This is a genomic window from Methylobacterium sp. Leaf123 (genome assembly GCF_001423405.1).
Taxonomy (GTDB): Bacteria; Pseudomonadota; Alphaproteobacteria; order Rhizobiales; family Beijerinckiaceae; genus Methylobacterium.
Window position 1 is genome coordinate 1 of record NZ_LMNS01000013.1, and the last position, 44,702, is coordinate 44,702.

Annotated in this window: 43 protein-coding genes; 21 read left to right on the forward strand and 22 right to left on the reverse strand. The window is 68.6% G+C overall.

The window, feature by feature from the left end; translation table 11 throughout:
* Positions 1-227: 227 nt before the first annotated feature.
* The 3 genes from ASF53_RS12510 (at position 228) to ASF53_RS12515 (ending at position 4,735) form a co-directional block, all read left to right on the forward strand.
* Positions 228-2,453 carry an ATP-binding protein gene (locus ASF53_RS12510; protein ID WP_286134379.1) on the forward strand — a complete coding sequence of 742 codons (2,226 nt, stop codon included), beginning with the start codon at positions 228-230 and terminating at the stop codon, positions 2,451-2,453.
* 394 nt (positions 2,454-2,847) lie between these two features.
* A complete protein-coding gene (locus ASF53_RS24960) occupies positions 2,848-3,078 on the forward strand; it encodes a hypothetical protein (RefSeq protein ID WP_082482675.1) in 231 nt (76 codons plus the stop codon).
* Positions 3,079-3,286: 208 nt separating this feature from the next.
* Positions 3,287-4,735 carry a DUF1254 domain-containing protein gene (locus ASF53_RS12515; RefSeq protein WP_056198524.1) on the forward strand — a complete coding sequence of 483 codons (1,449 nt, stop codon included), beginning with the start codon at positions 3,287-3,289 and terminating at the stop codon, positions 4,733-4,735.
* A gap of 134 nt (positions 4,736-4,869) precedes the next feature.
* Here the strand turns inward: ASF53_RS12515 and ASF53_RS12520 are convergent, their stop codons facing one another.
* Positions 4,870-5,553, reverse strand: coding sequence for a type 1 glutamine amidotransferase domain-containing protein (locus tag ASF53_RS12520; protein ID WP_056198527.1), 684 nt, complete (start codon positions 5,551-5,553; stop codon positions 4,870-4,872).
* Between the two features lie 295 nt (positions 5,554-5,848).
* On the opposite strand from ASF53_RS12520, the gene ASF53_RS12525 reads away from it, so the two are divergent.
* The gene (locus ASF53_RS12525) at positions 5,849-7,249 is read left to right on the forward strand and encodes a nucleobase:cation symporter-2 family protein (protein ID WP_056198530.1); all 1,401 of its coding nucleotides are present in this window, start codon (positions 5,849-5,851) and stop codon (positions 7,247-7,249) included.
* Between the two features lie 72 nt (positions 7,250-7,321).
* On the opposite strand, the gene hpxZ is transcribed toward ASF53_RS12525, so the two are convergent.
* From hpxZ to ASF53_RS12545, 4 genes are all read right to left on the reverse strand, one after another.
* On the reverse strand, positions 7,322-7,720 hold the full coding sequence (gene hpxZ / locus ASF53_RS12530) for an oxalurate catabolism protein HpxZ (RefSeq protein ID WP_056198532.1): 399 nt from the start codon (positions 7,718-7,720) through the stop codon (positions 7,322-7,324).
* Positions 7,720-9,147, reverse strand: coding sequence for an AtzE family amidohydrolase (locus ASF53_RS12535; protein WP_056198535.1), 1,428 nt, complete (start codon positions 9,145-9,147; stop codon positions 7,720-7,722). The genes hpxZ and ASF53_RS12535 overlap by 1 nt, the downstream gene beginning before the upstream one ends.
* A complete protein-coding gene (locus ASF53_RS12540) occupies positions 9,144-9,347 on the reverse strand; it encodes a DUF4089 domain-containing protein (RefSeq protein WP_056198537.1) in 204 nt (67 codons plus the stop codon). Before ASF53_RS12540 ends, ASF53_RS12535 begins: the two co-directional genes overlap by 4 nt.
* 79 nt (positions 9,348-9,426) lie before the next feature.
* Positions 9,427-10,107, reverse strand: coding sequence for a cysteine hydrolase family protein (locus tag ASF53_RS12545; RefSeq protein ID WP_056198540.1), 681 nt, complete (start codon positions 10,105-10,107; stop codon positions 9,427-9,429).
* 477 nt (positions 10,108-10,584) lie between these two features.
* On the opposite strand from ASF53_RS12545, the gene ASF53_RS12550 reads away from it, so the two are divergent.
* The 9 genes from ASF53_RS12550 to ASF53_RS12590 all read left to right on the forward strand — a co-directional run bounded on the left by ASF53_RS12550 (position 10,585) and on the right by ASF53_RS12590 (position 21,163).
* Positions 10,585-11,580 (forward strand): hypothetical protein, encoded by a 996-nt coding sequence (locus ASF53_RS12550; RefSeq protein WP_056198545.1) that lies wholly within the window; start codon positions 10,585-10,587, stop codon positions 11,578-11,580.
* A gap of 26 nt (positions 11,581-11,606) precedes the next feature.
* Positions 11,607-12,968: an 8-oxoguanine deaminase gene (locus ASF53_RS12555; protein WP_200943233.1), complete on the forward strand. Its 1,362-nt coding sequence runs from the start codon at positions 11,607-11,609 to the stop codon at positions 12,966-12,968.
* A complete protein-coding gene (locus tag ASF53_RS12560; RefSeq protein WP_056198551.1) occupies positions 12,968-14,572 on the forward strand; it encodes an ABC transporter ATP-binding protein in 1,605 nt (534 codons plus the stop codon). Before ASF53_RS12555 ends, ASF53_RS12560 begins: the two co-directional genes overlap by 1 nt.
* 65 nt (positions 14,573-14,637) lie before the next feature.
* On the forward strand, positions 14,638-15,729 hold the full coding sequence (locus ASF53_RS12565; RefSeq protein ID WP_056198554.1) for an ABC transporter permease: 1,092 nt from the start codon (positions 14,638-14,640) through the stop codon (positions 15,727-15,729).
* Positions 15,726-16,652 (forward strand): ABC transporter permease, encoded by a 927-nt coding sequence (locus tag ASF53_RS12570; protein ID WP_056198556.1) that lies wholly within the window; start codon positions 15,726-15,728, stop codon positions 16,650-16,652. Before ASF53_RS12565 ends, ASF53_RS12570 begins: the two co-directional genes overlap by 4 nt.
* 199 nt (positions 16,653-16,851) lie before the next feature.
* A complete protein-coding gene (locus ASF53_RS12575; protein ID WP_056198627.1) occupies positions 16,852-17,958 on the forward strand; it encodes a BMP family ABC transporter substrate-binding protein in 1,107 nt (368 codons plus the stop codon).
* A gap of 75 nt (positions 17,959-18,033) precedes the next feature.
* Positions 18,034-19,182, forward strand: a complete 1,149-nt coding sequence (locus ASF53_RS12580) for an ABC transporter permease (RefSeq protein WP_056198558.1) — start codon at positions 18,034-18,036, stop codon at positions 19,180-19,182.
* A 22-nt stretch (positions 19,183-19,204) separates the two neighbouring features.
* A complete protein-coding gene (locus tag ASF53_RS12585; protein WP_056198560.1) occupies positions 19,205-20,125 on the forward strand; it encodes an ABC transporter permease in 921 nt (306 codons plus the stop codon).
* Between the two features lie 9 nt (positions 20,126-20,134).
* Positions 20,135-21,163, forward strand: a complete 1,029-nt coding sequence (locus tag ASF53_RS12590; RefSeq protein WP_056198563.1) for a formamidase — start codon at positions 20,135-20,137, stop codon at positions 21,161-21,163.
* Positions 21,164-21,171: 8 nt separating this feature from the next.
* On the opposite strand, the gene ASF53_RS12595 is transcribed toward ASF53_RS12590, so the two are convergent.
* Positions 21,172-21,507 carry a BrnA antitoxin family protein gene (locus ASF53_RS12595; RefSeq protein ID WP_056198566.1) on the reverse strand — a complete coding sequence of 112 codons (336 nt, stop codon included), beginning with the start codon at positions 21,505-21,507 and terminating at the stop codon, positions 21,172-21,174.
* Positions 21,464-21,775 (reverse strand): BrnT family toxin, encoded by a 312-nt coding sequence (locus ASF53_RS12600; RefSeq protein WP_056198568.1) that lies wholly within the window; start codon positions 21,773-21,775, stop codon positions 21,464-21,466. Before ASF53_RS12600 ends, ASF53_RS12595 begins: the two co-directional genes overlap by 44 nt.
* Before the next feature lie 51 nt (positions 21,776-21,826).
* On the opposite strand from ASF53_RS12600, the gene biuH reads away from it, so the two are divergent.
* The 4 genes from biuH to ASF53_RS12620 all read left to right on the forward strand — a co-directional run bounded on the left by biuH (position 21,827) and on the right by ASF53_RS12620 (position 27,353).
* Positions 21,827-22,546: a biuret amidohydrolase gene (gene biuH, locus ASF53_RS12605; RefSeq protein ID WP_056198571.1), complete on the forward strand. Its 720-nt coding sequence runs from the start codon at positions 21,827-21,829 to the stop codon at positions 22,544-22,546.
* Positions 22,547-22,553: 7 nt separating this feature from the next.
* Positions 22,554-24,098: an ABC transporter ATP-binding protein gene (locus tag ASF53_RS12610; protein WP_056198574.1), complete on the forward strand. Its 1,545-nt coding sequence runs from the start codon at positions 22,554-22,556 to the stop codon at positions 24,096-24,098.
* Between the two features lie 509 nt (positions 24,099-24,607).
* Positions 24,608-25,867 carry a GGDEF domain-containing protein gene (locus ASF53_RS12615; protein WP_082482679.1) on the forward strand — a complete coding sequence of 420 codons (1,260 nt, stop codon included), beginning with the start codon at positions 24,608-24,610 and terminating at the stop codon, positions 25,865-25,867.
* Positions 25,868-26,279: 412 nt separating this feature from the next.
* Positions 26,280-27,353, forward strand: a complete 1,074-nt coding sequence (locus tag ASF53_RS12620) for a BMP family ABC transporter substrate-binding protein (protein ID WP_056198579.1) — start codon at positions 26,280-26,282, stop codon at positions 27,351-27,353.
* 86 nt (positions 27,354-27,439) lie between these two features.
* Here ASF53_RS12620 and ASF53_RS12625 read toward each other — a convergent pair whose 3' ends face one another.
* The gene (locus ASF53_RS12625; protein ID WP_056198582.1) at positions 27,440-27,709 is read right to left on the reverse strand and encodes a hypothetical protein; all 270 of its coding nucleotides are present in this window, start codon (positions 27,707-27,709) and stop codon (positions 27,440-27,442) included.
* Between the two features lie 828 nt (positions 27,710-28,537).
* On the opposite strand from ASF53_RS12625, the gene ASF53_RS12630 reads away from it, so the two are divergent.
* From ASF53_RS12630 to ASF53_RS12640, 3 genes are all read left to right on the forward strand, one after another.
* Entirely contained in the window at positions 28,538-28,786 is a 249-nt protein-coding gene (locus ASF53_RS12630; protein ID WP_056198629.1) for a hypothetical protein, read from the forward strand.
* Positions 28,787-29,011: 225 nt separating this feature from the next.
* Positions 29,012-29,251 carry a hypothetical protein gene (locus ASF53_RS12635; RefSeq protein WP_056198585.1) on the forward strand — a complete coding sequence of 80 codons (240 nt, stop codon included), beginning with the start codon at positions 29,012-29,014 and terminating at the stop codon, positions 29,249-29,251.
* Positions 29,252-29,429: 178 nt separating this feature from the next.
* The gene (locus ASF53_RS12640; protein ID WP_056198588.1) at positions 29,430-30,401 is read left to right on the forward strand and encodes a LysR family transcriptional regulator; all 972 of its coding nucleotides are present in this window, start codon (positions 29,430-29,432) and stop codon (positions 30,399-30,401) included.
* A 153-nt stretch (positions 30,402-30,554) separates the two neighbouring features.
* On the opposite strand, the gene ASF53_RS12645 is transcribed toward ASF53_RS12640, so the two are convergent.
* From ASF53_RS12645 to ASF53_RS12705, 13 genes are all read right to left on the reverse strand, one after another.
* Positions 30,555-31,559, reverse strand: coding sequence for an ABC transporter substrate-binding protein (locus ASF53_RS12645; protein WP_056198631.1), 1,005 nt, complete (start codon positions 31,557-31,559; stop codon positions 30,555-30,557).
* A gap of 100 nt (positions 31,560-31,659) precedes the next feature.
* The gene (locus tag ASF53_RS12650) at positions 31,660-32,622 is read right to left on the reverse strand and encodes an ABC transporter permease (protein ID WP_056198591.1); all 963 of its coding nucleotides are present in this window, start codon (positions 32,620-32,622) and stop codon (positions 31,660-31,662) included.
* Positions 32,619-33,524 (reverse strand): ABC transporter permease, encoded by a 906-nt coding sequence (locus tag ASF53_RS12655; protein ID WP_056198593.1) that lies wholly within the window; start codon positions 33,522-33,524, stop codon positions 32,619-32,621. Before ASF53_RS12655 ends, ASF53_RS12650 begins: the two co-directional genes overlap by 4 nt.
* Complete coding sequence (locus ASF53_RS12660; protein ID WP_082482687.1) at positions 33,514-34,389, reverse strand: ABC transporter ATP-binding protein; 876 nt, start codon at positions 34,387-34,389, stop codon at positions 33,514-33,516. The genes ASF53_RS12655 and ASF53_RS12660 overlap by 11 nt, the downstream gene beginning before the upstream one ends.
* 144 nt (positions 34,390-34,533) lie before the next feature.
* The gene (locus ASF53_RS12665; protein WP_056198597.1) at positions 34,534-35,133 is read right to left on the reverse strand and encodes a flavin reductase; all 600 of its coding nucleotides are present in this window, start codon (positions 35,131-35,133) and stop codon (positions 34,534-34,536) included.
* Between the two features lie 32 nt (positions 35,134-35,165).
* A complete protein-coding gene (gene rutD / locus ASF53_RS12670; protein ID WP_056198600.1) occupies positions 35,166-35,948 on the reverse strand; it encodes a pyrimidine utilization protein D in 783 nt (260 codons plus the stop codon).
* A gap of 4 nt (positions 35,949-35,952) precedes the next feature.
* A complete protein-coding gene (gene rutC, locus ASF53_RS12675) occupies positions 35,953-36,345 on the reverse strand; it encodes a pyrimidine utilization protein C (protein WP_056198603.1) in 393 nt (130 codons plus the stop codon).
* A 14-nt stretch (positions 36,346-36,359) separates the two neighbouring features.
* Positions 36,360-37,118: a pyrimidine utilization protein B gene (rutB, locus tag ASF53_RS12680; RefSeq protein WP_056198605.1), complete on the reverse strand. Its 759-nt coding sequence runs from the start codon at positions 37,116-37,118 to the stop codon at positions 36,360-36,362.
* On the reverse strand, positions 37,118-38,218 hold the full coding sequence (gene rutA / locus ASF53_RS12685) for a pyrimidine utilization protein A (RefSeq protein ID WP_056198636.1): 1,101 nt from the start codon (positions 38,216-38,218) through the stop codon (positions 37,118-37,120). The genes rutB and rutA overlap by 1 nt, the downstream gene beginning before the upstream one ends.
* A gap of 227 nt (positions 38,219-38,445) precedes the next feature.
* Positions 38,446-39,087, reverse strand: a complete 642-nt coding sequence (rutR, locus tag ASF53_RS12690; RefSeq protein ID WP_056198609.1) for an HTH-type transcriptional regulator RutR — start codon at positions 39,085-39,087, stop codon at positions 38,446-38,448.
* A gap of 116 nt (positions 39,088-39,203) precedes the next feature.
* The gene (locus ASF53_RS12695; RefSeq protein WP_056198613.1) at positions 39,204-39,695 is read right to left on the reverse strand and encodes an ureidoglycolate lyase; all 492 of its coding nucleotides are present in this window, start codon (positions 39,693-39,695) and stop codon (positions 39,204-39,206) included.
* On the reverse strand, positions 39,692-40,531 hold the full coding sequence (locus ASF53_RS12700; protein ID WP_056198616.1) for a bifunctional allantoicase/(S)-ureidoglycine aminohydrolase: 840 nt from the start codon (positions 40,529-40,531) through the stop codon (positions 39,692-39,694). Before ASF53_RS12700 ends, ASF53_RS12695 begins: the two co-directional genes overlap by 4 nt.
* A gap of 36 nt (positions 40,532-40,567) precedes the next feature.
* On the reverse strand, positions 40,568-41,803 hold the full coding sequence (locus tag ASF53_RS12705; RefSeq protein ID WP_056198619.1) for a urate hydroxylase PuuD: 1,236 nt from the start codon (positions 41,801-41,803) through the stop codon (positions 40,568-40,570).
* A gap of 137 nt (positions 41,804-41,940) precedes the next feature.
* On the opposite strand from ASF53_RS12705, the gene ASF53_RS12710 reads away from it, so the two are divergent.
* Positions 41,941-42,864 (forward strand): LysR family transcriptional regulator, encoded by a 924-nt coding sequence (locus ASF53_RS12710; RefSeq protein ID WP_056198623.1) that lies wholly within the window; start codon positions 41,941-41,943, stop codon positions 42,862-42,864.
* A 797-nt stretch (positions 42,865-43,661) separates the two neighbouring features.
* Here ASF53_RS12710 and ASF53_RS25730 read toward each other — a convergent pair.
* The gene (locus ASF53_RS25730; protein WP_156635535.1) at positions 43,662-44,423 is read right to left on the reverse strand and encodes a hypothetical protein; all 762 of its coding nucleotides are present in this window, start codon (positions 44,421-44,423) and stop codon (positions 43,662-43,664) included.
* Between the last annotated feature and the right edge of the window lie 279 nt (positions 44,424-44,702).

Genomic DNA, 44,702 nt, shown 5'->3' on the forward strand with positions numbered 1-44,702 from the left:
TCCACATGGCACGTCCAGATCAGGCTTCAGCACCCTTCTGGAATCACCGCCATCCCGGCCACTCAACCCCGGCCAGACATTATCGGACGGGCTCTTAGACCGAGCGCTCGCTTGCCAACCCCCGAATTCTGCCGTCAGGTACCCTGCATCGGTGAAGACTGGGAAAGGGACCGGATCGTCGGCATCCGAGTCGGGACCAGCACGTCAGCAAGTCGAGCCTGCCCCAGATGACCGAGAGCGCCACTCCCGAGTTTCCGCTCTTCCTCGCCGGCGGAGGGCGGATGGGCGCGATGATGCGCTCGCACGATTGGTCCGGCTCGCCGCTCGGGCATCCCGCCTCCTGGCCGCCCTGCCTGCGCTCGACGGTGAGCCTGATGCTCGGGTCGCGCTTCCCGATGTTCGTGGCGTTCGGACGGGAGCTTGGCTTCCTCTACAACGACGCGTACGTCGAAATCCTTGGTGGCAAGCATCCGGCGGCCCTCGGTCGGCGCTTCCACGACATCTGGGCGGAGATCTGGCCCGACATCTCTCCGCTCATCGAGAAGGCGCTCGCCGGCGAGTCGACATGGTCCGAGGACTTGCCTCTGACCATGAATCGGCGGGGCCATGACGAGCCGACTTGGTTCACCTTCTCCTACTCGCCGGTGCGCGATGAGCAGGACAGGGTCGCCGGCATGTTCTGCGCCTGCACCGAGACGACCGGTCGGGTGCAGGCCGAGGCCGCCCTGCGGGCCAACGAGGCCCGTCTCCAGTTCCTCGATCAGCTCGGGAAGGAGACGGCCAAGAGCACCGATGCGGACGAGATCCTCGCGACGACCACCCGCATGGTCGCCGCGTATCTCAGCCTCTCCAACTGCGCCTACGCCGACATGGACGCCGACGAGAACGGGTTCACCATCCGAGGCGACTGGGCCGCCGAAGGGTCACCGAGCATCGTCGGCCACTATAGCCTGAAGGACTTCGGCAGGCGGGCCGTCGACGAACTCAGCGCCGGCCAACCCCTGATCATCAACGACAACCGCGCGGAACTGGCGCCCGAGGAGGCTGCGACCTTCCAGGCCATCGGCATCACGGCCACGATCTGCCTCCCGCTCGTCAAGGACGGTCGCTTGACCGCGCTGATGGCCATCCACGACCGGGTGCCGCGAACTTGGTCGGATCACGACCTCGCGCTGATCACCGAGGTGACGGAGCGTTCCTGGGCGCATATCGAACGGGTCCGGGCCATCGCGAAGCTCGAAGCGCTCAACACGACCCTCGAGGAGCGTGTCGAGGAGCGAACCTCCCAGCTCCTCGAGACGGAGGCGGTGCTGCGGCAGTCGCAGAAGCTGGAGGCGGTGGGCCAGCTCACGGGCGGCGTGGCGCACGACTTCAACAACATGCTCACCATCATCCGCTCGTCGGTGGACTTCCTGCGCCGTCCGGAGCTGCCCGAGGAGCGCAAGTCCCGCTACCTCAACGCCGTGTCGGAGACGGTGGACCGCGCCGCCAAGCTCACCGGCCAACTCCTGGCCTTCGCGCGGCGGCAGACGCTCAAACCCGAGACGCTCGACGTCGGGGCGCGGCTGCATGCCGTGGCCGAGTTGCTCGATACGGTCACGGGCGCCCGCATCAAGGTGATGACCGATCTTCCGGACCAGCCCTGCTTCATCGAGGTGGATCTCAGCCAGTTCGAGACGGCGCTGGTCAATATGGCGGTGAATGCACGCGACGCCATGAACGGTGAAGGCACCCTCACGCTGCGCCTCGAGTGCTGCGTGCCGTTGCCGTCGATACGAGGCCATTCCGGCGCGCCCGGTCCTTTCGCGGCCGTCTCGCTCAGCGATACGGGCGGCGGCATCCCACCCAGCCTGACCAACTGCATCTTCGAGCCGTTCTTTACGACCAAGGACGTCGGCAAAGGCACAGGCCTGGGCCTTTCTCAGGTCTTCGGCTTCACCAAGCAGTCGGGTGGCGACGTGACGGTCGAGAGCGTATTGGGCCAGGGCACCACCTTCACGCTCTACCTGCCGGAGGTGCAGCCGAAAGCGCCCCTAACCGAGTGCGCGTGCGAAACCGCCGAGACCGATTCGAGCGGCGCGGGCCAGCGGGTGCTGGTGGTCGAGGACAACATCGAGGTCGGCCGCTTCGCCACCCAGATCCTGCAGGATCTCGGTTATGTCACGACCTGGGCGGGCAACGCCGAGGAGGCGCTGGACAAGCTCGGCCCGCATGGCAGCGATTTCGACGTCGTGTTCTCGGATGTGGTCATGCCCGGCATGGGCGGCATCGAACTGGCCAAGCTGCTGCGCCGCCGGCTCCCCCGCCTGCCAGTGGTGCTGGCCTCGGGCTACAGCCACGTGCTGGCGCAGGAGGGCAGCCACGGCTTCGAACTGCTGCAGAAACCCTACTCGGCCGACCAAGTCTCGCGCGTGCTTCGCAAGGTCGTCCGACGAAGCCCGGAGCTTTGCTGACGCCGACAGGGCGTGGCTCGGCAAGGCGCAGGCGCGCGCCATTTTCGTCGCATTGTCCGGCGCCCGGCTCTTCGACAGGAGCGGCCCGGACATTCGCAGTTCGACAGCCTGATCGCGAGCGACCATGCCTCGGGCCTCGGTGCATGGATCCGGAGGTCGCGTATTCGAGAACGCTGAGCCGACCTTTTGGAGGAGGTTGAGTCGCTGCTTTTAAGGCTCTGAAGGGGTAGGGCTTATTGAAACATTGCCCCTGCGACGTTTCTATATTTAACTTGGAACGATTCTGTTGCTGCAAATGATAGTGCGATCTTGCGGCAGCGAGCTGTCGTAGCGACTGCTGTGATTTGGTTTCTGATCCTGGTCGTATGAGCCGGCACCGCGTGGAGGGCTCGTCATGAAGTACGTTCTGGTCGCCTTCGGCATGTTCGCAGGCCTGCTCGCCTACCTCCCGATCGAGGCGAATGCGGCCGTCTGCGCTCGCGGCGTCTACCGGGCCGGCTGCATTGGTCCGCGTGGCGCAGTTGGCGTCCGGCGCGGGTACTACGGACCGCGTGCGGTTGGGGTGGTCCGGCGTGGATACTATGGGCCGCGGGTGATGGGTGTTCGGCCCTCCCGCCGCTGGTGAGTCGGCCGGGGGCATCCTGCATTCCCGTGCACTTAGTGCGCACGAGGCGACTTCAGTGGGTCGAGCGGGCCGACAAACGGCCGTGCCTTTGCCAAGTCTCCCTTAAGCTCGCGCCGCGCGAGCGGATGATGACTGGCTCTTTAGCCACCGGCTCATGCGGGTCGTCCTGAAGCGACCCGCATGAGCCGGCCACTCACAGGAGGCAGTCATGGGTGTCACCAGAAGGACCTTCGCCGCGGGCGCCGCCATAATCCCGTGCATCGGCCCAGGCCTGCCCATCGCTCGGGCGCAGAGTACGGCTCAGGACGCGCCGCTCATCGGCCACAACGCGGCGGTGGATCCACTGGAATGGGCGATCGATGCCTACATTTACGGCTACCCGCTCGTCACCATGGAGATGACCCGGCGCGTCCTCACCAATGTGGCCGCGCCCGAAGGCAAGAACGCCCCGATGGGCCAGTTCGCCAACCTGCGAGAATACCCGGACGCGAAGTTCCGAGCGGTGACCGCCCCGAACGCCGACACGCTCTACTCCAGCGCCTTTCTCGACGTTGGGAAGGAGCCCTATCTCCTCAGCATCCCGGACGAGGACGGCCGCTACTTCCTCATGCCGATGTTGAGTGCCTGGACGAACGTATTCGCTGTACCGGGCAAGCGCACGACCGGGACCGGGCCGCAGACCTACTTCATCGTTGGACCCGACTGGAGCGGCGTCGTCCCGTCCGGCGCCAAGCTGATCCAAGCGCCTACCAGCTTTATTTGGATCCTCGGTCGGACCTACTGCACGGGAACGCCCGAGGACTACAAGGCTGTGCATGCGCTGCAGGATCAGTACCGCCTCATTCCCGCCAGCGCTGTAGGCAAGTCGTACACACCACCCTCGGGTCAGGTCGATCCGCGTGTCGACGCGAAGACGGCCGTGCGCGAGCAGGTCAACCGCATGGACGCGGCGAGCTACTTCAACCTTCTGGCCGCTCTGATGAGGGACAACCCGCCAGCGCTCGCGGACGGCGTTCCGGTCGCCAAGATGGCCTCGCTCGGGATCGTATCCGGTCGACCCTTTGATCCGGCAAGCCAGCCTCTCGCCATCCAAGAGGCAATCGAGCGCGCACCGAAGGAGGCCATTCCGCGCATCATGGGGCACCTGAAAGCGACGGGCCAGCATGTGAAGGGCTGGACCTTCACGACGGATGGCGGCGACTATGGCAAGGATTACCTGCAGCGCGCCCTGGTGACGGCCGTTGGGCTCGGCTGCAACCTGCCGCAGGATGCGGTCTACCCGCTGACCACAGTCGATGCGACGGGCCGGCGGCTGAACGGGACCTCGAAATATGTGATGCGCTTCGCCGCCGGCGAGCTGCCGCCCGTGGATGGTTTCTGGTCGTTGACGATGTACGACGCGGACTATTTCTTCGTCGACAACCCAATCAACCGGTACTCGGTCAGCCCACGCGACGACCTCAAGGCCAATCCGGACGGCTCGGTCGATCTCTTCATCCAAACTGAGAGCCCCGGCACGCAGCAGGCGTCGAACTGGCTGCCGGCGCCACAGGGGCCATTCGTGCTGATGCTGCGGACCTATTGGCCGAAGGACGCCATTTTGAATGGATCGTGGTCGCCGCCGCCGGTCACACGGAGCGCAAGCGCCACGCTCTAGAGCGCTTTCCGACGAAATGGACGCCGACCTGATGCAATCAGGTCGGATACGGCTCTAGGGCTGGGGCGAGATCCGCAGCGTGTTCGGCTGGGATGCCGAACACGCCCCTCGATCGGGCACGCAACGCGTCGGCGTCAGCCGGCGGCGAGCTGCTGCAGAAGGCGCTCGGCCGCAGGTCCGGACGAGGCCGGGTTCTGACCGGTGATCAGCAGGCCGTCCGCGACCACGTAAGGCTGCCAGTCGCCGGCCTTGGTGAACGTGCCACCGTTCCGCTTGAGCTCATCCTCGACGAGGAACGGGACGACGGCGGTGAGGCCGACCGCCTCCTCTTCGGTGTTGGTGAAGCCGGTCACGTCCCGGCCCTCGACGAGCGGCCTGCCGTCGGGGGCCTTGGCATGGCGCAGCACGCCGGGGGCGTGGCAGACGAGGGTGACAGGCTTGCCGGCCGCGAGCGTGGTTTCGATGAGACCGACCGAGGCGGGATCCTCCGCAAGGTCCCAGAGCGGCCCATGGCCGCCCGGATAGAAGACGGCATCGAAGCCGTCATGGGTCACGGCATCGAGGCGGATCGTGTCCGCCAGAACCGCGTTGGCCGCGCTGTCGGCCTCGAAGCGGCGGGTCAGGTCGGTCTGGAAGTCCGGTTCGTTGCTCTTTGGGTCGAGCGGCGGCCGGCCGCCCTTGGGCGATGCCAGCACCACCTCCGCACCCGCATCCTTGAACACGTAGTAGGGGGCCGCCAGCTCCTCCAGCCAGAAGCCGGTCTTCCGGCCGGTGTCGCCGAGCTGGTCATGCGAGGTCAGCACCATCAGGATCTTCATCGTCGTTCTCCGTGGGGCAGGGGGAAGGGGTGCCGTGCGATGGCTGACCCGACACGGCGCGTTCGGCCGGAGGACGCGACGGCTGCCATCGAGCCCGGACTTGAAGGGCGGCGTCGTCCTCTCCGGGTAAAGCCCTGCTTCCTCCCTTCAGTTCGCTCGAAAAAGCGGAACGCGTCCGTCGTGACGTCGCGTCCGCGCCCGTGATCGGTCTGAGATTGGCATGTGACCTGCTCCCAAGGCTCCGGGCTCCTCCCCAGGCGGGCGAGGATGACCGGACGTTCGGAGCAGGTCCCTGATGGTGTCGATGGCGTCTTCCCTGCCGAGCTCTGCGGCCAAGAGCGAGCCTCAGGCGGCCCCTGCGCCCGAAGGGCGGATTCCCCGCGTGGCCCTCGGTCTGCTCGGCCTGCAGCACGTGCTCGTGATGTATGCCGGCGCCGTGGCGATCCCGCTCATCATCGGCCGTGCGCTCAAGCTGCCGCCGGAGCAGGTGGCCATGCTGGTGAGCGCCGATCTGTTCGCCTGCGGAATCGTCACGCTGATCCAGAGCTGGGGCCTGCCCGATATCGGCATCCGCATGCCGGTGATGATGGGCGTGACCTTCGCCGCCGTCGGCCCAATGCTCTCCATGGGGATGAACCCGGCGATCGGCCTCACCGGCATCTACGGCGCCGTCATCGCCTCCGGCCTGTTCGGCCTCGTCGCCGCCCCCGTGATCGGGCGCCTTCTGCCGCTGTTCCCCCCGGTCGTAACCGGCACCATCATCCTGGTCATCGGCATCTCGCTGATGCGGGTCGGCGTGAACTGGGCCGCCGGCGGCGTCGGCAACCCGAATTACGGCGCGCCCCTCTATCTCGGCATCGCGGCCTTCGTGCTCTGTGCGATCCTCGCCATCACCCGCTATGGCACGGGCTTCGTCGCCTCGGGCTCGGTGCTGATCGGGATCGCGCTCGGCATGATCCTGGCCGGCTTTGCCGGTCTGGTGGAACTCGACCGTGTGGCCGCGGCGCCCTGGTTCGACATGGTGCGCCCCTTCGCCTTCGGCTGGCCGAGCTTCGATCTGGTCTCGATCGTCACCCTGTGCCTCGTGATGATCGTCGTGATGATCGAGTCGACCGGCATGTTCCTGGCGCTGTCGCAGATCACCGCCGATCCGGTCGACGAGCGGCGGCTGACCCGCGGCCTGCGCGCGGACGGGCTCGGCACCGTCATCGGCGGCGTGTTCAACACCTTCCCCTACACCTCGTTCTCGCAGAATATCGGGCTCGTGGGCGTCACCGGCGTGCGCTCGCGCTGGGTGACGGTGGCGGCGGGCTTCATCATGCTCGGCCTCGGACTGGTCCCGAAGCTTGCGGCCCTGGTCGAGGCCGTGCCGCAATGCGTGCTCGGCGGGGCCGGCCTCGTGATGTTCGGCATGGTCGGCGCCACCGGAACGCGCATCCTCGGCGGCGTCGATTTCGCGCGCAACCGCAACAACCTGTTCGTCGTCGCGGTCTCGGTCGGCTTCGGCATGATCCCGCTCGTCGCACCGAACTTCTTCAAGCAGATGCCGCATGCGCTGCACCCGCTGCTGGAATCGGGCATCCTGCTCGCCGCGCTCTCGGCGGTGGGGCTGAACCTGTTCTTCAACGGCTTCGGCGACCGGGCGGAATCCCGTGAAGCGGCGATCCGTCAGGCCGCGACCGCCGAAATCCACTGACTGTCACGGCGGGCGCTTCCCCCGGTTCCGGGCCGCGGACGGATTCGGATCAGGCGGCGTATCGCGCGGCGTTCACGTCCGATCGGGAGCGTCGTCGTCGATGACGCTGACATGGGCCGCCACCACCTTCCAACCGTCGGGAAAGCGCAGCCAGGTCTGGCTCTGGCGTCCGACCCGACCGGGGGCCGCCTCACGACGGAACAGCGTCATCGCCACGGCGCAGTCGCGGCCGAAGGTGGTGATGACGGTGTGCGCAAGGTCGCGGGCGAGGCCCTGCGAGGGCCGTGCCCGGCGGAAGGCGCGGATCGCATCCATGCCGTAGAGGTTCTCGGCGGCGCCGTAGCGGATCGTGCGGGGGTCGTCGTAGAACAGCCGTTCGAGCGTGGCGACGTCGTTGCTCACGAGCGCCGCCTCGTAGGTCGCGAAGACCCGCTCGACCTCGGTCTTCACCGCGGGATCGTCGATGATCATCACGCGCCCTCCAACGGAGCATCGATCAGGGCGGCGACCGGGGCGCGGACCACGCCCTCGCGCTCCAAGTGATGAGCCACGCGCAGGCAGAGCGCCTCGTTCCAGGGCGCGGCGATCACCTGCACGCCCAGCGGCAGACCACCATCGAGCCAGACCGGCACCGCGACCACGGGCAGGCCGATGAAGGAGATCGGCTGGGTGAACACGCCGATATTGGGCCGCACCGGCAGTTCGATACCGTCCAGAACGAAGGTCGTCTGGCCGGAGCGCGGCGCCCGGCACGGCGTACTCGGCGCGAGGATCACATCGACGTCGCGGAACAGCTCCAGCACGGCGTCGCGGTACCAGCGGCGGAACCGCTGCGCCCGCTCGACGAAGGGGGCGGGCAGCATCGCTCCGGCGATGAGCCGGTCGCGCACCGCCGGATCGAACGCGTCGGCGCGGCTGCGCAGCCGGTCGAGATGCAGTGCCGCCCCCTCGGCCGCGGTGATCAGGTAGGCCGCTGCCCGCGCGCGGGCCGCCTCGGGGATCGCGACGCTGCGGCTTGCGCCCAGGTCGCGGGCGACGTGCGCGACGGCGGCGAAGACCTCCGGGTCGCCCCCGCGCGCGAAATAGTCGCCGGTCACCGCGATGCGGAGATCCGCGATGCCGCGGTCGAGATCTGGCAGCGCCGGCTCGGGCGGGCGGGCGGTGGCGGCGGGATCCTCGGGATCGGGCCCCTGCATCGCGTCGTAAGCCAGGGCGAGATCGCGGCTTGATCGCGCCATCGGGCCGAGATGGTCGAGGCTGCCGACGAAGGGGAAGCTCCCGGCCCGGCTGAGCCGCCCATAGGTGGGTTTGAGCCCGAAGCAGCCGCAGAAGGCGCAAGGCACGCGGATCGAGCCGTTGGTATCCGAGGCCAGCGCGACCGGCACCAGACCGGCGGCCACCGCCGCGCCCGATCCGCCGGACGAGCCGCCCGACATATGGCCGAGGGCGTGCGGGTTGCGGGTGTTGCCGTCGTGAATGTTCTCGCCGGTGAAGTCGTAGGCGTATTCGCCCATGCCGAGCGTCCCGACCAGGACGGCGCCCGCCGCCTCCAGTCGCCGGACCAGGGCGGCGTCGCGGGTGGCCGGCGCCCGCTCGCGGTTGATCCGCGAGCCCGCCCGCGTCGGAAGCCCGGCGACGTCGAACAGATTCTTGACCGCGAAGGGCACCCCGACCAGGGGGCCGAGCCGGTCGCCGCGGGCCCGCGCGGCGTCGAGGGAGGCGGCGCGGGCGAGGGCGCGCTCGCCGAGGCGGTCGGTGAAGCTGTTCACCGCCGGATCGATGCGGGCGATGCGATCGAGCGCGGCGGCGACCACCTCGCGGGCACCGACCGTCCCCTCCGAGACGGCCCCGGCGATGTCGGAGGCCGGCGCGAGGCTCCAATCCGTCGTCGCGCTCACGCGGTGTAGACCGGGGCTGCCTCGGCCGTGTCGGGCAGCGGGAACAGGCCGACGAGCGCCGCCGCCGCGTGCAGCACCCGCAGATTGGCCGCGACCGCTCCGGTCCAGGCCGGATCGATGGTCAGGCCGAGCAGGGGCGCTGCCGCCGCGGCGTAGGCGTCGAGATCGGGCATCGGCGTGTCCGCGGCGTGATCGGGCATCGGTTCCCCCCAAGGATCGGGCGTTGGATCGGGCGTTCGCTGCTGGTGCAATGGCTGCGCCACGGCCGTCCGACGGCCCTCACGCCTGACCGAGGGCGGTGATGACCGCGGCGGATTGCGCGACCCAGCCGAAGATGCCGCCCTGGGCCTTGATCATGGCAAGGCCGGCCTCGTGGAAGGCCGGGATATACGAGCCGCAGGCATCGGCGACGACGACGCAGCGATAGCCGCGGTCGTTGGCCTCGCGCACGGTGGTGTGGACGCAGACCTCCGTCGTCACGCCGCAGACGATCAAGGTCTCGATGCCGCGCGCTTCCAGCAACGCCGCGAGCCCGGTGGCGTAGAAGGCGCCTTTGCCCGGCTTGTCGATCACCGGCTCGCCAGCGAGGGGGGCCAGTTCGGGGACGATGTCGTGGCCGGGCTCGCCGCGGATCAGAATGCGACCCATCGGGCCCGGCTCGCCGATGCGCGCCGTCGGCGCGCCGCGCTCCAGCTTGGCCGGCGGGGCATCCGAGAGGTCGGGCGCGTGTCCCTCGCGGGTGTGGACGACAAGGAGGCCGGCTCCGCGCGCGGCGGCCAGCAGCGCGCGGGCGGGCGGCACCGCGGCGGCGAGCGATGAGACGTCGTTGCCCAGGCTCTCGCCGAAGCCGCCGGGTTCGAGGAAGTCGCGCTGCATGTCGATGACGAGGAGGGCCGTGCTGCCCGGATCGAAGGGCAGGGGTGCGGGTTCGGCGTCGAGAAGGGGCCGCGGGACGGACATGGGCTACCTCCGGGCGATCTCGCGGGGGCCAGGGGCCCTGAGATCGTCCGGGCCGACGCGATGATGGCGGCGCGGCGTCGAAAAATCGTGCCCGATCATGGTCTTCGATGCACGAAGTGTCGCCAGGCTGGCGCCGGCCTATGCAGCCGGCGGCGGCACGCGTCCGTGCTCGCAAACCTCCTTCGCTTCGGTGCCTTGCCGGCAGCATGGCCATGAAAGGCGCAGCGTGACCAAGCACCGGGCGATCGGGCAAAGTTTCCGCGGGTCACGCCGTCGCGATGAAGGTCGTTCTCCAAATTCAACTGACCTTGAAGGAGGGCCGATCCGGTCAGACACTGGCGGTCGAGCCCGGCCGCTTCGGAAAAGTGTTGCGGATATGTGACTTGTGCTGCTGCGTGGGCACCGAGGGCTCGGGCCTGTCCTGTTTGGCACCCCCGTTGCTGCCGTCCGACCACAAAGAAGGTCGGAGAACGAAGAATGTCGGTTCGGGGGCTCGCGGCGGTTGCGCTGTCGCTATTCACGCTTGGTACAGCGGCCGCGGCGGATCTCGGGGAGAAGCGGGCCCCCGAGGCGGTCCCGGCGAAGGAAGTGCCGTTCTTCCTCTTCGCGGACACGCAGGTCAGCTACCGCTGGCAATTCCCGACCGTCACCCCCGGCATCCAGATCCAGCGGGCGGATGGCAGCTTCCGCTCGCGCGAGGCTCCCAAGCACATCCTCAACATCTCGCACGCCGATGCCTGGGCCTACGGCACCAACTTCTTCACCCTCGACATCCTGAAGTCCGGGTCGCAATTCCCGGCCGGCACGACCAACACCCCCGGCGGCATCCCGACTTTCGCCGATTACGGCAACACCGAAGCCTACGGCCTGTACCGCGGCACGCTCAGCCTGAACGCCCTGACCGGCACCAAGGCCTTCATGGTCCCAGGCATCGTCAAGGAGGTCTCGCTCTCCTTCGGCTTCGACGCCAACTCGCAGAACGACGCCTTCGGCTCGAAGAAGCGCGATGTCGTCGGCGGCCTGAACTTCGCCTTCGACGTGCCGGCCGGCTTTCTGAACCTGTCGGTCCACGCCTACAAGGAATGGAACCGCAACGGCTTCAACACGCAGCCCGACCGCGACCAGAGCTTCAACACGGTCCCCGAATTCGAGATCGTCTATAACCTGCCTCTGACCTTTACCGGTCTGCCGCTGACCCTGGCCGGCTTCAACAACATCGTTTTGCCCAAGGGCCGCGGCATCAGCAACAACCCCGCCGCCTTCGCGTTCAACCCGCCGCGCGGGCTGGAATTTCTGTCGCGCACCAACCTCGTGCTCGATCTCGGCAAGCTCGTTTACGATCAGCCCAACAAGGTCGATGTCTTTATTGGCTTCCAGTACTGGCTGAACAAGTTCGGCAACCAAGAGACCGCGACTTTCAAAGGCACCGAGGAGAAGAGCTTCCTCGCCGGCGTGGCCTTCCACATCTTCTGATCCCCGACAGGAAGCGAAGCCGGATAATGGAATCGAGTGCCCGCCCCCGCCGTCTCTGGCTTCGCGACCCGTTGGCGATCCTCGCGGAGGGGGCCGGCGGCGGGCTCGTGGTGGAGGGCACCCGCATCGCCGAAGTGGTGGCCGCGGGCGCCCAGCCCGCGAGCCCGGTCGACGCGATCGTCGACGCCTCCCGCCACGTCGTCATCCCCGGCCTCGTCAACACGCATCACCACTTCTTCCAGACGCTCACCCGCGCCCATCCGGTCGCGATCAACAAGCCGCTCTTCCCATGGCTGAAGGCGCTCTCGACGATCTGGCCGAGGCTGACGCCGGACGCCTTCCGGCTGGCGACGCGGCTCGCCTATACCGAGCTGCTGCTCACGGGCTGCACCACGGCGGGCGACCACCACTATCTGTTCCCGAGAGGGCTTGAGGCGGCCGTCGATATCCAGGTCGAGGAGGCGCGCCGCCTCGGCATCCGTGCCTTCGTCACCCGCGGCTCGATGAGCCTGTCGGAGAAGGATGGCGGCCTGCCGCCCGAGTCGCTGGTGCAGGACGACGACACGATCCTCGCCGACAGCGAGCGGGTGCTCGGCCTGTTCCACGATCCCGCGCCCGGCGCGATGGTGCAGATCGGGCTCGCGCCGTGCTCGCCGTTCAACGTCACCAAGCGGCTGATGCGCGAGAGCGCCGCGCTGGCCGAGCGCCACGATTGCCGCCTGCACACCCATCTCGGCGAGACGCTCGACGAGACCGCTTTTTGCCTGGAGGCGTTCGGGCAGCGCCCGGTCGATTACCTCGAAGAGGTCGGCTGGATGACCTCACGGGCCTGGCTCGCCCACGGCATCCACTTCAACGACGACGAGGTCCGGCGCCTCGGCGCGGCCGGCGTCGGCGTCTGCCACTGCCCGACCTCGAACATGGTGCTGGCCTCGGGTCAGTGCCGGACCTGCGAGTTGGAGGCGGCGGGCTCGCCCGTCGGCCTCGGCGTCGATGGCTCGGCCTCCAACGACAGCTCGAACCTAATCGAGGGCGTGCGCCACGCTCTGATGATCAACCGCCTGACCTACGGCGCGGAAGCCGTGACCCATCTCGATGCCCTGCGCTGGGCCACGGAAGGCTCTGCCGCCTGCCTCGGGCGCACCGACATCGGCCGGATCGAGCCCGGCCGCGAGGCGGATCTGGCGCTATTCACCCTCGACGAACTGCGCTTCTCCGGTGCCCACGATCCGCTCGCCGCGCTCGTCCTGTGCGGCGCCCACCGCGCCGACCGGGTGATGGTGGCCGGGCGCTGGCGGGTGGTCGACGGGCAGCCGCTCGGCATCGAGACCGGGCGCCTGCGCGAGGCGCACACCCGGCTGGCCCACACCCTGTTCGGGACGGCGTGATGGCGGCCGCATCCGCTGTGCCGGGGCTGCGGGAGGGCCGGACCCCGCTCTTCGGAGCCTACGGCATCGTCAAGCGCTTCGGCGCCTTCACCGCGAATGACGGCATCGATCTAGAGATCCGCGCCGGGGAGATCCACGCCCTGCTCGGCGAGAACGGCGCCGGCAAATCGACCCTGATGAAGATCCTCTACGGCCTCTTGGAGCCGACGGAGGGCGTCGTCACGCATCAGGGCGACATCGTGCTGCTGTCCAACCCGGAAGCCGCGCGGGCGCTCGGCATCGGCATGGTCTTCCAGCATTTCTCGCTGTGCGAGAACCTGACGGTCGCCGACAACATCGCCCTCGTCATGCCCGCCGCGCTGACGGGCCGGGCGCTGGCGGAGCGGATCGCCCGGCTGGGCAAGGATTACGGCCTGCATCTCGATCCCGCGCGGCCGGTCTGGTCGCTCTCGGCCGGCGAGCGCCAGCGGATCGAGATCGTGCGCTGCCTGCTCCAGAACCCGAAGCTCGTGATCCTCGACGAGCCGACCTCGGTGCTGACGCCGGGCGAGGCGGAGGCGCTGTTTTCGGTGCTGGAGCGCCTGCGCGACGAGGGCCGCGCCCTGCTCTACATCTCCCACCGGCTCGACGAGGTGCGCCGCCTCTGCACCCGCGCCACGATCCTGCGGGGCGGGCGGGTCGTCGGCGCCTGCAATCCGGCAACGGAGACCGCGCGCTCGCTCGCTGCGATGATGGTCGGCACCCAGGTGAGCGAGGTGCGCCCCAAGGCGGCCCGGACCGGTCGCGCGGAGCGCCTCGTGCTCGACCGCCTGTCATTGCCCGCGCCCGGCCTGCACGGGACGCCGCTGCGGGACATCGCGTTCTCCGTCGCGGGCGGCGAGATCCTCGGGATCGCCGGGATCGCCGGCAACGGACAGGCGGAGCTGTTCGACGCCCTCTCGGGCGAGAGCCGCGCCCCGACGGCCGAAGCCGTGCGCCTCGACGGCCGGGCTGTGGGCCATCTCGGCATCAATGCCCGGCGCCGGCTCGGGGCGGCCTTCGTGCCCGAGGAGCGCAATGGCCACGCCGCTGTCCCGTCGATGAGCCTGTCGGAGAACGCGCTGCTCTCCCGCCACGCCACCGCGCCGCTCACTGGGCTCGGCCTGCTGCGGCTCTCCGCGGCGCGGGCGCTCGCCCGGCGGGTGATCGACGCCTTCGACGTGCGCGGGGCGGGCCCGGATCCGGCGGCCGGCACGCTCTCAGGCGGCAACTTGCAGAAATTCGTGGTCGGCCGCGAGATTCTCGCCGAGCCGGGCATCCTCGTCATCAACCAGCCGACCTGGGGCGTCGATGCGGCCGCCGCCGCCCATATTCGGCAGGCCGTGCTCGACCTTGCCGGCCGCGGCGCCGCTCTGGTCGTCATCAGCCAGGATCTCGACGAACTGTTCGAGATCGCGGATTCCATCACCGTCTTGCATGCCGGCGCGCTCTCGCCGCCGGTCCCGGCCGGTGCGACCAGCCGCGCGGCTCTGGGGCTGCTGATGGGCGGAGCCGGCGAGCCGGAGGCGCAGCTCGGCGAACCTCCGGCGGCGCCTGCGATCAGAACCGTCGCGCCGGCGCATTGAGCCTCGGCCGAACCCGATCCTCTCCCTGCATGTGGGACGCGAGCCAGGAATGAACGGGATGCGCGATGCGCCTTGATCTCCTCCCCCGCGCGCGCCGGTCGCCCTGGCTCGACCTGCTCGCGCCCGCTCTCGCTTTGCTCGCCGCGATCCTGATCGGTGGGATCGCGGTGGCGATCCTCGGCGTCGCGCCGGAACAGGCCTTCCTCACCTACTTCGTCGCCCCCTTGAGCGAGGTCTGGTCGCTTCAGGAGGTCGCGCTGAAGGCGGCACCGCTCGCCCTGATCGCGACCGGTCTCGCCTTCTGCTACCGCGCCAACCTGTGGAACATCGGGGCGGAGGGCCAGTACGTGGCTGGGGGGCTCGCGGGCGGCTGGGTCGCCGTCGCCGCGCACGGCTCGCAGGGGCTCACGGTCTGGATCCTGCCCGCGATGCTGCTCGCCGGCACACTCGCTGGCATCGCCTACGCGATGATCCCGGCCCTGCTGCGGGTCCGGCTCGGCGTGTCGGAGATTCTCACCAGCCTGATGCTCGTCTACGTCGCGCAATTGCTGCTCGATTACATGGTGCGCGGGCCCTTGCGCGATCCGCAGGGCTACAACTTCCCGCAGAGCGTCAGCTTCGACGATGCCGCCCGGCTGCCCCTGCTGATGGAGGGCGAGTCGCTCCATGCGGGCGTGCTGATCAGCCTTCTGGGCGTCGGGCTCGCGGCCCTCGTCCTGGCGCGGACCCTGTTCGGCTTCGAGGTGCGCACCGTCGGCGCGAGCCCGCGGGCGGCGCGCTTCGCCGGCTTCTCGGATGCGCGCCTGACGCTCTCGGTCTTCGCGATCTCTGGCGGCGCGGCGGGCCTCGCCGGCATCTGCGAGGTGGCCGGGCGGATCGGCCAGCTCCAGCCCGAAATCTCGCCGGGCTACGGCTTCACCGCAATCATCGTCGCCTTTCTCGGACGCCTCAGCCCGCCGGGCATTCTGGTTGCGGCGCTCGTCATCGCACTGACGACGATCGGGGGGGAGGGGGCTCAGATCGACCTGAAGCTGCCGCTCGACCTGACCCGCGCCTTCCAAGGGCTGCTGCTCGGCCTCGTGCTCGGGGCCGACGTGCTCACGCGCTACCACGTTCGGATCGTGCCCGGCGGAGCGCGCATACGGGTGACACCATGAGCCTCGACATCGTCCAGATGGTGCTCGTCACGGTGCTGACGGCGGCGACCCCCTTGATCCTGGCGGCCATCGGCGAACTCGTCGTCGAACGCTCCGGCGTGCTCAATCTCGGCGTCGAGGGCATGATGGTGCTGGGTGCGGCCGCCGGCTTCGCCGTCGCCAGCCAGACCGGATCGACCCTACTCGGTGCCCTCGGCGGGGCCGGTGCCGGGCTCCTGCTCGCGGCCCTGTTCGGCGTGCTCACCGTGGGGCTGGCGGCGAACCAAGTCGCCTCGGGACTGGCGCTGACCATCCTCGGATTGGGGCTCTCCGGCCTCGTCGGCGCCGGCTATGTCGGGATGAAGCGCGATCCCGCGCCCCCTCTCCACCTGCCCGGCCTCAGCGACCTTCCCGGCATCGGCCAGCTCTTCTTCGGACACGACGCCTTCGTCTACGCGACCCTCCTCCTCGTCGCGGGGGTGTGGTGGTTCCTGTGGCGCACCCGCGCCGGGTTGACCCTGCGTGCCATCGGCGACGACCACACCGCGACCCACGCCCTCGGGCTCAAGGTGCGCAAGGTCCGCTTCCTCGCCGTGCTGTTCGGCGGCGCCTGCGCCGGGCTTGCGGGCGCCTACCTGTCGCTGGCCTACACGCCGTTCTGGGCGCCCGCGATGACGGCCGGGCGGGGCTGGATCGCACTGGCGCTCGTGGTCTTCGCCTCCTGGCAGCCGCTGCGGGTGGCCGCGGGGGCGCTGCTCTTCGGCGGGGCTACGGTGCTTCAGCTTCACGCCCAGGCCGCGGGCCTCGGCCTGCCCGGCCAGTTGCTCTCGGCGGCCCCCTACCTCGCCACCATCCTGGCCCTGGTCCTGCTGTCGCTCGGCCGGCGCCGGGGCGGCTCGCTGGCGCCGGCGGCGCTCGGCCGCGTCTTCGCCCCGAGTCGATGAGGGGCATCGTCCCGCGGGATGGATGGCGCGAAAGCAAGCATCCGCGGATGTCTTTTTGGGCGAATCCTTCGAACCGACGCAATTTTCCCTACCGGCGGATCAGTGTTGTTTTGCTGAAACTTTGATCTTTTCTTGATCCGAAACAAGTTCAATGCTCGCCAAGCTTGTGCAGACGGCCTGGAAAGACGGATCGCGCCTCGTGTCAGCCCATCCTTTCTCCCGCAGACATCTGCTCGGCGGTGCGGCCGCTCTCTCGCTCGGCACGCTGCCCTTCGGCCGCGCCCGGGCCGCCGGCCCGCTCACCGTCGGCTTCATCTATGTCGGGCCGAAGGACGATTACGGCTACAACCAAGCCCACGCCCAGGGCGCCGCCGCCCTCAAGGCGATCCCCGGCATCGAGGTCGTGGAGGAGGAGAACGTCCGCGAGACCACCGACGTCCAGAAGACCATGGAGAGCATGATCAACCTGGACGGCGCGAGCCTCGTCTTCCCGACCTCCTTCGGTTACTTCGACCCGCACGTCCTGATCGAGGCGAAGAAAAACCCGAAGGTGCAGTTCCGCCATTGCGGCGGGCTCTGGACCGAGGCGAACCCGAAGAATGCCGGCTCCTATTTCGGCTACATCGCGCAGGGGCAGTACCTGAACGGCATCGTCGCCGCCCACGCCTCGAAGTCGAAACGGCTCGGCTTCGTCGCCGCCAAGCCGGTCCCACAGGTGCTCAACAACGTCAACGGCTTCCTGCTCGGCGCCCGCAGCGTCGATCCGTCCATCACCCTCCAAGTGATCTTCACGGGTGAGTGGTCGCTGGCGGTCAAGGAGGCGGAGGCGACCAACGCGCTGATCGATGCCGGGGCCGACGTGATCACCTGCCACGTCGATGGTCCCAAGGTCGTGGTCGAGACCGCCGCGCGGCGCGGGGCCTTCGTCTGCGGCTACCACGCCGACCAGTCGGCGCTCGCCAAGGACAAGTACCTCACCGGGGCCGAGTGGAACTGGGCCTCGATCTACAAGGGCTTCGTCGCCGACCTGCAGGCGGGCAAGGCGCCCCCGAACTTCGTGCGCGGCGGCTTGCCGGACGGGTTCGTGAAGATGAGCCCCTACGGTCCTGCCGTGTCCGAGGCGGCGCGCCAGAACGCCGACGCGGTCAAGGCCGAGATGATGAAGGGCGGCTTTGCCATCATCAAGGGCCCGCTCAAGGACAACAAGGGCAACGAGGTCGCCGGGGCCGGCACGGCCTTGGCCGAGAACGCGATCGAGCTGGAGAAGACCAGCTACCTCGTCGAGGGCGTGAAGGGCTCGGCCTGACCCGGCCTGTCCGGTCAAAGCTCGGCACGGTCACGGTGGCTTCGCGCAAGAGGACACGACCCATGGACCAGGCCCGTGGCCGCTGACACCACCGCCCCCGGCCTGCCGCTGAGCGAGAGCGGCGCGGACCGGCCCCCGGCCTTGCTCCAGATCCGGGCGTGGCTCGCGCGCCGCGCCGAGGGTGTCGCGATCCCCGTTGGGGCCGTAATCGCCGGCTTCCTGATCTTCTCCCTCTTCCTGCTCGCCCTAGGAAAGAGCCCGCTCGCCTTCCTCGATCTCGTCTGGCGCGGCGGCTTCGGCTCGCCCTTCGCCCTTCAGAACAGCCTTCAGCGCGCCGCCCCCCTGCTGCTCGCTGCGCTCTGCGTGGCGCTGCCGGCCCGCCTCGGCCTCGTGGTGATCGGCGGCGAGGGTGCGATCGTGCTGGGGGGCGTCGCCGCGGCGGCGGCAGCCCAGCCGCTCCAGGGCCTGCCCCCGATGCTCGCGGTCCCGCTGATGGCGCTCGCCGCCGCAGGGGCCGGCGCGGCCTGGATCGGCGCAGTCGGCGCCCTGCGCGCCTATCGCGGCGTCAACGAGACCATCGCCAGCCTGCTGATGTCCTACATCGCCATCGCGCTCTCGAACCACCTGATCGAGGGCCTGCTGCGCGATCCCAACAGCCTCAACAAACCCTCCACCTGGCCGATCGGCGAAGCCTTCGCCGTGGGCGCGCTGCCGGGGCTCGACGTCCATTGGGGGCTCGGCATCGGCGTGCTCGCCTGCCTCGCCGCCTACGCCCTGACCGAGCGCACCACGATCGGCTTTGCCGCGCGCATCGCCGGGGGCAACGTGCGGGCGGCGCAGATCCAGGGGCTGCCGGTCGGGCGCCTGGTCGTCGGCTTCACCGCGCTGGGCGGGGCCTGCGCGGCGCTCGCCGGCTTCTTCGAGGTCGCGGCGGTGCACGGCAACGCCAACGCCTCGCTCAATGCGGGCTTCGGCTATACCGGCATCCTCGTCGCCTTCCTCGCCCGCCACAATCCCCTGGCGATCCTGCCCGTGGCCTTCCTGCTCGGCGGCATCGAGGCGTCGAACGGCCTGATCCAGCGCCGGATGCAACTGCCCGACGCCACGGCCCTCGTTCTCGAAGGGCTGCTCTTCCTCGTCGTGCTCGTCGGCGAGACGCTCTACGGCCGCTTCAAGCTCTTCAACCCGCATCTCTGGGCCGTGAAGCGCGAGGCGGTCGCGTGAGGGCCGCTAGGGGGAGCGCGGGATGAGCGGCGATCTCGGCCTGGGGACCGTGCTGCTCGCCGTGCTCGGCGGCGCGATCCGCGTCTCGACGCCGTTCCTGTTCGTGAGCCTCGGCGAGACCATCACCGAGCGCTCGGGGCGGATCAATCTCGGCTTGGAGGGCACCCTCGTCTTCGGCGCGATGTCGGCCTACGCCACCGCCGTGCTGACGGGCAGCCCCTGGGCCGGCGTGGCGGTGGCCGGGCTCGCCGGCGCCGCCTTCGGCCTGCTGCACGGCTTCATCTGTCGCTTTCCCCGCGTCAACGACGTGGCGATCGGCATCGCGCTGATGCTGTTCGGCTCCGGGCTGGCCTTCTTCCTCGGCAAGCCCTTCATCCAGCCCTCGGCCCCGCCGCTGCCGGCGATCCCGTTCGGCTTCTGGTCCGACCAGCCGCAGGTCCAGGCGGCGCTGCGCGTCAACGTGCTGTTCCTGGCCGGCGCCGCGCTCGCGCTGTTCCTGTGGTGGGCCTTCCGCAATACGAAGGCCGGCCTGATCCTGCGCGTGGTCGGCGACAGCGCGGAGGCGGCCCGCGCCATGGGCTACGACGTCGATCGGGTGCGGCTCCTCGCGACCGCCCTCGGCGGCGTGCTCGCGGGCATCGGCGGCGCCTATCTCTCGCTCTACTATCCGGGCTCGTGGAACGAGGGCATCTCGTCGGGCCAGGGCCTGATGGCGGTGGCGCTCGTCATCTTCGCCCGCTGGAACCCGCTGGCCTGCTTCGGCGCGGCCCTGCTGTTCGGCGGCGCCGGCGCGCTCGGGCCCGCCCTGCAATCGGTCGGCATCTCCCAGGGCTACTACCTGTTCTACGCCGCCCCCTACATCCTCACCCTGGCGCTCTTGATCGCCACCTCCTCGCCCGACCGGGCGTTGTCCGGGGCGCCGGGCGAGCTGTCCCTCAAGTAAGGAAACCTCATGAATGGTCTCGGCGGACTGAACAAATCCCCGAACGGCGTCGTCATCGGCCTCGTCCAGCTTCAACTGCCGACCATCGCCACGCGGGCCGACGTCACGGCGCAGGCCGACCGCATCGTCGCGTTGGTAGCCAAGGCCCGCGCCAACCTCGCGACGATGGATCTGGTCGTCTTCCCCGAATACGCCCTGCACGGCCTATCGATGGACACCCGTCCCGAGATCCTGTGCACGCTCGACGGCCCCGAGGTCGCCGCGTTCAAACAGGCCTGCCGCGACAACCGGATCTGGGGCTGCTTCTCGATCATGGAGGCCAACCCGAACGGCAACCCGTTCAATTCCGGCCTCATCATCGACGATACCGGCGCGCTCAAGCTTTACTATCGCAAGATGCACCCCTGGGTGCCGGTCGAACCCTGGGAGCCGGGCGATCTCGGCATCCCGGTGATCGAGGGGCCGAAGGGCGCTAAGATCGGCCTCATCATCTGCCACGACGGCATGTTCCCGGAGATGGCGCGCGAATGTGCCTACAAGGGCGCCGAGATCATGATCCGCACGGCCGGCTATACTGCGCCGATCCGCGAATCCTGGCGCTTCACCAACCAATCGAACGCCTTCTGCAACCTGATGGTGACCGCCAACGTCTGCATGTGCGGTTCCGACGGCACCTTCGACTCGATGGGCGAGGGCATGATCGTCAATTTCGACGGCGCGATCCTCGCCCACGGTACCACCGGCCGCGTCGACGAGATCATCACCGCCGAGGTGCGGCCGGATCTCGTGCGCGAGGCGCGGGCGCATTGGGGCGTCGAGAACAACATCTACCAGCTCGGCCACCGCGGCTACACGGCGGTGAAGGGCGGCGCGGGCGACTGCCCCTACACCTACATGCACGACCTCGCCGCGGGCCGTTACCGCGTGCCGTGGGAGGACGCGGTGCAGGTGACGGACGGGACGAGCTGCGGCTTTCCCGCCCCGACCCGTGCCTATGGCGAGGGCCAGACATCGGCGGCTCGGGAGGCGGCGGAGTGAGGCGGGGTTCAGCCCTGCTTCTTCAGCGCCGCGAGCATCTCGCGGCGCAGGATGGCGTTGATGCGCGTCTGGTAGCCGCGCCCGTGACCGCGCAGCCACGCCAGCACGTCGGAATCGATCCGCAGCGTCGTCGAGGTCTTGGTCGGGCGATAATATTGTCCGCGCACGGCGTTGGCCCAGAACGCATCGGTGAGCGGCGGGATATCGCTGTAATCGATCGCTTCGTCGGGCAAGGCCGCGAGCGCTTCGAGTTCGGTCTTCTGCGCCTCGGTCAGGGGCGGAAGATTCGCCAGATCGACGTCAAAACGAACGCGGTTCCCGCTCGTAGCGTCGTCTCTCGGCACGGTCGGCTCTTCGGGCCGAGATGATGCGGATGATCTCGATCTCCTCGCCATCCTCGTCACTCTCACGGATCGTGTGGGCGATCAGCAGCACCTCGAACCCGCCGATGGAGCCGAGGGCCTGCCAACGAATCTCTCCGTCCTCGACCCGCTCGGGGCTCACGATGAGGAACGGGTCGGCGAACACGCGGACGGCGGATTCGAAGCGAATGCCGTGCTTGCGCAGGTTCGCGGCGGCTTTGGCCGCATCCCATTCGAAGCGCGTCGTCACAACGAGATTGTTACAACAATTCTGTGATGCAAGCTACCAGGAGAAGGCCGCATGAGCGTCATCCCCTTCCCCTCTGCCGGGTCGGCCGGGGGCGGGCGCTTCGTCGCCGCCGAGCCCTATCCCTGGCCCTATGACGGCTCGCTCGACCCGAAGACCACGGCGCTCGTCATCATCGACATGCAGACCGACTTCTGCGGCAAGGGCGGCTACGTCGATGCCATGGGCTACGACCTCGCCCTGACCCGCGCGCCGATCGAACCGATCGCGCAGCTCCTCGCCGCCGCGCGGAGGGGGGGCTACCCCGTGATCCATACCCGCGAGGGCCATCGGCCGGATCTCGCGGATCTTCCCGCCAACAAGCGCTGGCGTTCGCGCCGGATCGGGGCGGGGATCGGCGATCCCGGCCCCTGCGGGCGGGTGCTGGTGCGCGGCGAACCGGGCTGGGAGATCATCCCGGAGCTGACGCCGCTGCCGGACGAGCCGGTGATCGACAAGCCGGGCAAGGGCTCGTTCTACGCCACCGATCTCGAACTGATCCTGACGACGCGGGGCATCCGCAACCTGATCCTGACCGGCATCACCACCGATGTCTGCGTCCACACCACCCTGCGCGAGGCCAACGACCGCGGCTTCGAATGCGTGATCGTCTCCGACGGCACCGCCGCCACCGACCGCGGCAACCACGAGGCGGCCCTGAAGATGGTGACGATGCAGGGCGGCGTGTTCGGTGCGGTCGCCGCCTCCGCGGCGATCCTCGCGGCGATGGGCTGAGGGTGCGATGACGGCTCTCCCGCTCTCCTCCGGCGCGCTGGCCGTCGAGACGGTCGGCATGACGAAGCGCTTCGGCGGCTTCACCGCCCTCGACGACGTCTCGATGAAGATCGAGGCCGGCGGCTTCCACGCCCTGCTCGGCGAGAACGGGGCGGGCAAATCGACCTTCGTCAAATGCGTGATGGGCTTCTACTCGCCCAGTGCCGGCGCTGTCCTCGTCGACGGCCGCGAAGCCGAGATCACCGGGCCGAAAGGCGCGCAGGGGCGCGGCCTCGGCATGGTCTACCAGCATTTCACCCTGGTGCCCTCGCTGACCGGCGCCGAGAACCTCGTCATCGCGAGGGCCGACGCGCCCGCGATCCTCGATTGGAAGGCCGAGCGCGCGGCCCTGGCCGACTTCATGGCCCGGATGCCGTTCCGGCTGAATCTCGACCGGCCGGTGGCGGAGCTGGCGGCTGGCGAGAAGCAGAAGCTCGAAATCGTCAAGCAGCTCTACCTCAAGGCTCGCTTCCTCATCCTCGACGAGCCGACTTCGGTGCTCACACCCGCCGAGGCGGAGGAGGTGCTCGGCCTGTTGCGAGGCATGGCGGATGCGGGCGCGCTGACCGTGCTGATGATCAGCCACAAGTTCCGCGAAGTCGAAGCCTTCGCCCGCAGCCTCAGCGTCCTGCGCCGCGGGCGGCTCGTCGGCGGCGGCGCGGTCGGCGCGCTGTCGCGGGACGACATGGCGGCGATGATGGTGGGCGAGCGCGCCGTGCGGACGATCGCCGCGCGGATCGGCGAGCCCGACCCCGCGCGCGAGATCCTGCAGGTGGAGGGCCTCACCGCCACGGACGTCTCCGGCCTGCGGCGGATCGATGTGGCGGATCTGCGCGTGCGCGCCCACGAGATTGTCGGCATCGCCGGCGTCTCCGGCAACGGGCAGAAGGAACTCGCCGACGTGCTCGGCGGCCAGATCCGCGCCACGGGCGGTCGCGTCGCGGTCCAGGGCGAGCCCTATGGCGGCACCCGGTCCGAGAGCCGCCGGCACCGGGTGCGCTTCATCCCCGAGGAGCCCCTGCGCAACGCCTGCGCGCCGCGGATGTCGGTCGCCGAGAATCTCGCCTTCCGCGCCTTCGATCGGCGCAGCGACGATCCCGCCGGTCCGCCGAGCCTCTGGCTCGACCGGCGCGCCATGAGCCGGCGGGCGAAGGATCTGATCGCCCGCTTCAAGGTGAAGACCGCCTCCTCGGAAGCGCCGATCGCCACGCTCTCGGGCGGCAACGTGCAACGCGCCGTGCTCGCGCGCGAACTCACCGATCCGGTCGATCTCCTGATCGTGGTCAATCCCTGCTTCGGCCTTGATTTCGCAGCGGTCGCCGAGATCCGCGCCCGGATCGTCGCGGCGCGCAACGCCGGCGCCGCCGTCCTGCTGATCAGCGAGGATCTCGACGAGATCCTGGAATTGTCGGACCGCATCGTCGTGATGTCGGACGGGCGCCTCGTCCACGAAACCCCGGCCGCCGCGGCGGAGGCCGAGGTGATCGGCCGCTATATGGCCGGGCATCACTAGAGCGCATTCCGACGAAGTGGAAACCGGTTCGTCGAAAGAACGCGCGTCAAAACAACGATCAAGAGGCGTCGGCCTGATGAAATCGGGTCGGATACGGCTCTAGGTCAGGGGCGCAGTCAGGTTCATAGGGCCAAGACTCAATCCGCTTGGCTATGCGAGAGGCGGCGTCCGACCCATTCCAGGCCTTAGGAACGTCCGCTCTTAGGCTGTCGGTGAAACAGCATCAGATGAACGGAACGGCTGGGAATCGGTTGGGCCGCACTGTTGTAGCAGGCGATCGGAGCGGACACGGGCACAGATACGCCTCCTATGACGACGGACGCTTATGGCCCTCGCGCTGACGCAACACGCAGGATACAAATCCGGCAAAGGTTGGGAAGCGAAATCATACTTTTTAAAGCATTTCGAATACTCCCGCTGATCATTTTCGGAATTGTTAGCGATCTGTCCTTACAGGGGCAACGCCTCCACGTGTGAGAGTCGCCGCAGAACAGTTAGAGAGGGAAAGGATGCCCGAAAGCGCCTGTGGCGAAGACCGGTCATTCGATACTCGGCTGATCGAAAACCATCTTGCTCGGCCGTGGTACCGGATAGGCTTCGATAGCGATCTGGAACGAGCCCTGCGCCACGACAGCATGAAGATCCGTCGGCGTCATGTGCTGATCGAGATCGCCGTCCTCGCGGGGATGTGCCTTGCCGTGGCCCCGATCGACTATGCTGAGCATCCGCTCTGGGCGCTTGCGCTCACGCTGCGCCTGGGCTTTCTCCTGCCCGTCCAGATCTTGGCATTCCGATCCGCGTTCCGAACGGCCGATAGCCGCGTGCTCGACGCCTCTGCTGCGCTTTCGCTGTGCTCCGCGATGGGCATTATCACCATCCTCGCGTGCCTTGCTGAGGGCGAAACGACAACCCGCTATGTGACAGTTCAGGGAGGGCTGATCCTCGTCTACAGTGCGTTGACCGGGCAGCGTTTCCGGATCGCGCTGATCTCTGTTGGACTGGTCCTAGCAGCCTACGATGCGGCCATCTTGCTCGTTATTGCGCCGAAGACGCAAGGTATGCTGGCCTATGTTAACTTCGTCACCGTTTTCAGCCTGGGCTTACTCGGCGTTCGCCTGTTCGTGTTCGAACGGTCCGAGCGGCTGCATTTTCTGAACCGGCAATTGCAGATCTGCCTGAATCGTGACCTCACGCGGCTTACCAGGGAACTCGCGATCCTCGCGAGCACCGATGCCCTGACAGGGGTCTCCAACCGCCGCGCGCACGAGGAATATCTTGAGCACGCCTGGGCGGACGCCGGTCAGCGGGGGCAGTGGATCGGCCTTGCGCTGATCGATATCGATCACTTCAAGCAGTTCAATGACGCTGCCGGGCACGAAGCCGGGGATCATGGGCTCGTCGCGGTGGCACGTGCGCTCCAAGAGAGCCTGCCGCCCGAAGGTCGGGTCGCGCGCTACGGGGGCGAGGAATTTGTGGTGGTCGTGCGTGGGGCCGATCCCGAGGCCGTGCTCGACCTCGGCGAGCGCCTACGGATGGCCGTCGAAGCCTGCGGCCTCATGAATCCAGGCGCAGACGGTCGCGCCGTCACCGTCAGCATCGGCGTCACCAGCGTGATCCCGAGCTCTTTGGCTCGGAAGCAGGATGCGCTCCGGGCGGCCGATCACGCCCTGTACGAGTCGAAGCGAACGGGACGTAACCGCGTTACCGCCCAGGCTCTGCTCCCGAACGCTGCGCGCCATCACGATACGGAAGGGCGAAGGGTCGCTTGATCATGCCGGCCAAAGGTTCCTGAACAAGGACCCGCGGGGTGTGCAGCACCGGCGTCTTTGATCAGTGAGTCAAGATGCCATCCCGGAACCCTGGACGGCAGCGGAGGGAGCGGTGCTGGAAAATTCGTCGTGCAACGAGCATCCGTGTCAGAGGACGACGCGGATGGAATGCCACGGCAAACTTGGGTCAGGGCAGGAAGGCCCGCTTTATGGCAAAGGGCCATTGTCTGCCCCCCACCCTCAGCAGCCATTCACATGGTCAAGCGAGTGAGGTTCTGACCCTAAAACCGGTCCGACGCTCCCGGCTCCCGCGCGCCGTCCTGGCCCTGGTCTTGCTCTGACCCGCCTCAGGTGCCCTGCGCGGCGCCGGCAAGCCGCGGCGGGCAACGCCGTCGAAAAGGGGCAGACATTCATGATGGGCAGCATCGTCACGCGCGTGGCCGGGGCACTTCTGTGCGCGGCCGTCGCGGCGGCTCCGGTGCGGGCGGCGGACAAGCTCAAGGTGGGCTTTGTCTATGTCGGCCCGGTCGCCGATTACGGCTACTCCTACCAACACGACCTCAGCCGCAAGGCGCTGGTCGAAGCGCTGTCCGACAAGGTCGAGACGACCTTCCTCGAGAACGTGCCCGAGGCCGACAGCGAGCGCTCGATCGAGAAGCTCGCCCGCTCGGGCGCCGGCCTGATCTTCACGACCTCCTTCGGCTTCATGGAGCCGACGCTGAAGGTCGCCAAGAAATTCCCCAAGGTGAAGTTCGCCCACGCCACCGGCTACAAGCGGGCGGACAACGTCTCCACCTACTCGGCCCGCTTCTACGAGGGCCGCTACATCTGCGGGAAGATCGCGGGCAAGCTGTCGAAATCGGGCACCGTCGGCTACATCGCCTCCTTCCCGATTCCGGAAGTCGTGAGCGGCATCAACGCCTTCATGCTCGGCGCGCAGTCGGTCAACCCGGACATCAAGATCAAGATCGTCTGGGTGAACACGTGGTTCGACCCCGGCAAGGAGGCGGAGGCCGCCAAGGCGCTCCTGGCGCAAGGCGCCGACATCCTGACCCAGCACACCGATTCCGCCGCGCCGCTTCAGGAGGCGGAAAAGGCCGGCAAGCTCGCCTTCGGCCAATCCTCCGACCAGTACCGCTTCGCCCCGAAGGCGCAGCTCACCTCGATCGTCGATGATTGGAACGGCTACGTCATCGCGCAGACCAAGGCCGTTCTCGACGGCACGTGGAAGAGCGGCGACACCTGGGCCGGCATCAAGGACGGCATGGTCGTGCTGGCGCCCTTCACCAACATGCCCGACGACGTGAAGGCGCTGGCCGAGGAGACCAAGAAGGAGATCGTCGAGGGCAAGATCCACCCGTTCCAGGGGCCGGTGATCAAGCAGGACGGCTCGGTCGCGGTGAAGGCGGGGGAGCAGGCCCCGGACCCGATGATCCTCGGGATGAACTGGTACGTGAAGGGCATCGACGACCGGCTGACGCAGTAGCGTTCGCCGTCGCCGCGGGCGCGGCCCATCGGAAATGGAGGCGCCGCCGGATCGCTCCGGCGGCGCCTCTTTCGTTTCGAGGCCGGTCAGGGCCGCGGCGGGTGCGGCGGCCGGTGCTGGCTGGCCGGGGGCGGGGCCGTCTCCACCGGTAGGCCGGTGCCGGGCGTTGCCGGGATGGCTTCGCCCGAGCGGATCGCCTCCTGCTCGTTCGGGATGGCCGCCGCCCCTTCCGTGCCCCCCGGCGCGGTCACGCCCGGGCTGCCGGCCGGGGCGCCGGTCGATCCTTGGGCGAAGGCGGCACCGCCCGAGCCCGCGAGGGCACAGAGTACGAGCGTGGCGGTCGTGATGAGACGCATGTGACGGACTTTCCGGTTGCGGATGGGCGCGCGAGGTCGAGGGCCGGTTTCACCGGTGACGCTTCCGGTGGGAACGAGCGGCCTTTCCGCGCCGCCCGCCCGGAGCGGTGATGCGCGATTGGCCAGCCGGTGATGTCACCGTGCCCTGCGCGCGGGCACCCGGAGCCGTGGCGACGCCGCTGCCGAGACAGAAGGCGGCCACGAACCATGCGAGGAGGGGGAGACTGAGGCCGAGACCGGCCCGTTTCACACGCATTCTGGAGGCTCCCGCGGGGCCATGATGGCCACCGTTTGCGCCGTGATCGGCAGCAAAGGCCGTGCCGAGGCCGGTGCCGGGGCTTTCCCATGCCGACACGATGCGCGAGGGCGGCCCTGCCGGCTTGATCCTTCTGCCCGCGCCGGCCTCGACGCGATCGTCGCGCGGCCCCTTGCCCGAGCGAATCGTCGTGAGTGCGGGCCGGGCCATCGTGGTGCGGGGGCCGCCCCATGAAGCTCTGACCAGAGAGGCTGCCCCCTGGTCGGGCGGTTCGGGAGCGGTTTCGGCGTGCGGAAATGCACCCGCCGCGAAAGCTTTGTGCCAATGCCTCCGCCATGTCGAAAGATTCTGCACCAGGGCGCTAAGATCAGACAAAACCTAAAGTTTTCAGGTGGTAGCGGCGAATGATCCTGGCCGCGCGTCTCGGTGATGCCGTATCAATGTGCAAAGATTCCAAGCACTTCGTGTTGTTTTGCGCGGCACCGGTGCTCAGTTTTCAAGACATGAGGCGTCGAGCGGTTCGACCGCGACGCCAACGCTCGTTTTGACGACTAGTCTTGGAGATTGACGACATGATCGCACGTATCGCCGCAGGCGCGCTCCTCGGCCTCGCCCTGACCACCGCCGCCTCGGCCCAGAGCTACAACGCGCCGGCCGGAATTCCGGCCGTCACCGCGCCGGGCGGCCTCGTCGGCATCGCCGGTCCGGGAAACGTGCAGCGCTACTTCGGGCATGACGGCCGTCACGGCACCGTCGCCGTCGAGGGCGTCTACGCGACCGGCTCGACCGTCCGGGGAGCCCACGCCGTTCACGGCCGCTGAGCCAACGGTCCCCACACCTCGGCTTCGATGATCCAAAGGGCCGGTCGCGTATCGACGCGGTCGGCCTTTCTCATGGCGCTGCCCGGTGTCGCCTCGGCTTTTCAACTTTATCGAACGTTTCGTTCGAACTTATTCCAGTTTCTGGGACGCTTAGGCGGGTCCATCTTCTCTCCATCAGATGACGGACGAACCGGCCGTCACCGCAACCCACCGATGGAGTGTCCCATGTCCCGCATCCTCACCGCGTCCGTCCTCGCCCTTGCCCTCACCGCCGGCGTGACCGGTTCGGCCGCCGCCCAGAGCTACAATGCCCCCGCCGGCATCCCCGCCGTCACCGCACCGGGCGGGCAGAGCGACGAAGCCGGCCTCATGCAGCGCCACACCACGCGCGACAGCCGCCTCGGCACCGTGTCGGCGGACAGCCTGACCACGGGCTCCGTGCACCGGTCGCGCACCGCGCGCTGATCCCGCCCGCTCGGGTGCGACGCCCGATCGCCGGGCTCGTCCCGGCGAAGACCGATCCGAGATCTGAACTCGGCGAAGCCGGTCCTCTCACGCGGGCCGGCTTCGCTGTGTTCGGCCGCGGCGTCGCCCTTGCTTGCAGCCTCTCTCCGCGGCGCTGAAGCGCCAGGGGGGAGAGCGCATGCAGGGACCGGGGACGCCGACACTCGACCAGCTTCGGGTGTTCCTCACCGTGGTCGAGAGCGGGAGCTTCGCCGCGGCCGGGCGCCGGCTGAACCGCGCGACCTCGGTGATCAGCTACGCGATCGCCAATCTGGAGCTTCAACTCGGCCTGCCGCTGTTCGACCGCGAGGCGACGCGCCGGCCTCAGCTCACGCAAGCCGGCCGCGCGGTGCTGGCGGAAGCCCGCACGGTCGCCCACAGCATCGACACCCTACGGGCCAAGGTCAGCGGCTTGCTCGGCGGCCTGGAGGCCGAACTCGGCTTCGTGTCGAGCGTGCTGATGCCCGGCGCCCGGCTCGTCGATGCGCTCACCGCGTTTCAGGCCGAGTTTCCGACCGTGTCCCTGCGCCTCAATGTCGAGGCCCTCGGGGCTGCGCAGCTTTCCGTCGCCGAGGGCCGGGCCGATCTTGGCATCAGCGTCGAACTCTGGACGCAGGACAGCGAACCGCTCGAACTGATCGCCGTCGGCGAGGTCGAGATGCTTCCCGTGGCCGCGCCGAACCATCCGCTGGCCGGGGCGGACGGCCTCGTTCCGGGGGCGGCGCGCGCGCATGTCCAGCTCGTCATCACCGACCGCACGCCTTTGTCCCAGGGGCAGGAGTTCGGCGTCATCGCCGACCGCACGTGGCGGCTGTCGGATCTCAGCACCAAGCACACGCTGCTGCTCGCCGGGATCGGCTGGGGCAGCATGCCCGCGCATATGGTCGAGGCGGATATCGCCGCCGGCCGCCTCGTCGAGCTGAACCTTCCCGAGGCCCGCCGCCGCCGGCTGCCGCTGACCGCGATCTACCGCACCGATCATCCCCCGGGACCGGCCGGGCGCTGGCTGATCCGCCGCTTCGTCGAGCAGGCCGAGCGCGAGGCCGCGGCACGGGAAGGCGCCCCCGTTCAGGGTGCCCCGCCGACGATGCCTTCCGCCGCCGCGGGATAGACCCGCGGATCGCCCGCCCGGCTTGTGATTGTAGACCGGCTCGCCCGCGTCGCGGATCGTATCGGGTCGAGATCCCTCGGGGGCCGGCTTGGCAAGATGTCGTCCCGCAGCAGGAGCCGGACCGACGGGCCCCCCGTTCTACGCCGTCAGGCGCTACTGCCCCTCGGCCGCCGTCACCGCATGGGTCCAGGCGCCTTCGGGCTTGCGGGTGATGACGGGCTGGTCGGTGCCGCCGGCGAGCAGGATGGCGACCGTGCGCTCGTAATCGGCGGGGTCGAGCCGGCCGCCGGACATGTCGAGCAGCTTGGCGATCTCGCTCAGCATCCGCTTCTGGTGTTTCTCGGTCTGGGCGCCGCTGGCGTCGTTCTCCAGCACGATCTCGGTCGCCTCGTCGGGATGCTGCGCGGCATAGGCCCAGCCCTTCGCGGACGCAGCCACGAACTTCGCGAGGCGCGCGACATAGGCCTTGTCCTTGAGCTTCGGTTCGAGGGCGTAGAGCCCGTCCTCAAGTGCCGCCACGCCCTGATCCTCGTAGCGGAAGACGACGAGCTGCTCCGGCTTGAAGCCGGCATCGATCACCTGCCAATACTCGTTGTAGCTCATGGTCGAGACGCAGTCGGCCTGCTTCTGAATCAGGGGATCGACGTTGAAGCCCTGTTTCAGCACCGTCACGCCGCCGGGCGAGCCGTCGGTCTTGAGCCCGAGCTTGGCCATCCAGGCCAGGAACGGGTACTCGTTGCCCGCGTACCAGACGCCGAGCGTCCGCCCCTTGAGGTCGGCGGGCGACTTGATGCCCGTGTCGGCGCGGCAGGTCAGCATCAGGCCCGATTTCTTGAAGGGCTGGGCGATGTTGACCAGCGGCACGCCCTTCTCGCGCGAGGCGAGCGCCGAGGGCATCCAGTCGACGATGACATCGGCGCCGCCGCCCGCGATGACCTGGGGCGGGGCCACGTCCGGCCCGCCCGGCTTGATCGTCACGTCGAGCCCGGCCTGGCTGTAATAGCCCTTGGCCTGCGCAACATAGTAGCCGGCAAACTGCGCCTGGGTCACCCATTTGAGCTGGAGCGTGACTTTCTCCGCCGCCCGCGCGCCGCCCGCGGCGAGCCCGAGCAGGGCCGCCCCGGCGCAGAGGAGGGCTTTCGCTCCCCGCCCGGCCATCCGCGCGCCCATCCTGTTCATGCCCGCCATCTGACTCTCCTTCAGCCTTTCCCGGTCGGCGTTCGCCGTGGTTTTCTCGGTAACGATGCGCGCGGGCGGCTTAGCCGGCGCGCACGGACGGGTGCCACCCGGTCGCGGCGCGCTCGATCAGCGCGATCAGCCCGTAGAAGGCGGAGCCGGCGAGCGCCGCCAGCGCGATCTCGGCCCAGACCATGTCGAGGGAGAGCCGGGCCGCCTCGATCGAGATGCGAAAGCCCATCCCGACGATCGGCGTGCCGAAGAACTCGGCCACGATCGCCCCGATCAGCGCAAGCGTCGCGTTGACCTTCAGCGCGGTGAAGAGGAAGGGCAGGGCCATCGGCAGGCGCAGGCTCAGAAGCGTGCGCCCGTAGCCCGCCGCGTAGGTGCGCATCAGGTCGCGCTCGATCCGGCCCGTGGCGGCGAGGCCCGCACCGGCCTGAACCAGCATCGGGAAGAAGGTCATCACGGCCACCACCGCGGCCTTCGAGGGCCAGTCGAAGCCGAACCACATCACCATGATCGGGGCGATGCCGACGATCGGCAGCGCGGAGGCGACATCCGCCACCGGCAGGAGGCCGCGCTTGAGTGCGGAGAAGCGGTCCGCCAGGATCGCGACGCCGAGGCCGGACAGGCTGCCGAGGACGTAGCCGGGCAGGGCCGATTTCAGGCAGGTCTGGACGAAATCGGCGCCGAGCACGGGCAGGGCGGTGGCAAAGCGCAGGGCCACGCTCGACGGCGGCGGCATCAGCACGGCGGGCACGCCCGCGCCGACGATGACCGCCTCCCACAGCACCAGCACGAGGAAGCCGAACAGCAGCGGCACGGCAAGGCGCGCGAGGCCCCGGCCGGCCGTGCCGGGCGCGACGGCGGCGAGATCGCGCGCGGCGAGCGTGGCGGCGAGCCAGACCAAGAGGGCGGCAAGCCAGAAGCCGGGCCCCGCTTCGCCAGCGAGACCGGGACGGTGGGCGGCGCTCGCGAGGGCCACCCCGCCGAGCAGCGCGGCGGGGGTGAGCAGGACGATCCGTGCGGCGCGGTGCGTCATCGGGCGCTCCCTGCGGGTTGCGTGCCGAGTGCGCGGGCCGTGGCGGCTTCCGCGAGCCCGATCGCCTGGACGAGGAGGGCCGAGAGCACGGAGGCCGCGATCAGCGCCGCCCAGATCTGGACCGTCTGGCCGTAATAGGAGCCGGCCAGCAGCCGCGCGCCGAGCCCGGCCTGCGCCCCGGTCGGCAATTCGGCGACGATGGTGCCGACGAGGCTGGCCGCGACGGCGATCTTCAGGCTCGCGAACAGATAGGGCAGGGCGGCCGGCCAGCGCAGCCGCGTCAGGACCTGCGGGCGCGAGGCCGAGTAGGTCCGCATCAGGTCGCGCTGGAGCCGGTCGGGGGCGTTCAGACCCTTCACCATGCCGACCGTGACGGGGAAGAAGCAGAGATAGGCCGCGATCACCGCCTTCGGCAGCAGGCCCGTCACGCCGGCCGCGCCCAGCGCCACGATGATGATCGGCGCGACCGCGAGGATCGGCACGGTCTGCGAGGCGACGATCCAGGGCATCAGGCTCGCCTCGACGCTGCGCAGATGCACGATGGCAATCGCGAGCGCGATCCCGAGCAGGGCGCCGATGGCAAAGCCGGTGAGGGTCGCCGAGAGCGTGACCCAGGCATGGGTGAGGAGGTTGCGCTTAGAGCCGAGCGGCACGCCGACGATGCTGCGCGACAATTCCGAGAAAACCTGATGCGGCGCCGGCACCACGGGCCGCTCCTGCGCCATGGTCGCGGCGGCGATGCGCGCGGCATCGGGCGTCGCGCCGGCCCGCGCCAGCGCGTCCGCAGCGCCGTTCCAGTTGCCGAGGAGCGCCGCGAGGTACCATGCGGCGAGAAGCGCCAGGACGACGCCCGTGACCGGCCGCGCCCGGCCGCGCGGAGAGACGGCGGCCTTAGGCGTCATAGGCATGGCCCGCGCGCAGTCCCTCGCGCACCCGCTGGCCAAGGCGCAAGAACTCGGGCGTCTCGCGGATCTCCAGCGGGCGCTCCCGCCCGAGCGCGGTGCAATCGACGATGTCGATGATCCGTCCGGGGCGCGGCGACATCACCACGACGCGGGTCGAGAGGTAGACCGCCTCGGGGATCGAGTGGGTCACGAACAGGATCGTCTTGGCGGTCTTGCGCCAGAGCGTGAGGAGCTGCGCGTTGAGGTGGTCGCGCACGATCTCGTCGAGCGCGCCGAAGGGCTCGTCCATCAGCAGCAGCTTCGGGTCGAAGCAGAGCGCGCGGGCGATCGAGGCACGCTGCTGCATGCCGCCGGAGAGCTGCCAGGGATATTTCTTGGCGAAGCCGTCGAGCTGGACGAGGTCGAGGTAGCGCGCCACCCGCTCCCGCCGCTCCGCGCGCGGCACGCCGAAGATTTCGAGCGGCAGCCCGACATTCCGCGCGATGGTTCGCCAGGGATAGAGGGCGGGCGCCTGGAACACGAAGCCGTAATCGCGCCGCAGCCGCGCCGCTTCGGCGCTGACGCCGTTGACGACGAGTTCGCCGCCGGTCGGCTGTTCGAGGTCGGCGACGCAGCGCAGCAGGGTGGTCTTGCCGCAGCCGGAGGGGCCGATGAAGGAGACGAACTCGCCCGGCGCCACCGTCAGGTCGACGTCCGCGAGCGCGCGGACCGGGCCGTCGGCGGCCGCGTAGGTCAGCGACAGACCGCGCGCCGCGACGACGGGGGCGGCCGAGGACGGCGCGGCCCGCGCCGCCGGACGCTCGGTCTCGGCCGGCCCGTTCTCGGGCGGCTCTTTCAGGGCGAGGGCGCCGGCACGCGACATGGCAGGGATTCGTTCCGAGAGTCTCGTGGAAGGGCCGGACGACGGGGAACTTCGCGTCGCCGGATCGAGCATTTTCCGTGCCGCCGCGCTCTGGCTTCAGCGCATGAAGCGCAAAGCCGCCGCGCCCTGTCAGTCGGTCACGGTTCAGGCGCTCCGCAGGGCGCGGGGCGCCGCCTCGGCCGGGCGCGCTCCGACGGCGCGCGGGGCGCGGGCGGGCTCGGCCGCTGCGGAGATGGGAAGAAGCCGGGGCAGCGTGCGGTAGCGGTGTTCGCTGTAGAGGAGCGCGTCGGCCTCGCCCGACACGGCGACGGCCTCGACGGCGCAGTAGAGCACCTCGTGGCTGCCGACGGTGTGGCGCCCGACGATGCGGCAGGCAAAGCTGGCCAGGGCGTCGGCCAGCGTTGGCGCGCCGCCGGCCAGATTCCGCCATGTGCCGGCGGCGAAGCGGGCCTCCATCGGCGTGCGTCCTCCGAACAGGCCGGCCACCGCCTCGTGCTCCGCGCCCAGCGTGCTGACGCCCAGGCTGTCGTTGCCGCAGAAGGCGGCATAGGCCGAGGAGGCGCGGTTGACGCAGACCAGCAGCGTCGGCGGCGCGTCGCTGACGCTGCACACGGCCGAGGCGGTGAAGCCGGCGCGCCCGGCGGGACCGTCGGTGGTGATCAGGTGGACCGCGCTCGCGAGCCGGGCCATCGCCGCACGGTAGGCACTCGCATCGAGGGGGACGGCGCTTTCAGGCAGAGTCATGGCAGCGGCCTTTCGCGGCGGGACAGGGATTCTCAGGCGGGCCCGAGGAATTCGAGGAGCGTGCGGTTGAACGCCTCGGCGCGGGTGACGCTGTGCGCGTGGCCGCCATCCGGGGCGACGGCGAGCCGGGCGTCCGGGAGCCCGGCCGCGAGGCTCTCCGAGGCGGTGAAGGGCACGAGCACGTCGTCGCGCGCGGCCATCAGCAGGGTCCGGTGCGGGATGCGCGCGAGCCGTTCGGTGGCGTCGAACGCCTCCAGGGCGGCGATGCGCGCCAGCACCGTCTCGGCGCCGGGGAAATGCGCCAGCGCATGCGCTTCGTCGGCCGCGATCCGTGCGGCGTTCTCGGAGAGCCAGGGCGCCGGGTAGAGGAAGATGGATTGCGCCCGCACGAAGGCCTCGGGTCCGGCCTTCGTCAGCAGCGCCTTGCGGGCGGCAAAGCAGCGGCGCGTCGCCGGGTCCATGGCGGCCCAGCCGTTGATGACCACGATCCGGCCCACCCGCTCGGGATGGGTGAGGGCGAGATGCAGGGCGATCAGCCCGCCCAGCGCATGGCCGACGAGATCGGCCTGGGCGATGTCGAGGCGGTCGAGCACGGAGAGCGCGTCGCGGGCCATGGCCGCGATGTCGTGGCCCGGCTCCAGCGGACCGGGCGAGCGCCCGGTGCCGCGGTGGTCATAGGCGATCACGCGGAAGCGCTCGGCCAGCGCGGGGATCTGCGGCGCGAAATAGCTGGCCGAGCCCCCGAGCCCCGGCGAGAGCAAGACCGGGCGTCCGCCCTCCGGCCCGTACGCCTCGTGATGGAGGGGCGCGGCCATCGCCTCAGCCCGCCTTGCCGATATGGGCGACCGAGGCGATCTCGACGAGGGCGGCCGGCTTCACCAGACCGCACTGGATGCAGTAGCGCGCCGGCTTCTCGCCGGGGAAATACGCGGCGTAGACGGCATTGATCGCGCCGTAATCGGCCCAATCCTTGAGGAAGATGTGGTTGAAGGTGATGTCGTCCATCGAGCCGCCCGCGGCCTCGACGACGCCCTTGATCGTCTCCAGCACGTGCCGGGTCTGCGCGCCGGCATCGCCCTCGTGGACGACGTTGTTGTCCCCGTCGAAAGCGAGCGTGCCGGAGACGTAGAGCACGCCGTCGGCAAGCGTACCGGGCACGTAGGGCGCGAGCGGCTTGCCAGTGCCGGGTGGGATCACGACGGTCTTGGGCATGGGACGGTCTCCGGTCAGGCGGGGATGCGGCGGGCCTCGGCGGGGGCAAAGGGCTGGGCGAGCGCGGCCTCGAAGGCGGCGACGTCCGATACCCAGCCGAAGAAGGTCTCGATGTTGAGGAGCGCCCCCTCGTGCAGGGCGGGTGGGCCGGCCTGATGCGTGGCGTCGGCGAGCACGATTCCGAAGTATTCGCGGTGGTAGCCGTCCCGCAGGGTCGATTCCACGCAGACATTCGTGGCGATGCCGGTGAAGACCAGCGTGCGGATGCCGCGCGCCCGCAGCATGCTGTCGAGCGGCGTGTTGTAGAATCCGCTGTAGCGCGGCTTGGGCAGGACGATGTCGCCGGGCTCAGGCGTCAGCGCATCGACCAGGGCGTAATCCCACGAGCCCTTGGATAGGAGCCGCGCGTTCATCTCGGGCCGGCGGCGCATGGTTTTGAGCGCGTTCGACTTGTGCCAGTTCGGCGAGCCGGGCCCCCCGGCCTCGACGTAGTCCGGATCCCAACCATTCTGGAACCAGACCACAAGGAGGCCCGCCGCGCGGGCCGCCGCCACGGCGCGGGCGATCCGCTCGATCACCGGCCCGGTCGCCGAGACGTCGAAGCCGGCCAGATCGAGATAGCCGCCCTTGGTCGCGTAGGCATTCTGCATGTCGACGACGATGAGCGCGGTGGTATCGGCGTCGAAGGCGATCGGCTCGGGGCGCGCCGGCAGGGTCAGCGCGCCGTGGCGGCCGGACGGATCGCGGTAGCCCGCGGGGGCGTCGGCGGCCATCACGCCACCTCCGCCAGCGATCCGGGCACGCCCGCGACGTGCCGGCGCGAGCGCATCAGCGGCTGGATCCGCGTGCCGAAATCGTCGAGCCCTTTGAGGAAGTCGTCGAAGACCAGCAGCACGCCGCCGGTCCCCGGCACGGTGGTGACCTCGTCGAGGAGCGCCGCGACGGTCGCGTAGGAGCCGACCAGGGTGCCCATGTTGATGTTCACCGCCGAGGTCGGGTCGGCCATCTGGCGGACGTTGGTGTCGGCGCCGGATTTGGTGTCGGCCGCGCCTTGCAGGCCGAGCCAAGCGATCGCCGCCTCGTCGGCGCCGGCCTTGTAGTGCTCCCACTTGGCGCGGGCTGCCTCGTCGGTCTCGTCGCTGATGACCATGAACAGGACGTAGGAGGATACGTCGCGACCGGTCTTCGCCTTGGCCTCCTCCAGCCGCTCGACGGTGGGCGCGAAGGCGGTCGGCGTGTTGACGCCCTTGCCGAAGCAGAAATTGTAGTCGGCATAGGTCGCGGTGAACGCCATCCCGGCGCTGCTCTGCCCGGCGCAGATGATCTTCATCTCCGCCTGCGGGCGCGGGCTCACGCGGCAATCCTCCATCTGGAAAAAATCGCCCTTGTGGTCGCTGCGGCCGGTCTCCCACAGCTCGCGCAGAACCTGCGCGTATTCGGAGAGATATTCGTAGCGCCGGCCGAAATACTCATCGCCGGGCCACAAACCCATCTGCGAATATTCCGGCCGCTGCCAGCCGGTGACGAGGTTGATGCCGAACCGGCCGTTCGAGATCGAGTCGATGGTCGAGGCCATGCGTGCGACGATGGCCGGCGGCAGGCACAGCGTCGGCGCCGTGGCGTAGAGCTTGATCCGGCTGGTCACCGCCGCAAGCCCGGCCATCAATGTGAAGGATTCGAGATTGTGGTCCCAGAACTCGGTCTTGCCGCCGAAGCCGCGCAGCTTGATCATCGAGAGCGCGAAGTCGAGCCCGTAATGTTCCGCCTTGAGCGTGATTTCCTTGTTCAGTTCAAAACTCGGTTTGTACTGAGGTGCGTTCTCGGAAATCAGCCAACCGTTGTTTCCGATCGGGATGAAGACGCCGACATTCATGGCCTGGGTCATGACAAACCCTCGCTCGCTCATCCGGCCGGCGCCTCAACGGGCCGGCGACAGGTCTAGACGGTAGCGAATCAGACCATTTGGTCAAACTCTCAGAGCCGATATTTGACCGTTTGCACAAACTCTCCGCGCCATGCCTGCGCGGCGTGCCGCTTCTGCTCACGGCCCGTGCGTTTTCGGCCAAGTTTTCCCGAGGTGAGCGCGGGGGAGGGGACGAATCAGGCCAGCCCGAGGCTCGCCAGAATCAGTCTCTGCGTGCTCTCCACCGTCTGCTCGAAGAAGGCCTCGTCGCTGAGGTCGCGTCCGGTGATGGCCTCCACCTGCACCGCGAAGTCGGCATAATGCTGGGTGATCGCCCAGATCGCGAAGACGAGGTGCCGGGGATCGTGCGGGGCGATGCGGCCGTCCGCGATCCAGCCGCGCAAGACCGCGGCCTTGGCCTCGACCAGATCGCGCAAGGGGCCTTCGAGTTCGGCGCGGAGCAGCGGCGCGCCCTGCACGATTTCGAGGCAGAACAGCCGCGAGGCGCGGGGCGCATCCCGAGACAGGGTGATCTTCGAGCGGATGTATTGCTTGAGCGCCTCGGCCGGCTCCGATGCCGCGTCGAGCGCTTGGAGCGGGTCGAGCCAGACGTCGAGCACGCGCCGCAGCACGGCGAGGTAGAGCTCTTCCTTGGTGCGGAAGTAGTAGAGCAGGTTCGTCTTCGAGAGCCCGGCGCGCAGGGCGATCTGGTCGAGGCTGGCGCCGTGCAGGCCGACGGTCGAGAAGACCTCCAATCCGGCATCGAGCACGGCTTCCCGGCGCAGGGCGCCGTCGCGTCGCTGCCGTCGCGCAGGGGCCCCGATCCCGCTTCCGACCACGCCCGAGCCTCCCGATCCGTCACCGTCCCCGCGCGGCCTGCCGATCCCGTATCCGATCCGGCGCGCGCGACAAACGGGTTCTGCGACCGCCGGACGGCGATCCCGGACGTCTCCCCTTACGAAATCGTCCAGGGCTCGTCGAAGACGTGCTCCTCCAGGTTCACCCCGGGCCCGCCCCGGTCGATCACCCAGAACGCCTGAGGTTGGTCGAGCGGCGTGAGAACGCCGTGCCAGGTGCCGATGGCGTAGCAGACGCCCTGGCCCGGCCCGGTGATGAAGGCCCGCGGCCGGCCGGGCCTGCCGCCCTCGTCGGGGCAGACCACGACGAGGAACGGCGCGGCGTCGAGCGGCACGAAGGCCTGGGCGCCGAGCGGATGACGCTCGACGAGGCTCAAGCGGAGCGGCAGCGTGTAGGGCTCTGCCTCGACGGCGCCGATCACCACCTGCCCGTCCTCGCCGGTCACCGGCACCGCCGCCAGGTCGTGGAAGCGCCGCGCCTTGCCGCGATTCATCGGCCGCGGCGCGACGGCGCGCTTGTCGATCACCGTGCCGAAGGGCGCGAAGGCCTCCGGCGTCAGCGGCTCGATGGCGATCCGCCGGTCGCTCATCGGGCGGACCGGAAGGGCGCGAGCGCGGCGTGCCGGTTCACGTCCTTGTAGAGCAGGTAGCGGAAGGGGCCGGGGCCGCCCGCGTAGCAGGCCTGCGGGCAGAAGGCGCGCAGCCACAGGAAGTCGCCGGCCTCGACCTCGACCCAATCGCGGTTGAGCCGGTAGACCGCCTTGCCCTCCAGCACGAACAGGCCGTGCTCCATCACATGCGTCTCCTCGAACGGGATGACCCCGCCCGGCTGAAGCGTGACGATGTTCACGTGCATGTCGTGGCGCACATCCTCGGGCGAGACGAAGCGGGTGGTGGCCCAGGCGCCGCCCGTGTCGGGCATCGCTGTCGGGGTGATCTCGGCTTCGTGGGTGACGAGGGCCGGCGGCGGCTCGATTCCCTCCACGCACGCGTAGGCCTTGCGGATCCAGTGGAAGCGGGCCGGCTCCGGCTCGTCATTGCCCAGGCTCCAATTCGCCCCCGGCGGCAGGTAGACGTAGCTGCCGGGGCGCAGGGCGTGCGCCTGCCCGTCAAGGACGAGGCGGAGCCGGCCGCCGACCACGAACAGCACGCCTTCGGCCTGAGGGTCCGGCTCCGGCCGCGCGCTGCCGCCGCCGGGCGCCACCTCCATCAGGTATTGCGCGAAGGTCTCGGAGAAGCCCGAGAGGGGTCGCGACAGGATCCAGGCCCGCGTCCCTTCCCAGAACGGCAGGACGCTCGTGACGATGTCGCGCATCACCCCCTTCGGGATGACGGCATAAGCCTCCGTGAACACGGCCCGGCCGGTCATCAGCGCCGTCTGAGGAGGCAGGCCGCCGCAGGGCGGATTGTAGGGGGAAGCCGTCATTCAAAGAGTCCGTTGTCGCGATGTCGGGCAGGGATCTCAGCGCGCGGTGTTTTCGAGCCAAGCCGCGATCACGCCGCGCTCCTCGTCGGTCATCTCGGTGACGTTGTTGGGCGGCATGTTGTGCGTCAGCACGACGTGCAGGCGGATCGCCTCGGCCTGACGGCCGATGGCCTCGGCGGTATCGAGCCGGACGCCCTTGGGCGCGACGCCGATCCCGTCCCAGACCGGCTCGGCCGCGTGGCACATGGCGCAACGCCCGGCGACGAGTTCGACCACGTGGTCCGGCGGTGTCGCGGCGGCCAGGGTGGTAACCGGCGGACCTTCCGCCTGCGGCGGCAGGCCCAGCACCGAGCGGCCCCCGGCGCTTCCGACAAGGGCGAGGACGAAGGCGGCGGCCAGACCCGCCGAGGCCACGGCCCAGGCCCACCAGGGCGAGCGCGCGTGGTCCGCATGGCGGACATTGTAGAAGAAGCGGATCACCGCGCCCGAGAAGGTGACCAGCGCGACGATGAGCGGGATCGTCGCCTTCGACCCGAACAGCATCGGGTAGTGGTTCGCGATCATCATGAGCACGACCGGCAGCGTCAGGTAGTTGTTCTGAGCCGAGCGCTGCTTGGCCTGTTTGCCGAGGCTCGGGTCCGGCCGCTCCCCCTTCAGCAGCGCGGCGATGATCTTGCGCTGGTTCGGGATGATGATGAAGAAGACGTTGCCGGCCATCCAGGTCGCCATCAGGGCGCCGGTATGGATCAAGGCGCCGCGGCCGCTGAACACCTGCGAGAAGCCGAAGGCGACCAACGTAATGGCAAGGAGCCCCACGGCGGCGAGCCCGGTCTCGCTCTCGCCGAGCTTTGAGCGGCAGATGCGGTCATAGATCAGCCAGCCGAGCGCCAGCGCGCCGACGCCGAGCGCCGACGCCGCCGGAGCAGACAGGTCCATCACCGCCGGGTCGATGAGGGTGAGCCGCGACTGCGCGTAGTAGATCCAGGCCAGCAGCACGAAGCCCGAGAGCCACGTCGTGTAGGCCTGCCACTTGTGCCAGGTGAGATCGGGGGAAAGATGCTCCGGCGCGACGAAATACTTGCGCATCTCGTAGAAGCCGCCGCCATGCACCTGCCAAGCCGCGGCGCCTTCGCCGACCGGGATGTCCGGCGTCCGCTTCAGCGACGTGTCGAGATGCATGAAGAAGAACGACGAGCCGATCCAGGCCATCGCCGCCACGATGTGGAGCCAGCGCAGCAGCAGGCTCCCCCATTCCCAGACGAAGCTCTCCACCGCTTCTCCCTTCCCTGTCCGGCGCCGATCCTACAGCTGCGGACGGGCTTGTATGCCCATCAAATTCCTTGCCAGTTTTCGAAATTTTCGCGAAATCGAAGGCCGCGTCGGCGAGGCCGCGGGGCTCGGGAGAGGGGATGCTGTCTCTGGAGAGTATCCGTACCTTCATGCGCGCGGCGGAGACCGGCAGCTTCTCGGCCGCCGGCCGGTCGCTGCGCCTGTCGCCCTCGGTGATTAGCTACCGCACCCAGACGCTGGAGGAGCATCTCGGCTGCCTGCTGCTCACCCGCACGACGCGGCGGATGAACCTGACGGAAGCCGGCCGTGTCTTCTACGACCGCTGCCTCGACATCGCCGCCTCCGTGGAGCGCGCGGAGAAGAGCGTCGAAACCCAGGGCGCCGCGCCGCGCGGGACGCTGAAGGTCACCGCCCCGCTGGCCCTCGGCCGGCGCGTCGTGGCGCCGCTGATCCCCGCCTTCCGCGCGCGCCATCCCGAGACGGATGTCCACCTTCGGCTCTCCGATCATCTGCTCGACCTCGTGCAGGAGGCGGTCGACGTGGCGGTCCGACTCGCGCAGATGCGCGACTCGACCTTCACCCTGCGCAAGGTCGCCGAGATCGAGCGGATTCTGTGCGCCTCACCGCGCTACCTCGCCGAACACCCCGCCCCCGAGAGCCCGGCCGAGCTCATCGATCATTCCTGCCTGCTGCTGCGGTTTCCCGGCTCCGAGCAGTTCCGCTGGACGCTTCGCGACGGCGACGAGGTCGTGACGCTGCCGGTCTCCGGGGGCATCGACGCGGATGACGGCGACGTGCTGACCGAATGGGCGATCCAGGGGCAGGGCATTGCCCTCAAGCCCGTCTTCGAGGTGGCGCCCTATCTCGCCGACGGCCGTCTCGTGCCGGTCCTGCCGCGGACGCCACCGCTGCCGTTGACCCTCGGCGTGGTCTACCCGTCGCGAAAAATGCTGCCCAATCGGGCCAAGACCTTCATCGAGTTGACGACCGAGGCCCTGCGCGCCCATGTCGGCACCCAGCTCGACCTGATCGGCCGGCGCTGACGCGGTAGGATGCCGGAGTCGGGCGGCCGTTTGCGCGCGGGTCGCCAAGCGATTTCGTCGCGCCGCGGCCGCTTCTGGTTGGGGGACGGCCACCAAAGATCCTGCGGAGCACCTTCATCGGCGTTGGCCCGCGTCGATGTCTGCGGTCCTGTTTGTCCGGGCGCATGCGGCCACGACCGACGACCTGGGCGAGCGCAGGATCGAGGATCGGGGCCCCGTCGTTGCGGTCGCGTGCCGGAGCGGAGTCGTTGGATAAAGCGGTGTGGTGCCAGTTAGTTAGATAGCAAAGGGCACGCAGCGAGCGCTGCGTGCCCTTTCTGATGTGCGGTCCTATGCTTCGAATCGGCCTCGACGACGATTCCTCAGGTCGATTCTCTGCTTCGGTTTACGGCTCTCTACAACAATACGCGGTCCCTTAGGAGCAACCCGTCGTCGAGCCGCACATATATAACGGATTCGACATGGTTTGTCTGTATGTTCAATAGGTTGAGCCGAGGCATATGCCCAGTCGGTTATGCCGTCGCTAGAGGGGCCCGGATAAGATACGAAACGGTGCTATCACTATTTATCGTAGTCCATGCTTTGGTTTAAGTTCTTTCCTCGAAACCGAGGAGCTTGCCTGACGGAAGCGAATATGAGTGTCTCTCACAAAACTCCCGCTGCGCTGTCATCGCCAGAGCGAGAACGGTCGGAGACCGGGAGTTTTGTGAGGCACTCTAAGTTCGGGTCACATAGCTCGTCGTTCGGAAGCTGTGATCCACTGGATCCGGGGTATGCATTCGACTGGGGTATCATCTCTATAAGATGTGCTCGTGCGCTGCGCGGATCATATTTGCATAAGCAGCTTTCACACGCCGGACTCGGTCAATCAATTCGCTACCTAGCGTGTCATACCTAGCGCTTTCGTCTGCGGTCGGCATGTGCGTGCCGCTTCGATCGATGTTCAAGTCCGGCTGTAGGCATGTTCTGCTTTGTGTCGTGGCACCCATTGGCACGAAAAACTCGCTGCCTACAAAATGGCTGAGTTGCTGGATGGCCTCCGCCAGTGCTCTGGCTCGATCTCGAACAACGGCATCTACTAAATAAAAATCGGGAGACCGCAACCGGTCTGTCATCAGATCAAGAAAATCTTGTTCAGAATTATAAATGGAGTGGTCGGCCGCAATGGTACCTAGAATGCTTTTGATCTTTTGCTCTGGAAAGGTGCTCTGAAATTCTCGCATCATCGGCGCGTCATGATCTCTGATCCGCTTGTCGGCCAACTCCTTCCTCAGAGCATCGGCGCGATAGGCAAGGAGATGATATGCGAGGCCAACGACGACGAGGGCGAATCCCCAGCCCGGGGAGGTCGTGGATTCGATCTGAACATCAAGATACTTCGCGATCAAAGCTCGGGCTGGTGTTTCCCACCAGGGCCCGGCAATCACCAGTACGCCGGCAGCAGTGACCATCCATGCGAGCCGATTGTGGGGCGCTCCCCTTATAAGGGGCCACACCCGCTCAAACACCTCAACGCTGCGGGTGATCAGGCGATCGAAAACAGCAAACCCCTGAGACATCGTTTCCTCGGGCTGAAGGTCCTAGGTCAGCCCGCTCTCTTGCATCGCTGCGGGGGCCTCCTTAAGCGTGCCCATATAGGGGATCAGCCCCTGAACGAGAACGGGGCGCTCAAGTTTGGAGAAGCTCGATGCAAGCCCAGCCGCGGCTGTTCGACGGCCATGTCGCAAGCAACTTCTAGCCGGCTAAGAGCCCGTCCGATAATGTCTGGCCGGGGTTGAGTGGCCGGGATGGCGGTGATTCCAGAAGGGTGCTGAAGCCTGATCTGGACGTGCCATGTG

Coding starts and splice junctions, on each gene's coding strand:
- ASF53_RS12510 (WP_286134379.1), top strand. CDS start 228: ATGACCGAGAGCGCCACTCCCGAGTTTCCGCTCTTCCTCGCCGGCGGA.
- ASF53_RS24960 (WP_082482675.1), top strand. CDS start 2,848: ATGAAGTACGTTCTGGTCGCCTTCGGCATGTTCGCAGGCCTGCTCGCC.
- ASF53_RS12515 (WP_056198524.1), top strand. CDS start 3,287: ATGGGTGTCACCAGAAGGACCTTCGCCGCGGGCGCCGCCATAATCCCG.
- ASF53_RS12520 (WP_056198527.1), bottom strand. CDS start 5,553: ATGAAGATCCTGATGGTGCTGACCTCGCATGACCAGCTCGGCGACACC.
- ASF53_RS12525 (WP_056198530.1), top strand. CDS start 5,849: ATGGTGTCGATGGCGTCTTCCCTGCCGAGCTCTGCGGCCAAGAGCGAG.
- hpxZ (WP_056198532.1), bottom strand. CDS start 7,720: ATGATCATCGACGATCCCGCGGTGAAGACCGAGGTCGAGCGGGTCTTC.
- ASF53_RS12540 (WP_056198537.1), bottom strand. CDS start 9,347: ATGCCCGATCACGCCGCGGACACGCCGATGCCCGATCTCGACGCCTAC.
- ASF53_RS12545 (WP_056198540.1), bottom strand. CDS start 10,107: ATGTCCGTCCCGCGGCCCCTTCTCGACGCCGAACCCGCACCCCTGCCC.
- ASF53_RS12550 (WP_056198545.1), top strand. CDS start 10,585: ATGTCGGTTCGGGGGCTCGCGGCGGTTGCGCTGTCGCTATTCACGCTT.
- ASF53_RS12555 (WP_200943233.1), top strand. CDS start 11,607: ATGGAATCGAGTGCCCGCCCCCGCCGTCTCTGGCTTCGCGACCCGTTG.
- ASF53_RS12560 (WP_056198551.1), top strand. CDS start 12,968: ATGGCGGCCGCATCCGCTGTGCCGGGGCTGCGGGAGGGCCGGACCCCG.
- ASF53_RS12565 (WP_056198554.1), top strand. CDS start 14,638: ATGCGCCTTGATCTCCTCCCCCGCGCGCGCCGGTCGCCCTGGCTCGAC.
- ASF53_RS12570 (WP_056198556.1), top strand. CDS start 15,726: ATGAGCCTCGACATCGTCCAGATGGTGCTCGTCACGGTGCTGACGGCG.
- ASF53_RS12585 (WP_056198560.1), top strand. CDS start 19,205: ATGAGCGGCGATCTCGGCCTGGGGACCGTGCTGCTCGCCGTGCTCGGC.
- ASF53_RS12590 (WP_056198563.1), top strand. CDS start 20,135: ATGAATGGTCTCGGCGGACTGAACAAATCCCCGAACGGCGTCGTCATC.
- biuH (WP_056198571.1), top strand. CDS start 21,827: ATGAGCGTCATCCCCTTCCCCTCTGCCGGGTCGGCCGGGGGCGGGCGC.
- ASF53_RS12610 (WP_056198574.1), top strand. CDS start 22,554: ATGACGGCTCTCCCGCTCTCCTCCGGCGCGCTGGCCGTCGAGACGGTC.
- ASF53_RS12615 (WP_082482679.1), top strand. CDS start 24,608: ATGCCCGAAAGCGCCTGTGGCGAAGACCGGTCATTCGATACTCGGCTG.
- ASF53_RS12620 (WP_056198579.1), top strand. CDS start 26,280: ATGATGGGCAGCATCGTCACGCGCGTGGCCGGGGCACTTCTGTGCGCG.
- ASF53_RS12625 (WP_056198582.1), bottom strand. CDS start 27,709: ATGCGTCTCATCACGACCGCCACGCTCGTACTCTGTGCCCTCGCGGGC.
- ASF53_RS12630 (WP_056198629.1), top strand. CDS start 28,538: ATGATCGCACGTATCGCCGCAGGCGCGCTCCTCGGCCTCGCCCTGACC.
- ASF53_RS12635 (WP_056198585.1), top strand. CDS start 29,012: ATGTCCCGCATCCTCACCGCGTCCGTCCTCGCCCTTGCCCTCACCGCC.
- ASF53_RS12640 (WP_056198588.1), top strand. CDS start 29,430: ATGCAGGGACCGGGGACGCCGACACTCGACCAGCTTCGGGTGTTCCTC.
- ASF53_RS12645 (WP_056198631.1), bottom strand. CDS start 31,559: ATGGCCGGGCGGGGAGCGAAAGCCCTCCTCTGCGCCGGGGCGGCCCTG.
- ASF53_RS12650 (WP_056198591.1), bottom strand. CDS start 32,622: ATGACGCACCGCGCCGCACGGATCGTCCTGCTCACCCCCGCCGCGCTG.
- ASF53_RS12655 (WP_056198593.1), bottom strand. CDS start 33,524: ATGACGCCTAAGGCCGCCGTCTCTCCGCGCGGCCGGGCGCGGCCGGTC.
- ASF53_RS12660 (WP_082482687.1), bottom strand. CDS start 34,389: ATGTCGCGTGCCGGCGCCCTCGCCCTGAAAGAGCCGCCCGAGAACGGG.
- ASF53_RS12665 (WP_056198597.1), bottom strand. CDS start 35,133: ATGACTCTGCCTGAAAGCGCCGTCCCCCTCGATGCGAGTGCCTACCGT.
- rutD (WP_056198600.1), bottom strand. CDS start 35,948: ATGGCCGCGCCCCTCCATCACGAGGCGTACGGGCCGGAGGGCGGACGC.
- rutC (WP_056198603.1), bottom strand. CDS start 36,345: ATGCCCAAGACCGTCGTGATCCCACCCGGCACTGGCAAGCCGCTCGCG.
- rutB (WP_056198605.1), bottom strand. CDS start 37,118: ATGGCCGCCGACGCCCCCGCGGGCTACCGCGATCCGTCCGGCCGCCAC.
- rutA (WP_056198636.1), bottom strand. CDS start 38,218: ATGAATGTCGGCGTCTTCATCCCGATCGGAAACAACGGTTGGCTGATT.
- ASF53_RS12695 (WP_056198613.1), bottom strand. CDS start 39,695: ATGAGCGACCGGCGGATCGCCATCGAGCCGCTGACGCCGGAGGCCTTC.
- ASF53_RS12700 (WP_056198616.1), bottom strand. CDS start 40,531: ATGACGGCTTCCCCCTACAATCCGCCCTGCGGCGGCCTGCCTCCTCAG.
- ASF53_RS12710 (WP_056198623.1), top strand. CDS start 41,941: ATGCTGTCTCTGGAGAGTATCCGTACCTTCATGCGCGCGGCGGAGACC.
- ASF53_RS25730 (WP_156635535.1), bottom strand. CDS start 44,423: ATGTCTCAGGGGTTTGCTGTTTTCGATCGCCTGATCACCCGCAGCGTT.